This window comes from Streptomyces sp. NPDC040622, assembly GCF_055593965.1.
Window position 1 is genome coordinate 641416 of sequence record NZ_JBVIXD010000004.1, and the last position, 54699, is coordinate 696114.

Consider the following 54699-nt stretch of genomic DNA (forward strand, 5'->3'; position numbering starts at 1 on the left):
CGCGATCGGTGCGATCCGCGCTTACAGGAAGCACGCGAATGTCCTGAAACGACAGTCCCGCAGGGGAGGCAGGGCGCTGTTTTCCGCGTCCACACGAGCGGCAGAGCTTTTCCGAACGGAAGGACCGCCCCGTGCCCCACTCCGCATCGCGACGCCGCCTCCTGCCCCTCCTCGCCCTCGGCGCGACCGCCGTCCTGGCTCCGGGCCTCGTCGGCGCCACCAGCGCCTCGGCCCAGCCCCAGCCCCAGCCCCAGCCCCAGCGGCACAGCGCCGCGGCCGTCCCGGCCCGCTACACGCAGCAGACGCCGCACTGGAAGAGATGCGGCGCCGACACACCCGCCGCCTACCAGTGCGCCACGATCAAGGTGCCCCTCGACTACCGCGCCCCCGGCGCCACCTCCATCGACCTCGCGATATCCCGGATCAGGGCCGGCGACCCGGACCGGCGCCACGGCGTGCTGCTCTCCAACCCGGGCGGACCCGGTGGCCCCGGCCTCGACCTGCCGCTGCTGCTGTCCGAGACGATGCCCAAGTCCGTGACCGACCGGTACGACCTGATCGGGTTCGACCCCCGAGGCATCGGCGCGAGCACCCCCGTGAACTGCGGCCTCGCCGAGTCCGAGCAGCAATGGCCGCGCCCTTACCGGCCGTTCGACCAGAACGTCGCCTGGGCCAGGACGGTGGCGGACAAGTGCCGCGCGAAGGCGGGCGACGTCCTCGCGCACATCACGACCCCCAACACCGCCCGGGACATGGACGTCCTGCGGGCCGTCCTGGGCGAGCAGAGGATCTCCTACTTCGGCGTCTCGTACGGGACCGCGCTGGGCGCCTACTACACGCAGCTGTTCCCCGGGCGCGCCGACCGGTTCGTCCTGGACAGCGCCGTCGATCCGAAACGCATGTGGCGCGAGATGTTCCGGCTGTGGGCACCGGAGGTCGAGCCCGCGTTCGAGCGGTGGTCGCGGTGGACGGCGGGGCACGCCGGGGAGTTCGGGCTCGGCCGGACCCCGGCCGCGGTCCGGGCGACCTTCTGGGGCTTGGTGGAGCGGGCCGACCGCGACCCGATCGTCGTGGGCGACGACAAGCTCACCGGCACCGGCATCCGCGCCGTTCTGCGGCGCGAGTTCTTCACCGTACGCAGTGCCGCCGAGCTCGTCGCCCTGCTCAAGGACGCCGCCGCGGGCAAGCCGGTCCCCGAGTTCCCGACCCCGCCGGAGATCCCGGACAACAGCGTCTCCGCACTGTGGTCCGTCGTGTGCGGCGACGCACCGTCGCCGCGCGATCCGCGGACGTACCTGCGTGACTCGGTCCGCGACGCCGCCCGCTACCCGCTGTTCGGGGACTTCGCCTCCACCATCACGCCCTGCGCCTTCTGGGACCGGCCCCTGGAGCCGGTCACCGAGGTCGACAACCGGGCCGGCACCCTGATCCTGCAGAACGAGTGGGACTCGCAGACCCCGCTGACGGCCGCCCGGGGCATGCACCGCGCGCTCAAGGGCTCCCGGATGGTGACCGTCGACGAGGGCGAGGGGCACGGGGTGGCGTACGGCATGTCCGCGGGCCCGGCCAACCGGTGCGCGCAGGACACCGCCACGTCCTATCTGGTCACCGGCAGGCTGCCGGCCAAGGACGTGACGTGCCGGGCGACGCCGGGCGGCAGGCACGACGGGCAGGCGCGCCCGGTCTTCGGCTGAGGACACGGGACACGAGGCACGAGGCTCAAGGCCCGTCGGAGCCCGCACGTGGGGCGGGCGGACGGATCTACCGCACGCGGTCGACCCGTCGCTCGTCCCACACCGGCTCCGGCGTCTCGCGCACCCGGCCGTCGCTGCCGAAGACCAGATAGCGGTCGAAGGAGCGGGCGAACCAGCGGTCGTGGGTGACGGCGAGGACCGTGCCCTGGAAGGCCTCAAGACCTTCCTGCAGGGCCTCGGCGGACTCCAGGTCGAGGTTGTCGGTGGGCTCGTCGAGGAGCAGGGCCGTACAGCCCTCCAGTTCGAGCAGGAGAATCTGGAAGCGGGCCTGCTGGCCACCCGAGAGCCGCTCGAAGTTCTGTTCGGCCTGCTTGGTCAGCTCGTACCGCCGCAGCCGGGACATCGCGGCGCCCCGGTCCTGCGCGTGCTCGCGCCACAGGATGTCCAGGAGCGGGCGGCCCACCAGCTCGGGGTGCGAGTGGGTCTGCGCGAAGTGGCCGGGCACGACGCGCGCGCCCAGCTTCCAGGCGCCGGTGTGCGTGACGTCGTCGCCCGCGAGCAGGCGCAGGAAGTGCGACTTGCCCGAGCCGTTCGAGCCGAGGACCGCGACCCGCTCGCCGTAGAAGACCTCCAGGTCGAAGGGCTGCATCAGGCCGGTGAGCTCCAGGCCCGCGCAGGTCACCGCCCGCACGCCGGTGCGTCCGCCGTGCAGGCGCATGGTGATGTCCTGCTCGCGCGGCGGCTCGGGCGGCGGTCCGGCCTCCTCGAACTTGCGGAGCCTGGTCTGGGCCGCGTGGTAGCGCGAGGCCATCTCATGGCTGACGTCGGCGGCCTGGCGCAGGGTGCGCACCAGCTTCTTCAGCTGCTCGTGCTTCTCGTCCCAGCGGCGGCGCAGCTCCTCGAAGCGCGCGAAGCGCTCCTTGCGGGCCTCGTGGAACGTCTCGAAGCCGCCGCCGTGCACCCACGCGTCGGCGCCCTCGGGGCTCTGCTCGACGCTGACGATCTTCTCGGCGGCGCGGGCGAGCAGCTCCCGGTCGTGGGAGACGAACAGGACGGTCTTGCGGGTCTCCTTGAGCTGTCCCTCCAGCCAGCGCTTGCCCGGTACGTCGAGGTAGTTGTCCGGCTCGTCGAGGAGGAGCACCTCGTCGGTGCCGCGCAGCAGGGCCTCCAGGACGAGGCGCTTCTGCTCGCCGCCGGAGAGCGTGCGGACCTCGCGGAACTGCGCCTTGTCGTAGGGGACGCCGAGCGCGGCCATGGTGCAGATGTCCCAGAGCGTCTCGGCCTCGTACCCTTGGACCTCCGCCCAGTCGGAGAGCGCCTGGGCGTACGTCATCTGGGCGGCCTCGTCGTCGACCGTCATGATCGCGTGCTCGGCGGCGTCCACGGCCTTCGCGGCCTCGCGGATCCTCGGCTGCGCCACGGAGACGAGCAGGTCGCGCACGGTGCTCCCGTCGCGCACGGAGCCGACGAACTGGGGCATCACGCCGAGCCCGCCGCTGACGTTGACGCCGCCGCCGTGCGGCTGGAGCTCGCCCGAGATCAGGCGGAGCAAGGTGGTCTTGCCCGCGCCGTTCGCCCCGACGAGGGCGACGACGGCTCCCTCGCCGACGCGGAAGGAGACATCACCGAGCAGCGCCCGCCCGTCCGGCAAGTAGTACTCGAGGTGTGCGGCTTCCAGATGTCCCATGTGCGGGATTCTCCGTGGCCGGGGGGTGCCCGGGCAAACCGTTTGCGGGCCGGGGCGGCAGCGGCCCGGATCGGGGCGGCTCCCGCGGGCGGGAGCCTGAAGTGTGGCGCCCGGGGTACGCGGTGGCCATGTGCGCTGACTCACCTGACATGTCCGGCATCGACCTGTCCCGCCCCGCCACCGAACACCGGCCGTTCAAGGCCCGCCTCGTCTCGCTCGACAGCCGGCTCTTCGAAGCGGTCGCCGCGCGGCACTGGCCCGGCGCCGACCGGGTGCTGCCCCGGCTCAGCCGCAGTGCCAACCACGGTGTGCTGTGGTTCGCGACGGCCGCGGGGATCGCCGCGACGGGCACCCCGAGGGCCCGGCGGGCCGCCGTGCGCGGGGTGGCCTCGCTGGCCCTGGCCTCCGCGACCATCAACACCCTGGGCAAGCGCTCGGTGCGCCGCGCCCGGCCGCTCCTCGACACGGTGCCCCTGATCCGGCAGCTCAAGCGGCAGCCGATCACCACGTCCTTCCCCTCGGGCCACTCGGCGTCCGCCGCCGCCTTCGCCACGGGGGTGGCGCTGGAGTCGCGGGCGTGGGGCGCGGTCGTCGCGCCGCTGGCGGCCGCCGTCGCGGTGTCCCGCATCTACACGGGGGCGCACTTCCCGAGCGACGTCCTGGTGGGCGGGGCGCTGGGGGCGGGCGCCGCGTTCGCGGTACGCGGTCTGGTGCCGACGCGGGCGCAGCTGGCACCGCCGGGGCGGCCCCGGGTGACGGCTCCCGCGCTGCCGGGTGGCGCGGGTCTGGTCCTGGTGGCCAACGCGGGGGCGGGCACGTCGCAGCGCGTGAAGGCGCTGCACGACGCGCTGCCGGAGGCGGAGATCGTCGTGGCCGAGCCCGCGGACCTCGGCACCGCGCTGGCGAAGGCGGCGGGCCGCGCGCAGGTCCTCGGCGTGTGCGGCGGCGACGGCACCGTGAACGCCGCGGCCGCCGTCGCCCTCCACAACGACCTGCCGCTCGCGGTGCTGCCCGGCGGCACGCTGAACCACTTCGCGTACGACCTCGGGGTCGAGGACGCCCGCGATCTGTCCGGCGCGCTGGAGGCGGGGGACGCGGTCGCCGTCGACGTCGGCCGCTTCACCTCCGAGGACGGGTCCGGCGGGCGCGAGGAGGGCTACTTCCTCAACACGTTCAGCCTCGGCGTCTACCCCGAGCTGGTGCGGTTGCGCGAGCACTGGACGCACCGGATAGGCGGCAAGCCGGCCTCGGTGCTGGCCGCGTGGAAGGTGCTGCGCTCCGCGGAGCGGCCGATGACGGCCCGGTTCCGGGGCAGGGAGCGGGCGTTGTGGATGCTCTTCGCCGGCAACTGCACCTACCACCGCTCCGGTTTCACGCCGGGCCGCAGGCTCGACCTGGCGGACGGGCTGCTGGACGTGCGCGTCGTGCACGGCGGCCGCAGGCCCGGCGCCCGGCTGCTCGCCGCCGCGCTGACGGGCGCGGAGGTGCGTTCCCCCGCCCAGGCGGGCGTGCGGCTGCCCCGGCTGCGGGTGGACGGGCTCGAGAAGGGCACGGTCGTGGCGTACGACGGTGAAGTGACCCGGGTCCAGGGCTCGTTGACGATCGACAAGTTGCCCGAGGCGCTGACCGTCTACCGGCCGCTGCCGGCCGTCCGCTGACCACGTGGCCGACGCACGGCTGACCACATATTGATACGCAGGTCTCATTATTCGACATGGCGGCGTACCGTGCTCCCTACACGTGAACGAAGGGGAGCACCGCCATGCCGAAGGAGACCGCCGTCTACACACACGGGCACCACGAGTCCGTGCTGCGTTCCCACACCTGGCGCACCGCCGCCAACTCGGCCGCCTACCTGCTCGACTCACTGAAGCCGCACATGCGGGTCCTCGACATCGGCTGCGGCCCCGGCACCATCACCGCCGACCTGGCCGCGCTGGTGCCGGACGGCCGGGTCACGGGCGTGGACCGGGCCCCCGGCATCCTGGACAAGGCGCGCGCCACCGCCGCCGAACGCGGCCTGGACAACGTCGAGTTCGCCGTCGCGGACGTGCACGACCTCGACTTCCCCGACGACACGTTCTGTGTCGTCCACGCCCATCAGGTGCTGCAGCACGTGGGCGACCCGGTGCGGGCGCTGCGCGAGATGCGGCGGGTCTGCCGACCGGGCGGCATCGTCGCGGCCCGTGACGCCGACTACGCGGCGATGACCTGGTATCCGGGCTCGCCCGCCATGGACGACTGGCTCGACCTGTACCGGCGGGTGGCCCGCGCCAACGGCGGCGAGCCGGACGCCGGCCGCCGCCTGAAGGCCTGGGCCCGCGAGGCCGGCTTCACGGACATCACCGCGACCGCGGACACCTGGTGCTACAGCTCCGAGGAGGAGCGGGCCTGGTGGAGCGGGCTGTGGGCGGACCGCACAGTGGCCTCCGCGTACGCCGAGCGCGCGGTGTCGGGCGGCCACGCGGACACGGAACGGCTGCGCGCCGCTTCGGCGGCCTGGCGGGAATGGGGCGCCCAGGAGGACGGCTGGTTCGCCGTGCTGCACGGGGAAGTCCTCTGCCGGAAGTGACACGGACCGCCGCGGCCCCGGCTCCAGGTCCCGCGGGCAGTGGCGGGTTCAGTCCCTGGGGAGCAGGGGACCCAACGGCCCGAGGTCCAGGTTCAGGTCCTCGGGCCGCAGCCCGTAGCGGTTGCGGAGTTCGGCCATCCGGTCCTCCAGGAGCATCAGCGTGAGGCCGATCCGCTCCTCCTGGTCCTCGCTCAGCTCACCGGTGTCGAAGCGGCGCACCGCTTGGCGCTCCATCAGCTGACGCAGCAGCTCGACGACGGTCAGGACCAGTTTCACCAGGTCCCGCTCCACCGTGTCCGGGTCGAGGTCCATGCTTTTGCGGCGGTCTGACTCCATGGGTCACTCCAACTCCGGCCACGGTGAGGGCACTTGCTCGTTCACCGAGCTGATCAGGGCGTTCAGGTCGATGCGCACGAGATCGACGTCCGCGATCCGCAGCGTGATGTCGCCCGTGATGACGACCCCGCCCGCGAGGAGGCGGTCGAGGAGGTCCACCAGGGCGATTTCACGGCGCTCGACGACGGTCATGCGGAATCTTCCTTTTCGTCCTCGTCGCCGGTGAAGGAGTACGCCGCCCAGGGGCCCGTCAACTCCACGCGCAGACCGCCCGTCCCCTCCTGCTCGTCCTTCGTGCGGTCCACGAGTTCGACGAATTCCTCGGAACGCGCGCGGGACACCAGGTAGGCCGCGTTCAGAATGTTGCGGCCGGTTCCCTGGGACAGCGCGGAATTCTGCGGCGCGTGCAGCCGGGCACCGTCGGCACGCTCCGCGAGGCTCTCGTGCAGGCGCTGCGCGAATCCCTCGGCCAGCTGCCAGCGCTCGTCCCGGGCGGTGCGCTGACTGCGCCGGTTGCGCAGGTAGTCCCGTCCGGAGACGGGCTTGCTCGGCCGCGGCGCGGCGTCGGCCCCGGGCTCTGCGGACTCCTCGCTCTCCAGGTGGACCTTCACGCCCCACTCGACCCGCCCGTCGATCCTCTCCAGGACGCGGTGGAAGCGCTCCGCCCCCTCCTGGAGCATGGCGCGCACGCCGCTGTCGTCACGGAAGACGGTCGCGAGGCGCAGCGGAAGCGGGCAGGTGACGGTGGTGAGCGCGTCGATCACCCGCTGGTGCGCGCGGGCCGTGTCGGAGAGCCAGTCCAGGTCCTCCAGGTGCGCGCGGAGCGGCCCCTCCGCGAAGTCCCGCTCCGGCACCGGCCCGACCAGGGCCACCAGGCCCTCGTGGACGAGCTGGCGGGGCGGCTCGCCGCCGACCCCGGTGAGGTCGGCGGCGAGCGGCGCGGCCAGCGGTCGGCAGACCGCGTAGACGTACCGCAGGTCGTCGTGGCGCGGGCCGTCGCCGTCCGGTTCAGCGTTCATGGCGTTCACGGCCTCCACGGCTCTCCTTCTTCTTCTCGGCCGGCTCGGCCGATTCGGCCGGCGCCAGGGCCACCCGTTCCTCGAGCTCCGCCAGACGTTGCTTCAACTCGGCGTTCTCCCTGGCGAGTTCGCCGCTGCGCGCTCCCGTGGAGAGTGCCGGATCGCTCTCCCACCAGTCGATGCCCATCTCCTTGGCCTTGTCGACCGAGGCGACGATGAGACGGAGCTTGATGGTGAGCAGTTCGATGTCGAGCAGGTTGATCTTGATGTCGCCGGCAATGACGATGCCCTTGTCCAGGACACGTTCGAGGATGTCGGCGAGGTTGGCCCCGCCCCCACTGCCGCCGTAGGGGCTGGGCAGGCCACCGCTGGAGGAGGTCGTCATCGACGCCCTCGTCCGCCGCCGGCCGACTCGGCGTACTCACGCCGCTTCTCCTCGTCGGCGTCGGCCTCTTCCTCGGCCTCTTCGTCGTACTCGGCCTCGGGCTCGTCCTCGAATTCCTCCTCGGGCTCGTCCTCGTCCTCGTACTCCTCGACCGGCTCGTCCTCCCGGTCTTCCAACTCCTCGTCCTCCTCGTCGTACTCGGCCTCCGGCTCGTCCGCGGCTTCTTCCTCGTCGGCCTCGTCGGCCTCGGCCGCGGCGTCCTGGTCGGCGGTCTCCCGGCCGTCCTCGGAGTCCTGCTCGTCCTGGGCCTTCTGCTCCTCGGCCTCTTCCTCCTCGGCCACGGCGTCCTCGTGGCTGTGGACGACCTCGCCGTCGCGGATCTCACCGCGCCAGCCGTCGCTCGCCTCGCCGCGCATGGAGATGTGCCGGGCGAAGTTCTTGAGGTCGAGACGGGCCCTGCGGCCCTGGGCGCGCCAGATGTTGCCGGTCTTCTCGAAGAGCCCCTTCGGGTAGTACTCGATGACGAGCAGCACCCGGGTGAGGTTCTCGGCGAGCCGGTGGAAGGTGACGACGCCCTTGGTCGTGCCCTTGGCGCCCTCCGATGTCCAGGTGATCCGCTGGTCCGGCACCTGCTCGGTGGTGTGCGCCTTCCAACTGCGGCTCGACCAGAAGACCTTGAGCTGCCAGTCGGAGTCCGTGTCGTTGGCCACGGTGGCGCCCTTGACGCCCTTGGCGAAGGTGGAGAACTCCTGGTACTGGGTCCACTGGTCGTACGCGTCGCGCAGGGACACGCCCACGTCGATGGATTCCAGGATGACCGTGGGCTTCTGCCCGCCGCCGCCCTTCTTGCGCTTGCCGCCGAGGCTCTTGAAGGCGCCGGTGACCTTGTCCTTGAGGTGGCTGCCGCCGAGTTCGAGGGCACTGCGCACAGGTCCCTTGCCCTCGGCGACCTTCTTGCCCGCCGACAGGGCCAGCTTGCCGAAGCCGGGGCTCTTGCCGTCCGCGATGTCGTTCAGCTTGACGGTGGCGTCGCCGAGCCGGTGGCCGACGCCGACGAGCGCGCGCTCGACCTGGGCCATGAGGTAGGCCTGCGCCTCCTCCTTCAGGCGGTCGACCGCCGGGCCGCGTGCGATGTTGCTCAGGGGGGACTCAGCCACGGTCGTCGCCTCCCTTGGTCCTGCCACCCGTCCGGGCCGAGGAGGTGGTCCTCCTGGCGGTGCCGCGGGCCGCCGCGGTCGACTTCTTCTGGGCGGTCTTGCGGGCCGTGCTCTGTGCGGTCTTCTTGGCCGGAGCCTTCTTCGCGGCCGCCTTCGGGGCGGAGTCCGTGTCCGGCCTGGCGCCCGACTTCGGCCGCGCCCTCTTCGCCGGTGCCTTCTTGCGCGACTCGGACCGGTCGGACCGTGTGTCCTCGTCCCGGTCGTCCTCGGCGGCTACGTCGGTCTCTTCGGCATCGTCGTCATATCCGTCGTCGTCACGGTCGTCCTGCTTGACCGTGCCCTTGATGTCCTCGGGCACCACGCCGGATATCCGGTCCTGCACGCCGAGCGTGCGGTCGTGCAGGCGGTCGGCGAGACCTTCCAGCTGCCGGTTGAGGAGCGAGCCGGTGGCGGCCTTGCCCACGCCCCGCAGGTCCTGGCGCAGCTGGTCGCCGATCTCCTTGAACTGCGGGTTGTTCTCCAGCTGCTGGGTCACCATCGTGCCCAGCGCCTTGGGGCTCAGGTTGAGCCGCTTGCCGGCCACCATGCTGCCGACAGCGAACGCGAACTTCGCCTTCTTCGTACGGCCGAGGACGTATCCCGCGCCCACGGCGAGGCCTACTGCCAGTCGGTTCATTCTCAGAAGTCCTGTCCTGTGCTGTGCTGCAGTCGGTCGAGGAGCTGGTCCTCGCACCGCTCGAACTCGGCCTCGTCGATCTCTCCCGCCTCCAGGAGTTCCTCCAGGCGGGAGAGTTCACGACGGATCGCCGAGGGGTCGTAGTACTGCCGCTCCGCCTCGTCGACCACCTGCCTGAGCACCCAGAGGGAGCCACGGGCAGGGGCCAGGGGCAGCATGAGCAGTTCGCCTATCAGTCCCATGAGGTCACTCCGGTCACACCGGTCACTCCGCCGGTTCGGCGGGCCCCGGGTCGACGAAGCTGTACGGGGGCAGCGGACCGTGGACCCGCAGGTCCAGGTGCGGCTGGTTGGCCCGGAGTTCCTCGACAGCGGCGAGGAAGCCCTCCGAGGACTTGCGGTTCACCAGGAACGAGAGGTTCGCCAGCCAGCCGGTGCCCTCGGGGCCGTCGCCGACCGCCTCGGCGGCCGGTTCCAGGGCGCGTCGCACCTCGATGGCGTCGCTCGTCTCACGGGCCCGCACATGGGAGGAGACCATCTCGCCCAGCTGCAGCTTCTGTTCCTGGCTGCCGCCGCCCTCGCGCTGGCTGGCCTCGACCATGGCGCGCAGATCCGGGTTCTCGGCGAGGACCTGGTGCAGCACGGCCTCTTCGTGGTGGGAGGCCTTCACGTTGTACTCGGCCTTGCCCTCAAGGGTGCGCAGGCGCTCCTCGTAGTGGTCGGAACGCTCGCCGAGGACGGAGACGACCGTCTCGTCGTCCGGGGCGAGGCTGCCGAAGCGCATCGGGAGCACGGAGCCCGCGGCGCCCGCCTCCGAGAGCACGTTCTGGTGCGCGAGGAGGTCACGCCGCTTGGGCTTGAGGTCCTCGGGGGCGTCGCTCACGATGGCGGCGAGCACGCCGTTCTTCAGGACGCGCACGGGACAGGCAGGACGGCCGATGCCCTCCATGCCGTCCGGCAGCGCCGGGTGGGAGCTGCTCGCGATGCCGTAGACGTACGTGGTCATTCGCTCTCCTCCTTCCGGCGGGAGGCCGAGGACCGTCGGCGCGGACGTTCCTCCGACTGGCTCTGGCCTTCCTCACGGGACTGCTTGAAGGCGTCCGATATGGTCTCGGCCGCTCCGGAGAGCGCCCCCTTGGACTTGCCCTTGGCGCCGGACTCCGTGATCTCGCCGACGAGGCCGGGCAGGCCGGGGTCCTTCTTCTGCCCGGTTTCCAGGTCGAGGCGGTTGCACGCCTCGGCGAACCTCAGATAGGTGTCGACGCTCGCGACGACGACACGGACGTCGATCTTGAGGATCTCGATGCCGACGAGGGAAACGCGGATGAAGGCGTCGATGACGAGTCCTCGGTCGAGGATGAGTTCCACGACGTCGTACAGGCCACTGGTGCCACCTCCGCCGCCGGACTGTTGTGCCGGGACTACGGTCATACCGACTCTGCCTCCTAGATCTTGTCTGTTCTGCCGTTCCTTGCGGATCTCACGTGCCGCGCGGTTACGAGCGTCCGCGCTCGTAGCGGCGCACCCGCCGGTAGCCGGTGAGCTCGCCCTGCGGATCCAGCTGCACTTCGTAGCTGGCGAGGAGGCTCATGGTGTCGGGGACCCGGGCCAGTTCGAGGACCTCGATCTCCAACCTCCACCCGTCCTCGGTGCGCTCGAAGGACGACACCGACTCGGACGTCATGCCGGTCAGCTCGGCGAGCTGGTCGCGACCTTGGCGCAGGACCGCCATGGGGCCCGGCAGCGCGTCGTGGCCGCGGTCCGTACCGCTGCCCGAATCCTTGGTATTGGACGGCTTTTCAGCCGCTGTCTTGCTGCTTGTCGTCTTGCGTGGTGTATCGGCCATGTTCACCTCCCCCTCCGAGTTACCTGATGAGCCTTGGCCAAACGTGATCGCTGCGTAATCCGGCCACGGTCCCGCGGACCTCGGCCACGCGGCGCGCACAGCTTGTGCCGGGCCTGGCCGAGCGCCGTCCCTTCGGCGCTCTCCGCCGGGTCCGTCGCGGGTCCATCGAGTGACCCGAGTACCCCGGGCCCGCCTCGCCAGTCACCGCGAGTTCCTCGGGAACGGTGGTGTTCACCCTGGTCGGGAGGGTGGCTGGCACCACCCGGAAGTGGGGGGACGGCGGGCGTGTCCGAGGGCGCGCGGGCCGCGAGGATCGCAGGTACCGACCGGACGTGCCGCTTCTCACGCTTCCGCCGGACGTCTCCTCGTTTCCCGCTCCCGCTCCCGTGAGGCCCGCCATGACGCACAGCCCCGACGCGACCCACCGCCCCGATCCGACGCGGGCCCCCGGCCCGTCCCGCGTCCCGCGCCCCCGGCCCCGCTCGCCCGAGCCGCGGGGCCTGGCCCGCATGCTCCCCGGGACCGAAGAGCCACCGGCGCCCGCCGTCGTGGCGGCGTCCTTCGCGCTCTGGCTCGTCGCCGTCGCGGCGGGCGTCTTCGAGACGGTGCTCGGCGTCCTGCGGGAGACCGCCGACGGCAGCCCCGACTGGTTCGCCGGCGGGGCGCCGCTGCGCATGGCGGTGTTCTCGGCCGCCGTCCTGGTCGCGGTGCGGATGCGGCGCGGCGCCCGCTGGGCCCGGCAGGTGCTGGCCGCCGGGCTCGGGGCGCTCGCCGCGCTGTCCTTGTCGGCCGGGCCCGCCCGCCCGCCGGTCGACGGGCGGGCGCTCGCCGACGCCGTACGGGAGGCGGGGGTGCTCGACGTCCTGTTCGGCGGCAGCCACGTGCTGCACCTGGTCGCCCTGTGCGCGGCGACGGTGCTGATGTTCCGGCCCGCGGCGAACGCCTGGTTCAGGGCGGCGCCCCACCGCTGACCGTGCTCGACCGGCCGCGCTCAGCTGACCACGCCCTCCTCGACCAGGAGCCGGGCCGCGGCCGCGATCGACCCCGCGTCGATGCCCGCCGCGCGCAGCTGCTCGTCGGGCGACGCCGAACCCGGCATCGTCCGCACGGCGAGCCGTGCGAGGCGCGGCACCGGCCTGCCGTCGGTGAACGCGTCGAGGACCGCGTCGCCGAGACCGCCCTGCTCGCGGTGGTCCTCCACGGTGAGCAGGCAGCCGGTCTGCTCGGCCGCCTCGCGCAGGGTGCGGCGGTCGACGGGCTTGACGGAGTACAGGTCGATGACGCGCACCGGGATGCCCTGTCCGTCGAGCGTCTCCGCGGCGGCCAGCGCCTCGTGGAGGGTCACGCCCGCGGCCACCACGGTCAGGCGGTCCTCGTCGCTGGAGCGCAGCACCTTGGAGCCGCCGACGGGGAACTCCTCGCCGGGGCCGTAGATGACGGGCGCGTCGCCGCGCGAGGTACGCAGGTAGCGGACCCCGTCGAGCCCCGCCATCTGCGCGACGAGCTGCCCCGTCTGGTGGGCGTCGCACGGGTAGAGGACCGTGGAGCCGTGCACCGCGCGAAAGAGCGCGAGGTCCTCGAGGCCCATCTGCGACGGGCCGTCCTGGCCGATCGCGACGCCCGCGTGCGAGCCGACGAGGTTGATGCCGGCGCCGCTGATGGCCGCCATCCGCACGAAGTCGTGGGCGCGGGTGAGGAACGCCGCGAACGTCGACGCGTACGGCACCCAGCCGCGGGCCGCGAGGCCCACGGCGGCCGCGACGAGTTCCTGCTCGGCGATGTAGCACTCGAAGTACCGGTCGGGGTGCTCCTTGGCGAAGTACTCCGCCCGTGTCGAGTCGCCGACCTCGCCGTCCAGGGCGACCACGTCGCCGCGGGCGGTGCCGAGCGCGGTCAGCGCCCGGCCGAACGCGTCGCGGGTGGCGACGGATTCACCCGGTTCGTAGCGGGGCAGTTCGAGGTGGCCGCTGCGTACCGCGTGCAGCGCTCGGGCCGCGGCCGGCTTGCGCACCTCTACGTGGACATCGCTCACCCCGCCGAGTTCCGCGACGGCCGCCTCGGCATCCGGCAGCGGCTTGCCGTGCAGGCCCTCGCGGTTCTCCGCGGAGGCGACGCCCTTGCCCTTGACGGTGCGGGCGAGGACCACGGTGGGCTTTCCGACGGTGGACGCGGCCTCGTCGAAGGCGCGGTCGACCGCGTCGATGTCGTGCCCGTCGACCTCGACGACATGCCAGCCGAACGCCCTGAACCGGTCGGCGTAGGCGTTCAGCTGCCACTCGTGGCGGGTCGGGCCGCGCTGGCCGAGGCGGTTGACGTCGATGATCGCGGTGAGGTTGCCGAGGTTCTCGTACCCGGCGTGCTCGGCGGCCTCCCAGACCGAGCCCTCGGCGAGTTCGCTGTCGCCGCACAGTACCCAGACGCGGTAGGGGATCCGGTCGAGGCGCTTGCCGGACAGGGCCATGCCGACGCCGACGGGCAGCCCCTGGCCGAGCGACCCGGTGGCGACCTCGACCCAGGGCAGGGCGCGCGGCGTGGGGTGTCCCTGGAGGCGGCTGCCCTGCTCGCGGAAAGTGAGCAGTTCCTCGTCGGTGAGGACCCCACACGCCTTGTACGCGGCGTAGAGCAGCGGCGACGCGTGGCCCTTGGAGAGGATGAACCGGTCGTTGCCGGGGTGGTCGGGCCGGTCGAAGTCGTAGTGGAAGTGACGGCCGATGAGCACCGCCATCAGGTCGGCGGCGGACATCGACGAGGTGGGGTGCCCGGAGCCCGCGGCGTCCGCGGCCCGGACGGAGTCGACGCGCAGCTGCCGTGCGAGGTTCTCCAGCTGTTCTTCACTGTCGGTCATGGGAGTCCTCCTTGGACTGCGAGTGCCGCTCGGGCTGTGGACCGTGCGGGTGCTTGCCGGTGGGGCGGTCCTCCCCCGGTGGCTCGTCGGGCCGCCGGATCCGAGCCGCCTGCTGCCGTGCGGTGTCCAGCGGCCGTACGCCGGCGCGCCGGGCCGGCGTACGCGTTTCGACGGGCTCCCCGTCGTCCAGAAGCACCCCCTGCGAGGTGGCCTCCTCGGGCGGTGTCGAGGAGCGGCCGGCGGGGCCGCCGGTCCTGTCGCAGCGGCTGCCCCCGCACCGGCGCGCCGGTGAAGAGCCTCCCGTACGCGGCGGTGCGACGCCGGTGCGGCCGACGCCGACGATGCGGGGTGGGCTCACGGGGCGCCTCCTGCGGGGTCGGCTCCGGCGGTCGGGAACCCCCGCGTGCCCCTGCCCGGCGGACACCAAACTCTCCTCCGCAGGCCCGACGGGCTCCCCGTGACCGCACCCGCGCCGGGGCCGCGAACGCCGTTTGCCGCCGCGCCCCGGGGTTACCCGCAGCCGTGTCCGTCACGCTCCCGCTCCGCCGCTCCGGAGGTGCGCGCCCATGCCCGAGTACGGATACTTCCTGGCCACCGAGGAGTTCGGCCCCGCCGAACTCGTCGAACAGGCCCGCATGGCCGAACAGGCCGGGTTCCAGGCGCTGTGGATCTCCGACCGCTACCACCCGTGGAACGCGGCGCAGGGGCAGAGCCCGTTCGTCTGGCCGGTGCTCGGCGCACTGACGGAGGCGGTGTCGCTGCCCCTGCAGACGGCGGTGACCTGCCCGACCGTACGGATGCACCCGGCGGTCGTGGCACAGGCCGCGGCGACGAGCGCGGTGATGTCGGGCGGCCGCTTCCGGCTCGGCGTCGGCACCGGCGAGGCGCTCAACGAACACATCCTGGGCGGCGCGTGGCCGCCGGTGCACACCCGCCTGGAGATGCTGGAGGAGGCGGTCCAGATCATGCGGAACCTCTTCACCGGCGAGGAGGTCAGCCACCGGGGCACGCACTACACCGTCGAGAAGGCCCGCCTGTACACGGTGCCGGACGAGCCCGTGCCCATCGACGTCTCCGGCTTCGGCCCCAAGGCGACGGCGCTCGCGGCCCGCATCGGCGACGGCTTCGTGACGATGCGGCCCGACGAGACGCTGGTCTCCCACTACCGCAAGGGCGGTGGGGGCGGAAAGCCGGTCAGCGGCGGGCTCAAGGTCAGCTACGGCCCCGACCGCGAGGCCGCGGCACGCCTGGCCCGCGAGGTGTGGGGCAATCAGCTGCTGCCCGGCGAGATGGGGCAGATCCTGCCGACCCCGCGCCACTTCGAGCAGCTCGACCCGCTGGTCACCGACGCGATGGCCGGCTCGTCCTTCACCTGCGGCGACGACGTCGACGAGCACGTCGCGGGGCTCACGGCGTTCGCCGATGCCGGGTTCGACCGGGTGTACGTGAGCCAGATCGGCCCGGACCAGCGCGGCTTCTTCGACTTCTACCGCACGAAGGTGCTCCCGCAGGTGCAGGACGCCCCGCCGGCCCTGCCGCAGGGCCCCGGCTGACGACTCGGGACGCGCGGCACCCTGTCCCCCGCGCTTCCCGGACCCGCCACCGCACTCCCCTGCCCACCTCCGCGCTCGCCGACCGAGGACCGATCCGATGAAGCACGAAGTCCCCATCGAACGACCCGCCGTCTCCGCGTACACGGTGCCCGCCGACGGACCGGAGGCCGACGGCACCTTCGCCTGGGACTCCACGGCACTCGTCGTCGTCGAGGTCACGGCGGGCGACGCGACGGGGACGGGCTGGACCTACGCCCCCGCCTCCGTGGCCGCCCTGGTCAAGGAGCAGCTCACCCCCGCGGTCGTGGGGCTCGACGCCCTCGACATCCCCGCCGCGCACGACGCGATGACGAAGGCGGTCCGCAACACCGGCCGCCCGGGGGCCGCCTCGTGCGCGATCTCGGCGGTCGACATCGCGCTGTGGGACCTGAAGGCGCGCCTCCTCGAACTCCCGCTGGTCCGTCTGCTCGGGGCGGCCCGCGACGAGGTCCCCGTCTACGGGAGCGGCGGCTTCACGACGTACCACGACACCCACCTGGCGGCGCAGCTGAACGGCTGGGTGCACGGGCAGGGCATCCCGCGCGTGAAGATCAAGGTCGGGGAGGCCTGGGGACGGGCGGCCGCCCGTGACGTGTCCCGGGTCCGCACCGCGCGCGACGTCATAGGCCCGCAGGCCGAGCTGTACGTCGACGCCAACGGCGGCTACACGCGCAAACAGGCGGTCCGGGTGGGCCGGGTGCTCGCCGAGCACGGCGTGGGCTGGTTCCAGGAGCCGGTGTCCTCGGACGACCTGCGGGGGCTCGCGCTGGTCAGGGACGCGCTGGTGTGCGACGTGACGGCCGGCGCGTACGGCTACGACCTGCCGTACTTCGCCCGCATGATCCCTTCCGTGGACTGCCTCCAGCTCGACGCGACGCGCTGCGGCGGCCTGACGGAGTGGCTGCGCGCTGCGGCGCTCGCGCAGGCACACGGCCTGGAGGTCTCGGCGCACTGCGCGCCGCACGCGCATGCCGCGGCCGCCGCGTGCGTGCCGAACCTGCGGCACATCGAGTGGTTCCACGACCATGTGCGGATCGAGTCGATGTTCTTCGACGGGGCGCTCGACCCGACGGGGGGCACGGTCCGCCCGGACGGCGGCATCGGCCACGGGCTGCTGATGCGCACGGACGAGGTGGCGGAGTTCCGGGTCGCGTGATCGGCGCTCGCGTGAATCGCGGTCGCGCCGGGGCGGGACGTCCTGCCAGGCTCGGCCCATGGAGCGTGCACAGCGGGGCGCGGAAGCGCTGCTCATCGGCGGCCGGTCGGGCGCCGGCAAGTCGTCGGTGGGACGGGAGGTGGCGGCCCTGCTGCGGGCCGCGGACGTCGGACACGCCTTGGTGGAGGGCGACCTCCTGGACGCGGTGCACCCGACACCGCCGGGCGACCCGGACCGCTCGGGCATCACGGAGCGCAATCTCGCGGCGATCTGGGCCAACTACCGTGACCTGGGCTGCCGTCGGCTCGTCTACGTGAACACCGCGAGCGTCCTCGCCGGTGAGGAACAGCTGTTCACGAAGGCGCTGGACGGGCCGCGTCTCGTCCGGGTCCTGCTGACCGCGACGGACGCCACGGTCGAGGAGCGCCTCTCGGCCCGCGAACGGGGTTCGGAGCTCGCACCGCAGCTGCGGCGCAGCCGGTTCATGGCGCGGCACCTGGCCGAGCACGCGGCGCCCGACGCCCACCGCGTCGCGACGGACGGCCGCTCGCTGACGGACATCGCGGCCGAGGTCGTGGCGCTCACGGGGTGGCGGTGACCGGGCGGCCGGGACGGGACGGCGGTGCCGTCCCGCCGGGGCGCGGGCGCCGGTCACCGCGCCGGGAGCCGGTCACCGCTCCGGGCGGGGCGGCGCGTCCGGGCCGGGCGTGCCGGGGACACCGGCGCGGCCCGCCGAAGGGGCCGAAGGGGCCGGCGAGGCCGGTGCGGTGGGCGGCATCGGCGGGGGCGCGGGCGCGTCGATCCCGCCCGGGGGTACGACGGGGGCGGTGAGCCCGCTGCCACCGGGTTCCGGCAGCGCCCGGGCTCCGGGCCGCCCGGTGTCCCGGCCGGGCCGCTGCCGTGCCGCGTTGCGCAGCAGGACCGCCGCCGCGCCGAGCACGGCGGCCATGATCAGGGCGGCCGCCCAGTCGGGCAGGCCGATGTCGATGACCAGGCCGAGGGCCAGGGCCACCGCGGCACCGGCGTAGAGGGCGGCGGTGCCGGACGCGGCGTACAGCGTGGCCGCGCGCCGCTGCTTCTTGGTCTGCTCGCGCAGCTCTTCGCGCAGTTCGGCGCGGATCGTCCGGACCAGTTCGTCGGTCAGGCCTTTGTCGAGGCCGGTCAGGGGTGTGTCGGGGCCAGTCATGGCGCCCGGGTACCCGGGCGGCCCGACCCGTAACGCGCACGCCCCGGACACCGGGTCCGCCCCCGCAGCCACACGTGACACAGGACACACCATGTCGGGATTGTCTGCTGGGTAGGCGGCGCATGATCGCCCGGATTCGCACCCGGGAAGCACCACGGAACCACGGAGGTATCCATGTCCTCGAAGCGACGCCGCAAGAAGAAGGCCCGCCGCAAGAACGGCGCGAACCACGGCAGCCGTCCCCAGTCCTGACGGCGGGCGCGACGAACCGGAGGGCGGCACCGCACTGTGCCGCCCTCCGGCGCGTCTGCGTACGGATACGCATAGGGGGGCGGGGAGTTGACCGGGAGCCGGTGGGGGGATCTTCTCGGGGGAGGCGGTGGCGGCCGGGCTGGCAATCATGAAATCGTTGCGGAGCCGGTGACCGGTTCGAAGAGGTGAGGGCGTTCCATCCATGGAGATCCTGGGAACCACACTGCGGATCTGCGTCGAGGACCTGGAGTCCTCCGTCGCGTTCTACGAACGGCTCGCGGGCGGCACCGCCATGCGCTTCGAGCGCGGCGGCGTATCCGTCGCGGCCGTCGGCTGCTTCCTCCTGATGAGCGGCCCGGAGAAGGAGCTCGAAGTGCTCCGCAAGGTCGCCGCCACCATCGCGGTCGAGGACGTCGACGAGGCCTACATGGTCCTGAACGCCTCCGGCGCGCGGGTCGTCGCGGGCCCGGTCCCCACCCCCGCGGGCCGCAACCTCATCGCCATGCACCCGGACGGCTCCGTCTTCGAGTACGCGGACCGCCGCGTCGTCGGGAGCTGACCCGTATCCTCCACGGCGGGGCAGGCGTCCCCCCGGGCCGCGGGCCCAGGCCGAACGGAGGACGGTGCACGTGGCGGGCAGCACGACGGATGACGCGGCGAGCGGTACGGCGGGCGGCGCCGAGCGGACGTCACTGAGTGCCCGGGCCCGCGAGGCCGTCCGCCAGCGCATCGTCGACCGCCGTTACGCCCTCGGCGCCCGCCTGGTGGAACGCGAGGTCGCCGAGGAGCTGCGGATGTCCCGCGTCCCCGTGCGCGAGGCCCTGCGCTCCCTGGTCGCCGAGGGCATGCTGGAGCTCCTGCCGCACAGCGGTGTGCGGGTGCGCCGCCTGGAACGTACCGACGTGCGGCACCTGTACGAGGTGTGGGAGCCCCTCGCCGTCCAGGCGTCCCGGCTCGCGGCCCGCCGGGTGGCGAGCCGCGCGCCCGAGGAGCCGCCGGGCCTCTCCGCGCTCCGGGCCACCCTCGGCCACGCGGAGCGGGCCTCGGACGCGGACGACGGCGCGCGCGAGGTCGCCGCGCACACCGCGTTCCACGAGGGCATCGTCGCGCTCTCCGGCAACCCGCTGCTCGCCCGCACCATGGAGCAGTTGAGCTGGCAGCTCCAGCTCCTGTTCGGCATGCGCGCCGAGCCGGACCACATGCGGGCCCAGCACCGGCTCATCTACCGGCACATCGCGGCGGGCGACGAGGACACGGCGGCGGCGAGCACGCTGCTGCACGTGCGGGACAGCCAGACGGTGGCGCTGAAGTCGCTCTTCGAGGCGGACGAACCGGCCTGAGTCCGGCCGGGTGGGCTTGGCCGGTCCCGGCTGACCCCGGCTGGCCCCGGTTCCGGAAATCCCGGCTCTGTATACCAAGCACATTCGCCACCCCGACGTTTCCGGTAATTGCCGCGCAATCACCCGCACCGCCCTTGCCGCCCCTTGCGGAGAACGGCGTTTGGTATACAAACTGGCGGACGCACCCCCTCCGCTCTCTCCCATCGCTCTGCCCCCTCCCCCCGCCACCCCGGAGTCGCCCCTATGTGCGTCGAGAACACCCCTCCCCCGTCCTCCCGGCTCACCCGGCGCGGCATCCTCGCCGGTGCCGCGGCGCTGGCGGGCACGACGGCGGCGCTCTCCGCCGCCCCGGTCCCGGCCGCGGCGGCGGGCGCACGACGGACGGACACCCGCGGCCCGGGGGCGAACGGTGGCGGCGACCTGGTCATCGAGGGCGGCACCCTGCTCGACCCCGCGACCGGCGAGGTCACCGAGGACGCCGTGGTCGTCATCGCCGACGGGGTCGTGCACGCGTCGGGCAGCCGCGAGGGCACCCGGGTGCCGGAGGGCGCCGAGGTGCTCCAGGCGCACGGGCGCTGGATCCTGCCCGGGCTCGTCGAGGCGCACATCCACCTCAACACCGCGGCCGAGGCGCGCGACGCGGTGCACGCGGGCGCGACCTCGGCCCGCAGCGGCTCGACCAACTTCTACCAGGACATCGCCGTGAGGGAGTTGGCCCGTCAGGCGCCGCACCTGGCGCCCCGGCTGCGCGCCGCGGGCATCTTCGTCACGCCCGACCTGGGCGACACCGTGCTCGCCGACCCCGACCTGACGCCGCTCGCCCGGCTCCGCGACGGCGTGCGCTCCCCCGAGGCGCTGCGCCGGGTCGTCGAGGTCAACCTCGCGCGGGGCGCCGACGTCATCAAGACCCGCGTCAACGAACGCGCCGGGCTCCCCGAGCAGGACCCGCTGGCCCAGGTGTACGACCGCGCGCAGTTGTCCGCCGTCGTCGCGGCCGCCCGGCGCGGCGGCAAGGGCGTGCTGTGCCACAGCTACAGCGAGAAGGGCTGCCACGACGCGGTGACGGCGGGCGTGCGCTCGCTGGAGCACGGCGTGTACGTCGGGGAGAGGACGCTGCGCGAGATGCGGCGCAGGGGCACGTACTTCACGCCGACCCTCTCCGCCATCGCCGGGCTCGTCGAATCCTCCGACCCGGTCCTCGCCGAGCGCGGCCGCACCTACCTGCCGGTGCTGAAGCGCGCGGTGCTCGCCGCCCACGAGCTGGGCGTCCCGCTGGCCGCGGGCACGGACTCCTCCGGCGGCGAGGTGACGCCCATCGGGCGCGAGGTGGAGCTGATGCGCGCAGCGGGGCTGCCCGCCCTCGACGCCATCCGCACGGCCACCACGGGCGCGGCGCGTCTGCTGGGGCTCGCGGGCCAAGTGGGTCGTCTGGTCCGCGGGTTCGCCGGTGACGCGATCCTCCTCGACGGCGACCCGCTCTCCGACATGAGCGTCCTCAAGAAGCCGGTGCGCGTGGTGCGTTCGGGCTTCGCGCTCTGAACATCCCCGCCCGGTAAACCCGTTCGGACCTGCCCGCCCTGCCCGACCTGCCCGACCCGAAGGAGTCCTCATGACACCCCTGTCCCGCCGCGGCATGCTCGCCGGCGCCGCCGCCCTGGCCGGCACCGGAGCCGCCGTATCGTCGTCCGGTACCGCCTCCGCCTCCGCCTCCGCCTCGGCCTCTGCCTCTGCCTCTGCCTCTGCCGACGACCGCCACCACGCCAAGGCCGTGGTCTTCCGCGACGTGCGCCCGCTGGGCGCGAAGAAGGCCGTGGACCTCACCGTGGTCGACGGGCGGATATCGGACCGGCCCGCGCCCCAGGGCGCCAAGGTCGTCGAGGGCGGCGGCCGGATCGCGCTGCCGTCGCTCGTGGACGCGCACATCCACCCGGACAAGACGACGTGGGGCAGCTCCTGGGTGACGCGGAAGCCGGCGAGCGGCATCGCCGACTACGCGGCCCAGGACGTGGAGCTGTTCAAGAGCCAGCCCCGCCCGGTCGGCGAGCGCGCGTACGGCCTGATGGCGCACGCCGTGACGCGCGGCACCCGTGCCATGCGGGCCCACGCGGACGTGGCACCGGCCTTCGACCTGGCGGGCCTGGAGGGCGTCGCCCACGCACGGGACCGGCTGCGGGGCGCGCTCGACGTGCAGATCGTGGCGTTCCCGCAGCACGGTGTGGTCCGCGCGCCCGGCACGAAGGAGCTCCTGGAGGAGGCCGCCCGCTCCGGGCTCGCCGACTTCATCGGCGGCATCGACCCGATCAGCTTCGACCACGCGATGGACGAGCAGCTCGACCTGGTCTTCGGCCTGGCGGACCGGCACGGGGTGGGCGTGGACATCCACCTGCACGACCGGGACGAGAAGGGCACGAAGGTGCTGCGGGCCATCATCGAACGCACCCGGGCGCTCTCCCTGCGGGGCAAGGTCACGGTCAGCCACGTCTTCTGCCTGCCGAACCTGTCCGACGGCGAGCTGGGCCGGATGGCGGCCGACCTGGGCGAGCTCGACATCTCCCTGACGACGGTCGCGCCGAACGAGTCGCTGGTGCTGCCCGTCGCGAAGCTGAACGAGCACGGGGTGCGGGTCGGGCTCGGCTCGGACGGCGTGCGCGACGCGTGGAGCCCGTTCGGCAACGCGGACATGCTCCACCGCACGCACATCCTCGGCTGGGTGACCGACGTCCGCCTCGACGAGGAGCTGACGGACTGCTACCGGGTGGGCGCCCACGGTGGCGCCGACGTCATGGGCCTGCGCCACGCGGACTTCAGCCCGGGCGCCCCGGCCGACTTCCTCCTCATGCGCGGTGAGGGCATCCCCCAGGCGATCGTGGACATGCCCCAGCGGGACCTGGTGGTGCACGGCGGCCGCGTGGTCGCCCGCGACGGCGAACTGGTGTGAGCCAAGGGGGGTGCGGCCCGGTGACGGCCGCACCCCTCACGCCGGTGCTCCGCCTCAGTCCTGCACGGGACGCATCCGGAAGTCGTACGCCGCCGGTATCCCCTCACCCGTCGCCGCCGCCCACAGCTCACCCAGCGTCTCCGCGCCCTCGCGCAGGTCGGCCACCTCGAAGCCGGACTCGAAGACCGCGCGCACGGCTGCCATGTCGCCCTCCGCGTAGAGGAGTTGGGCCTCCAGGAGGCGGAAGCGGCCCTCGCCGCGGGTGGCTGCGTGGAGGCGGGTCCAGACCGCGCGGGCCTCTTCCGCACGGTCCGCGGCGAGCAGCGCGGTGATCGCCTCACGGCCGAGCGCGGCCGTGACGCCCGTCCAGATCGCCCCGTCGTCGCGCCGCTCCTGGCACAGGTCGTCGAAGGCTTCCGCGTACCGGTCCGCGGCCCGCCCGGTGTTGCCCTCCGCGTGGTCGGAGACGGCGAGGCAGCGCAGCAACGGCCAGCGCGAGGGGGCGAGTTCCAGGCCGCGCTCCCAGCTGCGGACGGCCTGCGCCCGGTCGCCCGCGTGCCACTGCGCGATGCCCAGGTGGTACTCGGCGATCGGCCGTGCGGGCGCCGTCTCCAGCATGTCCCGCCAGTGCGGCGCGACCAGCGTCGGCCCGGGCGGCACGACCTTGCGCGGCTCGGGCACGGCGCCCGACCGCAGCAGCTCCAGCCACGGTTCCTGTTCGGGGCCGAGCGTCGACTCGGCGAAGGGCGTGCCGGGCAGCTTGTACCCGGCGCGCACGACTTCCAGGGCTCCCCAGCCGGAGCCGGTGGCGAGCACCTCGCCGGGTTCGTCGTCGGCGCGGGTCAGCCAGGACGCGTACGCCGTGTCGACCGCGTCCCTCGGCAGCGCGTCCGTGAGCCGGGCCGCCACCTCCTCCCGGGCGCCCGCCCAGTCGCCGTGCACCCGCTCCGCGTTCGCGGACAGCGGCCCGTACGACTCCAGCCAGCTGAACTCGCTCTCGGCGTCCAGGCGTACGTGCTCCAGCTGGGTGCGCGCGAGACCCGACTGGATCTCGGCGTAGCCGCCGGTGCCCGGTTCGGTGAGCCAGTCCTGCCAGCGGCGCCCGCCGGTGCCGGTGCCCCAGAGGAAGAGCTTGCGGCCGCGCGGCAGGTCCGTGGAGGTCTGGACGAGCCCGTGCCCGGCGTCGTCGAGCGCGGCGATCCACCGCCGTTCGCCGTCCGGCACGTCGTAGAAGTAGTCGGCGGGGTACTCGCTGCGCCGCGGATAGGTCCGGTCGGTGCCCTCGAACTCCGGTACCGGGACCTTCCGCAGCGCGCCCGTGTACGCGAAGTGCCAGGCCTCGTCGGCCGGTGCGAGCACCCTGCGTTCGTCGGGCACGGCGATGTTCGACCACCAGTAGACGGGCGCGGGCTTCTCGTGCGGGTTGCGGACGCGGACGCCGACGTGCAGGAAGTCGGAGTCCTCCGGCAGCCACAGGTCCACCTGGAAGGGCAGGTCGCGCAGCCGTTCCCACTCCCACAGGCGCAGCATCTCGCCGCCGTCGGGTGCCCGGACGCGGGCCGCGTGCACGGGGGCGCAGGACAGGGTGGTGTGGCCGGTGGCCCCGATGTTCCACTCGATGCCGCCGGAGAACCAGGCGCCGTTGAGCGCGAAGGCGGCGGGCTGCAGCACCGGGTTGCGGTAGAGCAGTTCGCGTCCGGTGGGCTTGTGCACGAGGGAGTGCACGCGGCCGCCGTACCCGGGCAGGACGGTGGCGCGAAGCCGGTCGTTCTCGACGACGATCACGTCGAGCCGCGTCTTCGCGCGCTCGCGGCCGTACGCGTCCCGCACCCGGGTGGGCAGCGGTGAACCGAGCGGCGCGTACCCGAGCTGCCGCGCCATGTCGCGCGGCAGCCCTTCCTTGGCCCGCTCGTCGAGGGTGTGCACGTCCCGCAGCGCCAGCAGCGGCGGGAGCGGGTTCTCGGGTCCGGGGTCGGCGGCGGGCAGGGTCAGTACATCGCGTCGCACGGTGGTCTTCACGATCACCATGGAACACGCTCGGCGGGACGCCGACCAGAGGCCTCCCAGGTCAGAATTGTGCAAAGGCCGACCGGAGTCGCGTGGCGAGGGGGCCGCGGTCGCACGGCCCGAGTGGGCTCAGCTCCCCACGAGTGCCTCCACGATCACGTCGGCGAACACGTCGCCCGCCTTCCCGTCCGGGTCGAGGTCGGGGTCGTAGATGGTGACGTTGAGGCCGACGCAGCGCTGCGAGCGCACGAAAGGCCGTAGCAGTTCCAGGAGTTCGTCGGGGAGCAGCCCGTCGGGGTCGGGGCTGTCGACGGCGGGCATCACCGACGGGTCCAGGACGTCCGCGTCCAGGTGCACCCAGAAGCCGTCGAGCTCGGGGACCTCCAGGGTCTGGGCGACGGCGCGGCCGATGTTCTCGGGGCCCCACTTCCTGAGCTCGCCGACCGTCGCGTTGGCGATCTTCAGGGCGGTGAACTCCGCCCGGTCCTCGTCGCCGTCCCGCATCCCGAAGAGGCAGACGTCCTCGTCGCGCACGTAGGGCCGCAGCCCCTCGATGTCGGTGAGGTCGTCCTGTCCGCGGCCGGTGGCGAGGGCGAGCTCCTCGCCGCCCGCGGCGCCGACGCGGTCGGAGTTGCCGGGGTGGCGGAAGTCCGCCGAACCGTCCACGGACGCGATGCCGTACCGGCCGACGCGGCGCAGGGCGAGCGCGGCGCCCAGCTGGATGGAGCAGTCCCCGCCGAGCACGACGACGAAGTCCTCGGCGCGCACGTGCTGTTCGATGCGGTCGGCGAGCTTGCGGGTGTACGCGGCGATGGCGGCCGCGTTGAAGACGCCGTCGCCCTCCTGCCAGTCCCCGCGGTCGTAGCGCGGCGGGACGACGACGCCGCCTTCGAGAGCGCCGAGCCGACGCAGGATGCCTCGCTCCCTGAGGGCGCCGGCCAGCTTGTAGCAGCCGGGCACGGTGCCGGGGGCGGGCGGGCGCAGGCCCAGGTTCGAGGGAGCGTCGACGACCACGATATTCCGCATGCCGCCCATCCTGGGTGACGTACGCCGACCCTTTCAACACTCTCGGTGAAGTCGGGCACACGAGCGGGACGAGGCATGGTTGCGTGGCACATCTACCAGGGGTTCAGGCCGCTTCGGCGGCCGGTTCCCGGCCCCTGTCGGCGGTGATCGCCCAGCGTTCGTGATCGCGCCAGGCCCCGTCGATGAAGAGGAAGTCCGGCGAGAATCCCTCAAGGCGGAATCCGGCGCGGCGGACCAGGCCGATCGAGGGGGCGTTGGCCGGCTGGATGTTGGCCTCCAGGCGGTGCAGGCCGAGTTCCCCGAAGGCGTGGTCCAGGACGAGTCCGAGCGCCTCGCCCATCAGGCCGCGCCCGGCCGCGTGCGCGAAGGCGCCGTAGCCGAGGGCGCCGCAGCGGAACGCGCCGTGGACGATGTTGTTGATGTTGATGAACCCGGCGACGGCACCGTTGTCCCGCTCGTACACCAGGAAGCCGGCCCTGGCCGGGTCGTCGATGAGCACGCGCGCGTACGCGAGATAGGCGTCGTCCGTGCGGGGCGGGAAGAGCCAGGGGCTGTGCAGTTCCCGGCTCTCCCGCGCGCGTGCGGTGAATTCGGCGCTGTCCGCGAGGGTCAGCGGGCGTATGCCCGCGCGAGGGGCGGGCGGGGCGGCGTGATCGGACATCCGTCCACGCTATCCGCAGGCCCGGGGCGCGACGTCCCGGGGCGCGGCATCCCGGATCACCGCGCCGCGGGCGCGCGGGGCGGGACCGCGGGGCACCGCTCCTCCTTCTTGACCACGCCGATGGTGAGGGGGCCGCCGTTGAGCTGCTGTCCCGCGGCGGGCGACTGGGTGCACACCTTCCAGTTGAAGGGCCACAGCACGTGCCTGCCCGGGCCGCCGCCGATGTCCCTGACGTCGACCCGGGTGTGGGCGTCGACGGTGTTGAAGACGTGGATGAGGCCCTTGCCCCGCCAGTCGGGCAGGGGCGGCCCTGCCGCGGTGGCCGCGGTGACCGCCATCAGAGTGGCCGCGGCGGCGCCGCCCACGACCACCCCCGCCCGTGCCAGGCGCACCCTCGCCCGCGTCGTCGTACGCTCCCTCACTTGCGCCTCCGCATGAAGTAGGCCCCGCACAGGGCACCGATCACTCCTGTGCCGAGGAGAGCCATCCACAGCGGGACGGTCACTTCGGGGATCAGGAGGCGGATCTTGGTGCTGCGGGTGTTCTCGAAGATGAACACGAGGGTGAGGACGACGACAGCGGCGACGACCACCCTGCCGGGTGTCATCAGCCCGCCGCCCGAGGCGCCGCTCTGGGAGCCGCCCGTGGAGGTCTTGGGGCTCATGCTGTGGACCCTTCCGTCAGAGGTACGCCGGCCTCCCCCGCTCCCCAGCATGGGCAGCCGGGGGGCGGAGCGCGCGCGGTGGGGGTGCCTCCGGGGCGTGACGGTGGGCCGTACGGGTGACGTCAGGGGCGGACGACCGGCAGGGAGAGGACGCCGGTGTCCTCGGGGGTGCTGGTCACGGTCACGGGCTTCACGCCCTTGTTGCCGCCGTAGGCCCCGTCGCTCGCGGCCACCACGAACTGCAGCCGGTGGCCCTTCTCGTAGCGGTGCACGATGCCGGGCAGGGAGAGCGTGAACGGCTTCGTGACGTCCGGCACCCGCACCGGCGAGACGAGGCGGTGCACGAGGGTCTTCTTGCCGTCGGGCGCGACGTCGTACAGCTTGGCGAAGAGGACGAGCTTGTCGGCCGCGTCACCGGAGTGCTGCACGCGTTCGGTCCTCGGCGAGATGACCTTCAGGGTCGCCTTGGGGGCGCCGACGACGTCCACCGCGTCGGCGAAGGGCTCGGTCGTCCAGTCGAGGTAGGTGCCCTTGGTGTCGTGCGGCGCCGGGTCGGGCAGGCCGATCAGGCCGGCGAGCGAGGACTCCGAGTGGCTCGTGGGGATGAGCCAGTTGCGGTACTCGCGGCTGCCGCGTGCCACCTTCTCGCGGTTGTCGACGAGCTTGCCGTCGCCGGAGAGGTACAGCCTGCGGTCGGCCTCGGGGACGTCGGCGGCGGTGGCGTAGGTGCTGTTCGGGTCGCCGATCCAGTCGCGGTAGTAGGCGAAGGCGGGGCCGGTGTCGGCGCCCTTGTTCTGCCGCAGGTAGCGGTCGAACCAGGACAGGACGCGCTTGCCGACGTAGGACGTCTCCAGGTTGCCCGCCTCCAGGTTGAGTTCGCCGCTCGCGGGGTCGTTCATGCCGCCGCTGTGCCCCCAGGACTGCCAGATCATCTTGGCCGTGGTGCCCTGGGCCTTGAGCATCTTGTACGTCGCCTCGGCCTCGTTGAGGTTGAACAGGGTGTCGGCCTGCCCCTGGACCAGGAGCGTCGGCGCCTTCACCTTGCTCAGGTAGGAGACCGGGGACACGCCGCGGGCGAACTTCTGGAGGGCCTCGGTCTTGTCCGCCGGGTAGCGGCCCGCGTTGAGGGTGCGGATCGTGTCGCAGGCCCGGGTGACGAAGTGCAGGCAGCCCAGCGAGTTGATGCGGGAGGGGTCGAGGTTCGGGACGAGCAGCGGCTGGCCCTCGCCGATGAGGTAGAAGCCGTTCATCCACTGCCACTTGGCGGCGCCCGGAACGCTGCGGTCGGCGGCGTTGTTGGGGTCGAGGGAGTACGCGAGGTCGTTCCAGGTGATCATCGGGACCAGGGCGTCCACGCGGTGGTCCACGGCGGCCGTCGCCAGCTGGATCGCCCCGCCGTAGGAGCCGCCGATCATGCCGACGCGCGGGTCGCCCTCGGCGTCGGCGGTGACGTAGTCGGCCTTGGTGCCGTCGTCGGCGGCGCGCTTGCCGCCGAGGAAGTCGATGAGCCCGGCGGTCGCCCTGCCGTCGATCTCGGGGTCGTCGAGGGAGATCAGGCAGCCGGACTTGCCGAAGCCGAGGCCGGAGTAGACGAGCGAGACGTAGCCGCGCCCGGCGAAGGCCTTGCCGACCGCGGCGGTCCCGCCGTCGGACTTGCTGCCGCCGAAACCGTTGGTCGAGAGCACGGCGGGCGCGGGGTGCGCGGCATCCACGCCCGCGGGCCGGTACAGGTCGGCGTCGACCGCGCAGCTCCTGCCACCCGCCTCGACGGTGAACTTCAGGGCGGTGACGGTGTACTGGCCCGCGGCGCCCGCCGGGGCGGGGGCGGTCAGCGCGAGCGGGGCGGCGAGCGCCGCCGCGGTGGCGAGGGTCAGGGCACGGCGACGGGACAAGGGGGACCTCCACGCTGAGGACTGCCGACGACGGTGTCGACTACCGACCGGTAAGTAACCGGCCGAGGTCATGTTGTGACACGTGTCATACGGAGGTCAACGCCCGTGACGGCGGTTTCTGTCCGGAGATTCCGTGAAGGGTGCGCGCGGGATGCCGGGCGCGGGCCCTAGACCAGCGCCGGCTCGTCCAGCGTCAACGTCCCCGCGTCCGCGTCCAGTTCGCCCGCCACGCCGAACGGCAGCGTCAGCGCCCCTTCGCAGTGGCCGAACCCGAACTCCCCGGAAACCGGGACACCGAGCCCGCCGAGCCGGTCCGCGAAGAGCGTCCGCAGTTCGTCGCGGGTGCCGCACTCCTCCCACGAGCCGAGCGCGACCCCCGCCACACCGTCCAGCCAGCCGGAGCGCAGGAGTTGGGTGAGGATCCGGTCCAGGCGGTACGCCTCCTCGCCGATGTCCTCGATGAACAGGAGGCCGCCCCGAGCGGAGGCCCGCGCGCCCGGCGTACCGAGCTCGGCGGCGAGCAGCGACACGCAGCCGCCGAGCGTGACGCCCCGGGCCCTGCCGCCGACCAGTGCCGACGCGTGCGGGGACGCGGCCCGCACCACCCGGGTGTCCTCGGGCGCGAAGAGCGTCGCGCGCAGGTGCTCCTGCGCCCGCGCGTTCTTGAGGAAGCCGGTCACGGCCGTCATCGGCCCGTGCAGCGTGGCGATGCCGAGGCGCGCGGCGAAGGCCTCGTGCAGCGTGGTGACGTCGCTGTAGCCGAGGAACACCTTGGGCCCCGCGGCCCGGGTGGCGGCCCGCAGCGCGGCCCAGTCGACGAGGTCCACCATGCGCTGCGCGCCGTACCCGCCCCTGGCGCAGAGGACGGCGGCCACGGACGGGTCGCACCACGCGCGTTCCAGATCGCGGGCGCGGTCGGCGTCCGACCCCGCCAGGTACGCCAACTCCGGGTGCCGGTCGCGCACATGGGGCATGACCACGGGGTCCAGGTCCCAGCCGCGCAGGATGTCGAGGCCCGCTTCGAGGCCGTCGTCGGGGACGGGACCACTCGGCGCGACGACGGCCACCCGCGCGCCGGGCGTGAGGCGCGCGGGCCGTACGAGGGGTCTCACTTGGCGAGCTCCAGGGTGGGCACGGGCCCGGCGAGCTCGATCCTGAACACCTGTGCGTACAGGGAGAGTTCCGCCTCCATGGCACGGACCATGGTGTCGGCGCGGCGGAATCCGTGTCCCTCGCCGTCGAAGGCGATGTAGGCGTGCGGGATGCCGCGCCCCTCCATGCTGGCGAGGAACCGCTCGGACTGGGCGGGCGGGCACACCACGTCGTCCAGCCCCTGGAGCAGCAGGAACGGCGCGGTGATCTGCTCGGCGTGCCGCACGGGCGAGCGCTCCGCGTACCGTCCGGGCACCTCGTCGAGCCGGCCCACGAGCGACTCAAGGTACCGGGATTCGAGGTCGTGGGTCTCCCCCGACGCGAACGCGGTGAGATCGAGCACGGGATAGATGATCGTCCCGCAGGCGTAGACGTCCGTGCTGGTCAGCGACACGGCCGTGGTCCAGCCGCCCGCGCTGCCACCGCGAATGGCGAGCCGGGCACGGTCGGCGGTGCCCTCGTCGGCCAGCGCGTGGGCGACGGCGGCGCAGTCCTCGACGTCACCGATGCCCCACTGCTCGCGCAGCCGGTTGCGGTAGGCGCGGCCGTACCCCGTGGAGCCGCCGTAGTTGACCTCGGCGACACCGATGCCGCGTGAGGTGAAGTAGGCGATGCCCAGGTCCAGGACGAGCGGCGAGCGTCCGGTGGGCCCGCCGTGCGCCCACACCACGTAGGGCGGCAGCTCGTCGTCGGGGGCGATGTGGCCGGGGTGGTGCGGCGGGTAGATGTGCGCGTGGATCTCGCGCCCCGCCGGTCCGTAGAAGGTGCGGATCTGCGGTTCGGGGTAGTACGCGGGGTCCACCGGGTCGTCGTGGGCGGCGCCGACCACCCGGGCCCTGCCGGTACAGGTGTCCAGCTCCACGACCTCGCACGCGCTGCGCGGGCTCGCGGCGACGCCGACCACCCGCGAGCCGTGCGCGGCGACGGTGGCGGACCACTCCGTCCAGGGTCCCGCCGCGTCGACGATCTCGCCCGTCTCGGGGTCGAGTATGCCGAGCGCGGTGGCGCCCTTGCCGTGCACGACGGCGACGAGACCGCTGTCCAGCGGCACGAACCAGTTGAGGCCGATCTGCCAGAGGGGTCCTGCGAACTCCTCCTGGCGCGGACAGAGCGGCCGCACGCCGGAGGCGTCGTCGGGGTCCGCCCGGTACAGGTTCCACCAGCCGCTGCGGTCGCTCGAGAACAGCAGCCGTCCGTCGCGGGCCCATTCGACCTGCACGATCGACTCCTCGGGGCCGCCCGCGAAGGTCCGCGCCGCACCGAAGGCGGCGTCCTCGCCCACCTCGGCGAGCATCAGCTCGGTGCCGTCCCACGGCATGCGGGGGTGGTCCCAGGCGATCCAGGCGGCGCGGGTGCCGTCGGGCGACAGGCGCGGCCCGGTGACGAACCGGTGCCTGCCGTCGGACAGTTCGCGCACGGCACCGCGGTCGTCGGCCGCCGAGCCGTCCAACGGCACCGCTGCGATGACGCGGCGCACGTCGGTGGGCGCGTCACCGGTGAACTCCTCGAGGACGCACCAGACTTCACCCCGCTCCGGGTGGAGCACCGGGTCGGCCCAGCGCAGCCCGCCGCCCACGTCCGAGACCGGGGTCAGGGGTCGCGGCGCGGCGTCGGGGGCGTCGGGCTCGTAGGCGTACAGGCGCTGGTCGGCGAAGTTGGCGAAGACCACGAGGGGCCCGTCGGGGCGCTCGGTCCCGGCCCACGGGTGGCCGCCGTACTCCACGACACGGCTGCGCACGTTCCACGGCGCGGGCAGCACCGTGCGCTCCTCGCCGTCGGGCAGGCGGCGCACCAGTGCGCGCCTGCCCCCCTCGGTGGGCCGTGGCTCGGTCCACCAGGTCTCGGCTCCGACGAAGCCCACCTGTCCCGGCGAACCGTCGTGGGTGGCGGCGAGTTGCGCGTCGATCGGCGACGGCCATGATCCGTACGCCCTGGTCTGCATCATGTCCTTCTCTTCCCCCATTTTCGCTAGGCCGTACGCAGAAAGCGGTCGAGGACCCGCACGCCGAAGTGCAGGGCGTCGACCGGGACGCATTCGTCGACTCCGTGGAAGAGCGCCTGATAGTCGAAGCCCTCCGGTGTCCTCAGCGGCGAGAAGCCGTAGCCGGTGATGCCGAGCCGCGAGAACTGCTTGGCGTCCGTGCCGCCCGACATGCAGTACGGCACGACATGGCCCTCCGGCGCGAACTCCTCGACGGCCGCCCGCATGCGCGCGTACGTCGGCGAGTCGACCGGCGCCTGCAGCGCCACCTCGCGGTGGTGGAACTCCCAGTCGACGTCAGGGCCCGTGAGCCGGTCAAGCGTACGGCGGAACTCTTCCTCGCCCCCGGGCAGATAGCGCCCGTCGACGTAGGCAACCGCCTCGCCCGGAATCACGTTCACCTTGTAACCCGACTGCAGCATCGTCGGGTTGGCGCTGTTGCGGACCGTCGGCGCGACGAGGTCGGCGGTCGGGCCGAGCTTCTCCAGCAGGGCGTCCACGTCGAAGCCGGCCGCCTCGGGGTCGGTCTCCAGGCCGTAGAGCGTGGCCAGTTCGACGAGCGAGGCGCGCACGGTCGGGGTGAGCCTGACCGGCCAGCGGTGCTCGCCGATCCGGGCGATGGCGCCCGCGAGACGGCTCACCGCGTTCGCCGGGTTGACCTTCGAGCCGTGGCCCGCCTTGCCGCGCGCGGTGAGCTTGAGCCAGCCCGTGCCGCGCTCCCCCGCCGCGATCGGGTAGATCTGGTTGCCCCGACCGTCGTGGAAGGTGAAGGCGCCCGACTCGCTGATGCCTTCCGTGCAGCCCTCGAAGAGCGGGGCGTGCCGGTCGGCGAGGAATCCGGAGCCGTCGGCGGCGCTGGCCTCCTCGTCGGCGGTGAAGGCGATCACGAGGTCCCTGCGCGGGCGCACCCCGGCCCGGGCCCACTGCCGGACGACCGACAGGATCATCGCGTCCATGTTCTTCATGTCGATCGCGCCGCGGCCCCACACGACGCCGTCGCGGATCTCCCCGGAGAACGGGTCGACGCTCCAGTCGGCGGCCTCGGCGGGCACGACGTCCAGGTGGCCGTGGACCAGCAGCGCGTCCGCGGAGGGGTCGGTGCCCTGGATGCGGGCGACGACGTTGGTGCGGCCCGGGGTGCGCTCCAGGAGCGTCGGCTCCAGGCCCGCGTCGGCGAGCCGCTCGGCGGCGTACTCGGCGGCGGGCCGCTCGCGGCAGTCGCCGCCGCCCCGGTTGGTGGTGTCGATGCGGATGAGCTCGGAGGTGAACGTCACGACCTCGTCGAGCGCACGCGCGTCGACCTCGTAACCGTCACCCCGGCCCTGTTCGTGCACGTGTTCCTGGTCAGCCATATTGTTCCTCCACGGCGGCAGAGGCGATCGTCGTAACCGCCTTGAAGGTACGGATCCCCTCGTACATCGTCTCGCTGTCGTAGGCGACCTTCCGCTCCCCCGTACGGCGCACACCGGGTACGACGGTCGAGGCCATCGACAGGTGCTCGGCGTCGAACTCGACCTCCACGGTGAACGGACCGCCCGCCACCGGCGTGTGGCGCACGGCGAGCGCGGCGGCCTCCTTGGCCGCGGCCCGGATGTCGGCGGCGGTGCGCGCCGGGGTGCGGCAGACCGCCGCGTACCGCGAGACGTGGTCCTTGACGGCGACCTTCAGGGCGCCCGGCGCGTAGCCGAGGGCGTCCTCGCAGGCGAGGTCGTCGCCGGTGACGAGCACCACGGGGACGCCGTACTCGGCGACGACGTGCGAGTTCAGCAGCCCTTCGCTGGCCCGTTCGCCGTTCACCCAGACGCCGGTGATCTGGTTGGCGAGGTAGGTGTGCGCGAGGACGCCCTCCATGCCGGCGCCCGCGTGGTAGCCGATGAACGCGATGCCGTCCACGTCGCCGTGCTGCACCCCCTCCACCATGGAGAGCGACTTGTGCCGTCCGGTGAGCATCTCGGCCCGCTCGTCCAGGTCCTCCAGGAGCAGATTGCGCATGGTCCAGTGTGCTTCGTTGATGAGCACCTCGTCGGCGCCTCCGTCGAAGAACCCGAGCACGGCGGCGTTCACGTCCGAGGTGAACATCGACCGGCACCGCTCCCACTGCGCGGTCCCCGGCAGCACGTCGGCAGGCCAGGTCACTCCGGTGGCGCCCTCCATGTCGGCGCTGATGAGGATCTTCATGAATCACCGTCCCCTCACAGGTCGGAGGCTGGTCGAGCATCCAATGACAGCAGACTCCGGACATCGTTCAGCAGTGACCGGGTGGGCGCTGCCAAGGATCTTCACGCTACGCATCCCGGAAGCCCAGGCCAAGATCTCACGCCCGTGAACGGGCCGCGGTCAGGTAACGCTCAACTTCCGCTCGGCCCGGCTGCCCTGGTCCTCGCTGGTCACGGCGACGGTTCCCGCGCCCTCGTCGCCGTCCCACCACTCGGCGAACGCGTCGCCCAGCGCGTCGAGGTTCCGCCGCGTCCCGTGGCCCTCGTCCGTGCGGTAGTCGGTCGTGACGGTGACGGCTCCGGGGCCCTTCGCCCCGTAGCCGATGCCGAGCGCGGTGACGTGCCCAGCGAGGCGTTTGGCCGCCGGGGAGTTCCCGGCCGCCCAGGAGCGGAACCGCGCCAGGAGGTTCGACGGCTCGTCGCCCTCGTACAGCGTGGTCTCCTTCGCCGTCTTGCCGCCCTGCCCGAGGAAGCGCGCGCTGCCGGCCGCCGGGTCCCCGTCCCACCACCGCGTGAACGCCTTCGCGAGCGGTCCGACTCGGTCCTCGGCGGCGCCCCAGGGGCCGTAGTCGGTGAGGACCTCGACGACCCCTTCGCGGTCGCCGGACCGGTAGTCGAGGCGGACGGTGCGCGCATGGCCGGCCAGGGCGTCGTCGTCCTTCGTGTCGTTCGTCCGCAGCCAGGTGCGGAACCCGCGCAGCAGATTGGGGTCGTCCTTGTGCGCCGTCCCGTTCCCCTTGCGGACACCGTCGGCCGGGGACGACGACGCCGACGGCGCGGGCGCGGATCCGTCGCCGCCACCCCCGGAACACCCCGCTGTCAGGAGCAGCGCCCCCGCCGCCAGCGCCCCCGCATACGTCCCGGTTCGCGCGGATCGCCGCGTTTTCCCCACTGCGTTCTCCGATCAACCATCAGGCGCTGTACGCCACTTACGAGGCAATTGGTCGTGTATGCCCCAATCGACACATCGTTCGATGTGTGCGTAACGTACCTTCTCGATTGATCTGTACCAATCGGACCCCGTTACACCCGGGGTCCGTTTTTTGTGGGGGAACACACCTGTGAGAATGAAACGCGGCCTGCCCGCGATGGCCGCCGCTGCCGCGCTCCTGACCGGCGCGGGACCGGCCTGGTCCGCCACGGAGCCGACACACACCGCCGCGTCCGCACCAGCACCGACGGCGTCCTCGACGGCGTCCTCGTCGGCCACCGAGTCGGCGGACCCGGACACGTCGGCCTCCCCGGCCCCGTCGAAACCGGCCACGAAGCCGCCGACGCGGACGCCGGCCCAGTCACCCGACGCGTCGCCGTCCCGGGCCCCTGACCAGGAACCCGGCCAGAACCTGGCCCGCGAACTGGAGAAGTTCTGGACGCCGGAGCGGATGGCCGAGGCCAGGCCGGTCGAGGAGCAGCGGGTCCGTGAGGCCGCGGCGGCCGAGGACGCCGAGAAGGACTCCCGGACAGACCGGGGGAGCTCTCAGGGCGACGGGGAGGAGGCGCCGCGCGAGGGCATGCTGCGCTCGCCCTCGCACACCTTCAAGGGCATCAAGGAGGTCGGCACCTTCTACTGGGCGCAGAAGGCGGGCAACGACTACCCGGACCGCTACGACTACCGCTTCTGCGGCGGCACCGTCGTCCCGTCCCCGGGCAAGAACCTGATCGCGTCGGCGGCGCACTGCTTCGACAGCAACGACCAGAAGTCGAACCTGGTCTTCGTGCCGCAGCACAGCGCGAAGAACCCGATGCCGCACGGCATGTACCCCATCAAGAAGGGCCACATCTTCAAGGACCCCGGCTACACCGGGTCCAAGAAGAGCGAGGAGGACTACACCGACGTCGACGTCGCGTTCCTCGCCACCGAGCCGCGCGGCGACGGCAAGGACGTCGAGAGTGTCGTCGGCGCCGTCCCGATGGGCTTCAACACCGGCTTCAGCCACACCGCGCACGCCATCGGCTACCCGTACCTGTACGGGGGCGGCAACTACAAGCCGAAGCAGGACCCGCTCAGCTGCACCACGCCGACGCGGAAGTACACCTCCGGCAACGCCAAGGACAAGGACGGCCGGCTCTGGCGCGGCGGCACCTTCACCGAGATCAACTGCGACGGCTACGTCGGCGGCACCTCGGGCGGCCCCTTCATCACCGCGGGCGGCGAGTCGCCCAAGCTGATCGGCGTCACCGGCGGCTGGCTGACCGGCGGCCACAGCGCCAACACCTCGTACTCCTCGTACTTCGACGACGACGTCAAGCGGATCTACGACGCCGCGAAGGCGGGCAGGCAGCCGGCGAGCATCAGCCCGCCGCCGATGGCCGACCCCGTCCTGCCCGGCGCGGCCACGTGGAAGCACGCCACGTCCATAGCCAACGGCTACTTCGCCCTCGACGGCCCGGTCCCCGACGACCGGATGGACATGTTCGTGACGTGGTCCGACGGCGAGCTGAGCATCTACCGCGGCGCGAGCAAGGCCAAGAACCACTTCGACAAGGAATTCAGGGTCCAGGGGCCGAACGCCCTGTGGCGCGACCACGCCAAGCAGGTGGTCGCGGGCGACTTCACCGGTGACAACGGCTCGGACCTCGTCGTGCGCTGGTCCGACGGCGAGGTCACGCTCTACCCTTCGGTCGACGAGAAGGGCTTCCACGGCGAGCACCAGCTGGTCGCGCCGAACAGCACCTGGAAGCACGCCGAGGCGATGACCGCGGGCCGCTTCGGCGGCAACAACTGGCAGGACGACCTCGTCGTGCGCTGGTCGGACGGCGAGGTGACGCTGTACCAGAACACCGGCGACAACAAGCGGCTCGGCAAGGAGATCAAGGTCGTCACGCCGGGCAGCGCGGAAGCAGGCACCTGGAAGCACGCCACCCAGATCACCGCGGGGGACTACGCGGGCGACGACACCTGGGACCTGATCGTGCGCTGGTCCGACGGCGAGCTGACCCAGTACCAGGACTTCACCGGCACCGGCTCCTCCTGGGGCGAGCACAAGTGGCAGGCCCCGAACGACCTGTGGAAGCACGCCCTGGTCGTCAGCGGCGGCGACTTCACCGACAACCCCTGGGCCGACGACACCATCGTGCGCTGGTCCGACGGTGAACTGACCCTCTACGCCGACGGCAACGCCTCCGGCATCGGCGCGGAGAACCAGTTGGTGGCGCCCGCTTGACCGTGGGCCGCCGCCCCTCGTTCGAGGCGGCACGAGGGGCGGCGGCAACCTCGGTGTGCCTCCGCCCCTCTTCCTCGTCGGACGACCGGACGGACGGAGTGACCCCACCATGCGCCACGTGTACGCGGAAGGCAGCGGCCTGTTCCCGCGTCGCCCCGCCCTGTTCCGACGCCGCCCCGCCCTGTTCGCGTCCGCCGCCGCGCTCTGCCTCGCCCTGTCGGCGTGCGACACACGTCCCCCGGGCGACGGGGACGGCCCCGACGCCGTACGGGAGCCCCGCCACCGCCTCCTCGAACAGTTCCGCTCCTGGGCCCGCGACACCGACGAGTCCCGCACCGCACGCCACGCCCAGGCCCTGTCCACCGTCGAACTCACGGAGGCGGACGGCGACGACGCGTACGACTACGACGTCGAGGTGAAGACCGACCTCTCCGCGCGGTCGAGCGGCACCGCCAAGGACCTCACCGGCCTCTTCCGCACCTGGTGGGACGGCGACGACGGCGACGGCTCCGCACGTGACCTCGTCCTGCTCGACGCGGGCGGGAACCGCCTCGCCCACCGCCGCCTGTGACCCACCGCCCGGCCCACCCCGTCAGGAGCCCGCCATCCCTCCCCGCCACCGCAGCCCGGCGCTCCTGCTCGCCCTGCTCCTCACCGCGACGGCCGCCTGCACGTCCGCCGCGCCGGACCCCGCATCCGGCTCCCCCGGCGCGACCGGCGTCGACGACCACCTCTTCCCGACGCTCGGCAACGGCGGCTTCGACGTCGCCCACTACGCCCTGACCCTCGACTACACACCGGACGGCAACCACCTGACGGGCACCGCGGTGATCACCGCGCGGGCGAGCAAGGACCTGTCCCGCTTCAGCCTGGACCTCGCGGGCCTGCGCGTGCGCCACGCCGACGTCGACGGCTCCGCGGCCCGCGTGGCCAGGAAGAAGCACAAGCTGACGCTGACGCCCGGGCGGCCCATCGGCAAGGGCGAGACCTTCAGGACCACCGTCCGGTACGGCGGGACGCCCCGGATGCTCACGGCGGCCGACGGCGGCGAGGAGGGCTGGATCGAGACGGACGACGGCGTGGCCGCGCTCGGCGAGCCCACCGGCTCCATGACCTGGTTCCCCGGCAACCACCATCCCCGCGACAAGGCGACGTACGACATCGACGTCACCGTGCCGTCCGAGTACACGGCGGTCAGCAACGGAACGCTGCGCGAGACGCGGCGGCACGGCAAGCGCACCACGTTCCGCTGGCGCAACGCCGAGCCCATGCCGAGCCATGCCGCGACCGTCGTCACCGGCGTCTTCGACGTCTCCACCAGCACGACGGACGACGGCCTGCCCCTGTACACGGCCGTCGACCCCGACGAGGCGGACGGGCCCGTCGACGTCGCCGATCTGGTGCCCGAGGTCCTCGACTGGGCCGGTGACCGCTTCGGCCCCTACCCCTTCTCCTCGGCCGGCGCCGTCGTCGACCACCTCCCCGACCTCGGCTATGCCCTGGAGACGCAGACCAGGCCGTACTTCCAGGAGGCACCGGACGAGCGTCTGGTCGTCCACGAGCTGGCCCACCAGTGGTTCGGCAACTCCGTCACGCCCCGCGCCTGGCAGGACATGTGGCTGAACGAGGGCTTCGCCACGTACGCCGAGTGGCTGTGGGACGAGGAGCACGGACACCGCACCGCCCAGCAGACCTTCGACTCGTTCTACGACGGCACGCACCCCGAGAGCGACGGCATCTGGGACTTCCCCGTCGCCGACCCCCCGACCGCCACCCGGGTCTCCGACTCGCCGGTGTACGGCAGGGGCGCCATGACGCTGCACAAGCTGCGCGAGGCCGTGGGCGACCGCACGTTCTTCGCCGTGCTGCGCACCTGGACGCGCGAGCACCGGCACGGGAACGCCGACACCGAGGAGTTCATCGCACTGTGCGAGAAGAAGTCGGGGCAGGACCTCTCGGATCTCTTCGAGACCTGGCTGTTCTCGTCCGAGAAGCCCGAGGCCGACTGATCAGGTCGTCGCGGGCGCGCCCCGGCGCGTCGGCGTTCAGCGCCAGACGGACGGGCGGATCACCACCGCCCGGGCGCTGATGCTTCCGCCGTGGCGGAACGTCAGGACGAACGGGACCCGGTCGCCCAGGCGCAGCGGCGCGCGCGTGCGCACCATGACGTCCAGGCCGTGCGGCGACATGGTGAGGCCCTCGCCCGCGGGGACGGCGGCGGAGCCGACCATGCGCATGGCGGCGGCCCCGCGGCCCGTGGCCGTGTACCGGCTGAGCATCACGTCGTCGAGGGCCGGGGACGTCACCTTCGTCAACCGGTCACCGGAACCTCCCGAGTTGGTGACGCGGAAGAACGCGGCGGTCTCCCGGGTGTCGCCGTACGGCAGGTAGACGGTCCCGGTCGCGACCGCGACCCGGGGCGGGCTGCCCGCGGCGCCGGACGCCGTCCAGGTGGTCAGCGCGCCCAGCGCTACGGCGCAGGCCGCCACGGGGGCGAGCGCGGCGTCGAAGGCGTCCCGGAGGCGGCGGCGGGACGGCCGCCAGGGGTGCGCCTCGCCCGCCTCGTGCGTGTCACTCGTCTCGCCGGTCATCGGGTACCGCCCTTCGTGCCGCGCCGAGTCGCCTGTCCTGCACCGCGTCCTGTTCCGTGCCCCGCCCCGCTCGCCGACGGGCCGCGCGCCGGCCGCCAGGTGCGCAGCCGCAGGCTGTTGCCGACGACCAGCAGCGAGCTCGCCGACATCGCCGCGGCGGCGAGCATGGGGTTCAGCAGGCCCACCGCGGCGAGCGGTACCGTGACGGCGTTGTAGCCGAAGGCCCAGACGAGGTTGACGCGGATGGTGGCCAGGGTGCGCCGGGCGAGGCGGACCGCGTCCGCGACGGCCTCGATGTCGCCGCGCACGAGCGTCACGTCGGCGGCGCCGATGGCGACGTCGGTGCCGCCGCCCATGGCGATGCCGAGGTCGGCGCCGGCCAGCGCCGCCGCGTCGTTCACGCCGTCGCCGATGACCGCGACCCGGCGGCCCCGCGCCTTCGCCTCCCGTACGAGAGCGGCCTTGTCCTCGGGCGTGCAGCGGGCGTGGACCTCGTCGATGCCGAGGTTCGCGGCGACCGCGCGGGCCGTGGCCGCACGGTCGCCGGTGGCCAGGACCGGGCGTACGCCCAGGCGCCGCAGCCGGTCCACGGCGCGGTAGCTCCCCGGCCGCACCAGGTCGCCGACCGCGACGAGCGCCTCGGGCACGCCGTCCACCACGACCAGGACGGGCGTGTGCGCGGCCTCCTCGGCCGACGCCAGCGCGCGGGCCAGCGGTCCGGTCAACTCCTCTCCCGGCTCCCGGACTTCGACGAGGTGCCCCTCGACCTCGCCCCGGACCCCCTGCCCGGCGACGGCACGGAACTCCAGGACGTCCGGCAGCCGCCCCCCGGACGGTGACTTCTTCGCGTACGAGGAGACCGCCCGGCCCAGCGGGTGTTCCGAGCCCTGCTCGACGGCTCCGGCGAGCCGCAGTGCCGCCTCCCTGCCGATGCCGTCGGGCGCGGCCGTGACGTCGGTGACGCTCATGTGCCCCGAGGTGAGCGTCCCGGTCTTGTCCAGGACGACGGTGTCGATGTGCCGCAAGGCTTCGAAGGCCCGTGGTCCGCGCACCAGGACGCCGAGTTGGGCACCTCGTCCGGTGGCGGCCAGCAGGGCCGTGGGGGTGGCGAGACCGAGGGCGCACGGGCAGGCGACGACCAGGACGGCGACACAGGCGGTGACGGCCGCCTGCGGCTCGGCGCCGGCGCCGAGCCAGAAGCCGAGGACCGTGACGGCGAGCGAGAGCACCACCGGAACGAACACGCCCGCCACCGTGTCGGCGAGCCGCTGCGCCCGCGCCTTGCCGGCCTGAGCTTCCGTCACCAGGTGGGTGATGCGCGCCAGTTGGGTGTCGGCGCCGACCGCCGTGGCACGGACGAGGAGGAGTCCGCCCGCGTTGACGGCGCCGCCCGCCACCCGGGAGCCCGGCCCGACCTCGACGGGCTCGCTCTCCCCGGTGACCAGCGAAAGGTCCACGGCGGAGCTGCCCTCGACGACGGCACCGTCGGTGGCCACCCGCTCGCCGGGCCGCACCACGAAGACCTGCCCGACCCTCAACCGGACGAGGGGAACGCGGCGTTCGGCGCCGTCCTCGCGCACGGCGACGTCCTTGACCGTGAGCCCGGCGAGGGAGCGCAGCGCCGCCCCGGTGCCGCGCCGGGCCCGCGCCTCCAGGAACCTGCCGGTGAGGACGAACAGCGGTACGCCGACGGCCGCTTCCAGGTAGACGTGCGCGGCGCCGTCGCCCGCGGCGGGCAGCAGGCTGAACGGCATCGTCATGCCGGGGACGCCCGCGCCGCCGAGGAAGAGCGCGTACGCCGACCAGCCGAAGGAGGCGGCGACCCCCAGGGAGACCAGCGTGTCCATGGTCGCCGTCGCGTGCCGAAGGCCGCGCAGCGCGCGCACGTGGAACGGCCACGCGCTCCAGGCGGCGACCGGCGCGGTGAGCGCGAAGCACAGCCACTGCCAGTTGCGGAACTGCAGGGCGGGCACCATCGACAGGACGAGGACGGGCACCGCGAGCAGCGCGGTGACGAGCAACTGCCGGCGCTGCAGGTGCTCCTGATCGGCAGCCGGACCCGACTCGGCCGCTGCGTCGGGGTGTTCGTCCGGCGGCGACTCGGGTGGCGCGGGCAGCTCCGCCGTGTATCCGGCCCGCTCGACGGAGGCGATGAGCTCTTCCCGCGTGACGTGCGGCGGGTGGCTGACCCTGGCCAGGCCGGTGGCGAGGTTGACCGTCGCGCTGACGCCGTCCAGCCTGCCGAGCCGCTTCTCGACGCGGTTCACGCAGGCCGCGCAGGTCATGCCGCCCACGGCCAGGTCGGTGACGACCGCGGCGTCGGCCGCCCCCGTGCCCATCAGTGACCTCCGCCGTGCATGCCGCCCATGCCGCCGCCGCTGCCGCCGTCGCCGCCGGAACCGGGGCCGGTCCCCGGGCTCGTCCCGGAGTCGTGCATGCCGGGTGCGACCGGCCCCGCGGCCCGGCCGACGGCGTACGAGACGGCGAAGAGCAGCGCCAGCAGCACCAGGAAGCCGCAGAGTGCGGGCGGCGGCACGTATCTCCGCCGGGGGTCCTCAGCCATCACCGTTCCGCTCCCGGATCGCGCGAAGACACGGTCCGTCCGGCCCGCGCCGCTCCAGGAGTCGGATCCCGGGGGCTCCGAGTTCCCGCGTGGCCAGATCCTTGCGGGTTATGTCCATCTGGCCACTCGATGGTCACAGGGCGGGCGGCGCACGATCGGGGCATGAAGATTCTCTGGGTCTACGCACATCCCGAGCGCCGCTCGCTGGCCGGTTCCCTGATGGACGAGGGGCTGCGCACGCTGGAGTCGCTCGGGCACGAGCACCGCACATCGGATCTGTACGGCATGGGCTTCAAGGCCGTGGTGGACGCCGACGACTTCGGGGCTGCCACGTCAAAGGAGCGGCTTTTCGTGGGCGCCGAGCAGGAACGGGCGTACACGGAACGGACGTTGAGTGCGGACATCCGCCGCGAGCAGGAGAAGATCGCCTGGGCGGACGCGCTCGTCTTCCACTTCCCGCTCTGGTGGTTCGGGCCGCCCGCGATCCTCAAGGGCTGGTTCGACCGCGTCCTGGTCCAGGGCTTCGGCTTCGGCGTCAAGGGGCCCGACGGGCGGACCCTGCGGTACGGGGACGGCGGTCTCGCCGGGAAGCGCGCGCTGATCGTCACGTCGGTCGGCGCCCGCGAGTCCGGCTTCGGCCCGCGCGGGATCCACGGCCACCTGGAGGAGGTCCTGTTCCCGCTGCTGCACGGCACGTTCTGGTACACCGGCATGTCCGCGCTCCCGCCGTTCGCGGTCTACGGCGCGGACCGGCTCACGGACGCCGGCTACGCGGCGGACGCGGCCGCGCTCAGGGAGCGCCTGGGCACCTTGGAGACGGCGACGCCCCTGCGTTTCCACCACGAGAGCGGCCCCGCGTACGACGAGGACCTGGTGCTGCGCCCCGACGTGGCCCCCGGCAGGGCCGGCCTCGGCGTCCATCGCGCGGCGTGAACGGGGACTCCGGCCTCGCCGGGGTCAAAGGGGCGGTCGGCACGGTGGGCGGCGGCGCGTACGCCGACCGGCCGGCACGTCACCGCGCGTCCGTCGCCCCCATCGCGGGTGACATCGAACTCCCCCCGCCGCACGCCGTGTTGCCGAAGCTCAGCGTGCGGTAGACCGACACCCCACCCGTCGGCACCCCGCCCGCCGTCCCGCCGGCGTGCGCGCTGTCCGCCGGATCCCGCGCCACGAGCTCCGCACAGGCCTGCGCCGCCGCGGTGACACGCCGCGTGTACGCGGGGTCGGTGGCGTCGAGCAGCACCCCCAGCGTCGTACCGCTGTGGCCGACGGCGACACCGAGGCCGCCGACCTCGCGGCAGATGTCCCGCATGGGGTCCAACGACCGCTTGTGCCGCAGGGACTGATTCATGCGGGCGCTGCGCGTGGCGACCCTGCCGACCTCCGCGAGATCCCCGCCGCGCACGGCGTCGGTGAGCCTGCCGAGCAGGTCGGCGTAGGTGCGCCGGTCGTCCCTCGTGAACGGTTTGGGGATGCGGTTGAAGTCCACCGTGTCCACCGAACCGCCCTCGTCGATGCCGACCACCCCAAGGGCGGGCAGCGAGCCGAGGACCGAGCGGAGCCGGACGCTGCGGTGGTGGAAGGCGACGATGGCGGGGTAGAGCACGCCGTCGGTGGGCTCGATGCGGGCCAGCAGCCGTTCGATCCTGGCGGGCGGCATGGGGACGTCGAGGGCGCGGCCGACCGCCCGCGCGGTGGCGACGAGGTCGGCGGAGGAGCTGGCCAGGCCCTTGCCCTCGGGGATCACGCTGCTCACGGTGAGGACACCGCCGCGCGGCGCACCCGACCGCCCGGGCGCCACGTCCACGATCATGCGGGCGAGTTGGAGCGCCTTGGTCTTGCCCGGCGGCCACACTTCGAGCTCCCCCGAGCCGGAGCCCGGCCGGAAGGTAGCCATCGTCCAGCGCGCGACGGGCAGCGTCACGAGGAAGTCCCCGTCCCGTTCCGGCAACGCGCCCTGGAGCAGCTCGCCGAACGTGCCGAAGGCGGTGCCCACCCCCACCTTCCACGGCGGGGCCGGTCGCGGCGGGCGAGACCGGGTCCCGGCCTCCTGGATCAGCTTCACACGGCTCCTTTCGACGTCGCGGCGCGCACAGCGCGGCGCCCCGCGTGCACCAGTGTGCCGAGCCTAACCGCTCTTGACAATCATTTTCATCTAGTGTGATGCTCTCGGCGTCCCCGGAGGCCGTCCGCACTCCCCCGGCGCCTTCCCTGCCCGCACCGCCCCACGGGGGATCACCGTCATGCACGCACACATCGCCGAGGCGGTGAAGAAACCGGATCTCATAGCGCTCGAGCCGGATCTCGCCTGCCTCCGGTTCGAGACCATGAAGATCTACTCGGCCCTCGGGGCCGTCCGGCACCTGCTCGCTGCCGGCGCCGTCCGACCCGGCGACACCCTCATCGACAGCTCCAGCGGCATCTACGCGCAGGCCCTGGCCCTCGCCTGCCACCGCTACGGGATGAAGTGCCACATCGTGGGCTCCACCACCGTGGACCGCTCGACCCGGGTGCAGCTGGAGATACTCGGCGCCACCCTTGAGCAGGTCGAACCGTCCCGGAACCTGCGGCTGGACCAGGAGTTGAGGGTGCGGCGGATCGCGGAGATCCTGGCCGCCCACCCCTCGTACCACTGGATGCGCCAGTACCACGACGACATCCACTACTACGGCTACCGCGACGTGGCCGACGAGATCGACGCGGACCTGCCCGCAGGGCCGCTCGCGCTGGTCGGCGGCGTGGGCTCGGGCGCATCCACCGGGGCTCTCGCCACCTGTCTGCGCGAGGCGGGCCGGGACGTGTCGCTCGTGGGCGTGCAGCCCTTCGGCAGCGTCACCTTCGGCTCCGAGCACGTCGCCGATCCGGACATGATCATCGCCGGGATCGGCAGCGCCATCGAGTTCGCGAACGTCCGGCACGAGCTGTACGACCGCGTGCACTGGGTGAACTTCGACAGCGCCGTGTCCGGAGCGGTCTCCCTGCTGCGCACCAGCGGCATCTTCGCCGGACTCTCGGCGGGCGCCGCCTATCTGAGCGCGCGGTGGGAGCGGATGCGCAACGACGGCCGTACGTACGTCTTCATCGCGGCCGACACCGGACACCGCTACGTCGAGAGCGCCTACGCACGGCACGAACAGGCGCCGGACGCCGACACGTTGAAGCCGCACGAGATCACCTCGCTCGACGCGCTCAAGCACCCCTGGTCGACGGCCGCCTGGCCGCCCGCCGCGCCCTGAACCGCCGCCCGACCCGCCGCCTGAACCGCCCGGCGCCCCCAGCAACCCGGCAGCCGGACAACCCCAGCACCCCCAGCAACCCCCAGAGAGAATCCCCATGCCGCACCCCACGCCCCACACCGTCGCGGAGCTCACCGACGCCGTCCTCGCGGGCGCGCACGGCCCCGACCCGGCCGAACTCACCGTCACCAGCGCGTTCTGGCTCTACCACACCACCCGGCTCGCCGGCGGCGACGTCACGTACCACAACCACTACCTGCTGCTCCGCGTCGGCGACTCCTTCGGCGCCTGCTCCTTCGAGGCGGGTGAACTCGCCCCCGGCTTCTGCGAGAACGCCTCCGGGCACTCCCTGGACAAGCTCCTGCGCGACGAGTCCGCGCCCGTGCGCACCGCCGCGCTCGACGCCTACCTCGCACGGGTGCGCCCGCACCGCACCGCCGACGACGCCGAGCGCGTCCTGCTGCCGGCCGGCACGCCCGAGGTGCGCGCCGAGGCCCGCGACGCCGCGATAGCCGGGCTGCTCGACATCGAGCCGGGCGCGCGCGTCGCCCTGATCGGTGTGGTCAACCCCCTGGTCGCCGCGATCAAGGACCGGGGCGGCGTCTGCCTGCCCTGCGACCTGAACCTGCGCGCGACCGCGTGGGGCGACCCCGTCTGCGACGACATGACCGAGGTGCTCGCCGGCGCCGACGCGGTGGTCGCCACCGGCATGACGCTCAGCAACGGCACCTTCGACCTGATTCTTCGTCACTGTGTGGAGCACGACGTGCCGTTGGTCGTGTACGCCCAGAGCGGCAGCGCCGTCGCCCGCGCCTTCCTCGGCGCGGGGGTCACCGCACTGAACGCGGAGCCGTTCACGTTCTCCCAGTTCAGCGCCGACGCCACGCCCATGTACCGCTACCGGTCCTCCCTCGCGGACGGAGCGGCCGCGTGAGCATCGACGCCACCGAGAACCCCAAAGACACCGTGAACTCCCCTGACACCGTGAACGACGACGTGCCGGGCGATCTGCGGATGGCCCGGGCGCTCTGGCCCGTGCTGCTCGCCTCCGCGGTGGGCCTGCTCCCGTTCACCGTCTTCAGCACCTATCTCGTACCGATCGCCGGCGAAGCCGGCAGCGGGGTCGCCGCGATGGGCGGCCTGCGCGGGCTCGGCGGCCTCGCAGCCCTCCTGGTCGGCACCGCGCTGGCCCCGCTCATCGACCGCGTCCCCAAGGAGTGGGCGGCCGCGGGGGCACTGGTCGCGCTCGGTGCGTCGGCCGCGCTCGGCGCCGCCGGGGACTTCGCCCTGCTCGCCGTGTTCTGCCTGCTGATCGGCGCGAGCACCGCGGTGCTGAACCCCGCGCTGACCGCCGCGGCCGCCGACCGCTTCGGCACCGGCAGGGCGGCCGGGCGCGCGGCGACGCTGGTGACCGCCACCCAGTCCATGACCGCCATGCTCGCGGCGCCCGTCATCGCGCTGCCCGCGCTCTTCTGGGGCTGGCAGGGCGACCTGCTCGGCGTGACCGTGGTGGCGCTGCTGCTCGCGGCGGTCTTCGTGGCCCGGCACGCGAAGCGGCGCACCACCGACGACCCGCACACCACCGACACCGCCGCCGAGGCGGAAGCACCCGGGAGCGGGCCGCGGCTCGGCTACCTCGCCTCCTTCAGGGCGCTGGGCGCGGTGCCCGGTGTGGTGCCGCTGCTGGTGATCGCGCTGCTGCGCACCGCCGTCTTCATGGGGTACCTGTCCTACCTCGCGGCCTTCTACGAGGAGCGGTTCGACCTCGACGCGGGGCTCTTCGCGTTCGTGTGGACGCTCAGCGGCGCGTCGTTCTTCGTCAGCAATCTGCTCACGGGGCGGATCACCAACGCGGCCCGTCCGCGCATCGGTACGGAGCGGATGCTCGCCGTCGGGCTCGTCGCCGCCCTCGTCTGCGTCGTCGGCTTCTACTTCACGCACTGGCTGCCGCTCGCCCTCGCGCTCACCGCGCTGCACGCGGCGAGCCACGCGGTCGTCGCCGCCTGCGTGGTCAGCCTGCTCGTGCGGCGCTGCGGTACGACGCTGCGCGGCTCGGCGCTGAGCATCAACGCGGCCGGCATGAGTCTCGGCGTGTTCGTCGGCGCGGCCCTCGGCGGCGCGGGCCTCGGCCTGGCCGGCTACTCCGGCGTCGCGGCCGTCTTCGGCGCCCTGGTGGTCGCCGCGCTCGGCGCGGCCGTACCGGTGCGGCGCGCGGGGCGGGCGGACGACGCAGACCGGACGGAGGCGGGTACCGCGTGAACGCCCTCGCCGGGGCCCCGCCGGACGGCGCCCCGAGGACCCGGGCCGCCGTGCGGGACCGGCTCGCCTCCCCCAAGGCGTTGGCGCTGACGTGCGTCGCGCTCTTCCTGCTCCTCCTCGCCTCGGCCGTCTGGGCGATCGGTCTCGGCGCCACCGTCGTGACACCCGCCGAGACAGCCCGGCACCTGTGGGCGGCGCTCACCGGCGGCCGCGTCGCCGCCGACGAGGCCACCACGTACCAGATCATCTGGCAGATCCGGACGCCGCGCGTGCTGCTCGCCGCGCTGGTGGGCGCCGGTCTGAGCGCGGTCGGCGTGGCCGTCCAGGCGATGGTGCGCAACGCGCTCGCCGACCCGTTCGTCCTCGGCGTCTCCTCGGGGGCGTCGGTGGGTGCCGTCGGGGTGACGGTGACCGGCGGGCTGGCCGCCCTCGGTGTCTACGCCGTGTCGGCGGGCGCGTTCGCCGGGGCGCTCGTCGCGTCCTTCCTCGTGTACGCCGCCTCCAGCGACCGGGGCGCGCTCTCGCCGCTGCGGCTCGTCCTGACGGGGGTGGCCATGTCGCTCGGCTTCCAGGCCGTGATGAGCGTGATCATCTACTTCGCGCCGGACAGCGAGGCGACCTCGATGGTCCTGTACTGGACCATGGGCGGCTTCGGCGCGGCCAGTTGGGGCGCACTGCCCGTCGTCTCGGCGGCGGTCCTGCTCGGCCTCGTGGTCCTGTACCGGCACTCCAGGGCGCTGGACGTCCTGGCGCTCGGCGACGAGGCCGCCGCGAGCCTGGGCGTCTGCCCGGACCGGCACCGCAGGAACCTGCTCGTGGTCCTCTCCCTGGTCACCGGCGTGATGGTCGCGGTCAGCGGGGCCATCAGTTTCGTGGGGCTCGTCATGCCGCACCTGGTGCGGATGGTCGTCGGCGCCACGCACGCCCGGGTGCTCGCCGTCGCCCCGCTGGTCGGCGCGGTGTTCATGGTGTGGGTCGATCTGCTGTCCCGGACGGTGGTCGCGCCGCGCGAACTGCCGCTGGGCGTCATCACCGCCCTGGTCGGCGTGCCGGTGTTCATCGCGCTGATGCGCCGCAAGGGCCATGTGTTCGGGGGGCGTTGAGATGGAGCTGCGAATCGAAGGGCTCGGTGTCGTCACCGACGGCAGGAGCCTGGTGCGTGACCTCTCCCTCGACGTGGGCGACGGTCAGGTCGTCGGCCTGGTCGGCCCGAACGGCAGCGGGAAGTCGACCGCGCTGCGCTGCGTGTACCGCGCGCTGCGCCCGACGACGGGCACCGTCCGCGTCGGCGGGGACGACATCGCCGATCTCACCATGCGCCGCGGCGCCCAGCTCGTCGCCGCCATGGCGCAGGACGGCACCGTCGAGCTGGACTTCACGGTCGAGGAGGTCGTCGCGCTCGGACGGGTCCCCCACCAGCGCGGCAACCAGGCCCTGACCGGGCGCGAACGGGAGCTGTGCGCACGGGCGATGGAGCGGCTCGACATCCGCCACCTGGCCCGGCGCAGCGCCCTGACCCTGTCCGGCGGCGAGCGTCAGCGCGTGCTGCTGGCCCGCGCCCTCGTCCAGGAGCCGAAGGTCCTGGTCCTCGACGAGCCGACCAACCACCTCGACGTACGTCATCAGACAGCGGTCCTCTCGTACCTGCGCGGCGCCGGGCTCACCGTCCTCGTCGTCCTGCACGACCTCAATCTCGCCGCGGCCGCGTGCGACCGGATCGGGGTGCTGTCCGAGGGCCGGCTCGTTGCCTCCGGGACGCCCGCGGACGTCCTCACCGAGGAGCTGGTGGCCGACGTGTTCGGGGTGAAGGCCAGCGTCGTCACGCACCCGCTGACGGGCGATCCGCAACTGCTCTACGCGCTCCGCCCCTGACCCGCCATCTGATCCAGACCTTCGCGAAAGGCACCGCCTCCCCATGTCCCCCAAAACTCCTGTGCGCCGACTGCACCGCACCCGATCCGTCGCGGCCGGTTCCGCGCTCGCGCTGACGCTGCTCGCCGGCTGCGGCGCCGAGGTCGACTCGACCGGTGATGCCGGGGCGGCAGGGAGGACCGTCGTCGAACGCTGCGGCGAGCCCGTCTCCTACCAGGTGCCCCGACGGGCGGTCGCCTACGAGGGAGGCAGCGCCGACAAGCTGTTCAGCCTCGGCCTGACCGAACACGTCCACGGTTACGTGATGCCGCCCGCCAATCCGCCCGTGCGCGAGTCCCCCTGGGCGTCGGAGTACGCCAAGGTGAAGATGCTCGGCGACGACCTGCTCAACAAGGAGCTGGTCGTCGAGGCGAAGTCCGACCTCGTCGTCGCGGGCTGGAACTCCGGCTTCAGCGACCAGCGCGGGATCACCCCGAAGATCCTCGACAAGCTCGGCATCCAGAGTTTCCTGCACACGGAGAGCTGCTTCAACTACCCCGGCTCTCCGCAGAAGATGACCCCGTTCAAGGCCCTCTACAGCGACCTTGAACGGCTCGGGAAGATCTTCCGGGTCGAGAAGAGGGCCGACCGGGTCGTCGGTGATCTGAAGAGGCGGGTCGCGGCCGTGGAGGAGAAGGCGCCCAGGAACGGCGAGCGGGTGCCGGTCTTCCTCTACGACTCCGGCACCGACCAGCCCTTCACGGCAGGCAGCCAGGTGCCGCCCGACGACATCATCAAGAGCGCGGGGGGCCGGAACATCTTCGACGGACTCGACGCGCGCTGGACCCAGGTCACCTGGGAAGCGGTGACGAAGGCCCAGCCGGAGGTCGTCATCATCCTCGACTACGGCGACCAGCCCGCGAAGAAGAAGATCGAGTTCCTGAAGAAGTCCCCGCACACGAGGGAGCTGCCCGCCGTCAAGAAGAACCACTTCTTCGTCCTCGACTACAACGAGGGCATCAGCGGGCCGCGCAACATCGACGGCCTGGAGAAGTTCGGGACCTACCTCAGGGAGCTCAGCCGCTGAAGGCGACACCCGGCAGACCGCGGCCCGCGCCGGGCACGACCAGCACCGAACCCGCGAGGGGATGCGGGCGGTCAAGGCCGGTGCGAGCCGTGGTGATGTACAGGTCGCGCAGGTCGGGTCCGCCGAAGACGCAGGCCGTGGGCCGGCGCACCGGCAGCTCCAGGGTCCGCTCCAGCCGCCCGTCGGGGGTGTAGCGGCGGATCGCGGCGCCGTCCCAGAGGGCCACCCACACGCAGCCCTCGGCGTCGACGGTGAGTCCGTCGGGGAAGCCCGCCCCCTTCTCGATCTGCGCGAACGGCCTTCGTTTCGGCATGCGTTGGCCTTCGTGGCCGAGTACGTCGATACGTCGTGTGGGGCTGTCGGCGTAGTACACGAGCCGCCCGTCGGGGCTCCAGCCGGTGCCGTTGCTCACGGACACGTCGCCGAGCAGTTCGGTGACGGTGCCGTCGGGGCCGACCCGGCTGAGACTGCCGCCGCCGGGCGCCTCGTCGTAGCGCATGGTGCCCGCCCAGAGCGATCCGTCGGGGGCGACGGCCGCGTCGTTGCCCCGGCGGCCCGGCACGGGGTCGCGCACGAGCCAGGTGAAGGGCGCGCCACCGGGCCCGTACAGGCCGATGCCGTCACGGAGGTTGACCACCAGGCCGCCGGCCGCACGCGGTTTGGCGGCGCCGACGTGCTGCTCGGTGGCCATGACGGTGCGGCGGCCGTCGCCGGGGGCGTACGTGTGGATCCGGGAGCCGAGGATGTCGACCCAGATGAGGCGACCGGTGGCCGCGTCCCAGGTGGGGCCTTCGCCGAGTGCGGCCTCGGCCCGTACCGCCACCTCGTACGCCCGGCTCGTGGCGTACGCCCGGCTCATCGCGTGCCCCGGTGGCCGAGGCGGACCGACAGGTCGACGGCGCCCTTGGCGGCGAGCTCGGCCAGTTCGTCCTCGCGGGCCTGACTCCAGCGGATCATCGGCACCGAGATGGAGAGCGCGGCGACGACCCGTCCCGCACTGTCCCGCACCGGCGCCGCCACACAGCTCACGTCGGGGTTGGACTCCTGGTGCTCGACCGCGACACCCCGTTCCCTGATCCCGGCGAGGGCGGCGAGGAGCGCGTCGGGGTCGGTGATGCTCGCGGGCGTCATCGCAGTGAACTCCCGCCCCTCGATGCGGGATGCGAGCTCGGCCTGGGGCAGCGAGGCGAGCAGCATCTTGCCGACCGAGGTGCAGTGCGCGGGCAGGCGGCGGCCGGCGGCGGAGACCATGCGCACGGCGTGCGTGGAGTCGACCTTGGCGATGTAGATGACGTCGGTGCCCTCCAGGACGGCGACGTGGACGGTCTCGTCGCAGGTCTCCGCGACCTCGCGGGCCACCTGCTGCCCCTCCGCCGCGAGGTCGAGCTGCTCGGCGTACCGGCTGCCGAGCTGGTAGGTGCGCACGCCCAGGCGGTAGCGGCCCGGCTGGTCGGGGAGTTGGACGAGGTAGGACCGGGCGGCCAGGGTGGTGAGCAGTTCGTGCACGGTGGTGCGCGGCAGTTGGAGTCTGCGGGTGACCTCGGGTGCGGAGAGCGTCCCGTCGCCCTCCAGGAACAGTTCGAGTATGTCCAGCGACCTGGTCACCGCGGGCACCAGTCGTCCCATGAGTTCGGCCTCTCGCCCTGCGCGTCCGAAACTTCGGTCGCTGATCGATATGACGAACACAGCCTAGGCACGGCGCAGTTCGCGACGCAATGGCCGTCCGGCGCCCGCCCAAGACCGTTCCGCACGACCCATTGACACCTTCGGGGCGCCGTGAATAACGTCACGCCCACATTTCGAACGTGTGACGAAATATCGAACAAGTCAAGGGACAACTGCCTTGCGCATTACGGGAATCAGCACGCATGTGGTCGGCACGCCCTGGCGTAATCTCACCTATGTCCAGGTCCATACCGACGAGGGCCTGACCGGCGTCGGCGAGACCCGCATGCTGGGCCGCACCGACGCGCTCATCGGCTACCTCCGCGAGGCGGCGGCGAACCACATCGAGGGATCGGACCCGTTCGCCGTCGAGGATCTGGTGCGCCGGATGAAGTACGGCGACTACGGCCGGGCCGGTGAGATCGTGATGTCGGGCATCGCCGTCATCGAGATGGCCTGCTGGGACATCAAGGGAAAGGCGCTCGGCGTCCCCGTCTGGCAGCTCCTCGGCGGGAAGGTCACCGACCGCGTCAAGGCGTACGCGAACGGCTGGTACACCACGGAGCGCACCCCTCAGGCGTACCACAAGGCCGCCCGAGCGGTCATGGAGCGCGGCTACCGCGCGCTGAAGATCGACCCGTTCGGGACGGGACACCACGAACTCGACCACGAACAGAGCCTGTACGCCGTGTCGTTGATCGAGGCCGTGCGGGACGCGATCGGGCCGGACGCCGAGCTGATGCTGGAGATGCACGGCCGGTTCTCGCCCGCCACCGCGGTCCGGCTCGCCCGCGATCTCGCTCCGTTCCGGCCCGCGTGGCTGGAGGAGCCGGTACCGCCGGAGAACCTCAAGGCCCTGGAGAAGGTCGCGGCCAAGGTGGACATGCCGGTGGCGACCGGTGAGCGCATCCACGACCGGATCGAGTTCCGCGAGCTGTTCGAGAGCCAGGCGGCCGACATCCTGCAGCCCGACGTCGGCCACATCGGCGGCATCTGGGAGACCCGCAAGCTCGCGGCGACCGCCGAGACGCACTACCTGCTGATCGCGCCGCACAACGTCGGCGGATCCGTGCTGACCGCCGCCTCCCTCCACGTCGGCTTCAGCACACCGAACTTCAAGATCCTTGAGCACTTCAACGACTTCGCGGACGCCGGCATCAAGAAGGTCGTCAAGGGCGCGCCGCAGGTCGACCCGGAGACGGGCTGCTTCGAGCTGTCGCACGCGCCGGGCCTCGGCGTCGAGCTCGACACGGACGCGGCCGCCGAGTTCCCCCAGCAGCAGGCCCGGTTCGACCTGTGGGCCGAGGGCTGGGAGAAGCGGTCGCCCGGCGGGTCCGGCGCATGACGTCGCGCGCGATCGTGATCGACCGCCCCGGCAGGCACCGCCTCGTCACCGTGGCACACCCCGGCCCGCGCCCGGGTGAGGTGCTCGTGCGGGTCGCCGCGGCCGGGATCTGCATGAGCGACCGCGAGGTGTACGACGGACGCCGTGACGCCGCCTACGTCCGCTACCCGGTGACTCCGGGCCACGAGTGGTCCGGCACCGTGGTGGCCGTCGGCGACGGCGTGGACCCCGCACTCGTGGGGCGCAAGACCGTCGCCGAGGGGTTCAGGGCGTGCGGTGTCTGCGAGCGCTGCCGGTGCGGCGAGACGAGCCTGTGCACCGGTGGCTACGCGGAGACCGGGTTCACCGAGCCGGGCGGATTCGCCGACCATCTGACCGTGCCCGCACGGCTGTTGCACCCGCTGCACGACACGGCGGACCTGCGGGCCGCGGCGCTGCTCGAACCGGCCGCCGTGATCGCGGCGGCCGTGCGGAGCGGCGGGCCGCGGCCGGGAGAGCGCGTCGCGGTGGTCGGCGCGGGCACCCTCGGGCTGCTCGCGGTGCAGCTGCTCGCCGCGTCGCACCCCGCCGAGCTGACCGTCGTCGACCCCCGCACGCCGCGCGGGGAACAGGCACGGCGGTGCGGGGCGACCCACGCCCTGTCCCCCGCCGAGGCGGAG

At 72.9% G+C, this 54699-nt stretch carries 55 protein-coding genes (1 of these 55 only partly in view); 24 read left to right on the top strand and 31 right to left on the bottom strand.

Annotated elements, in window-relative coordinates; genetic code table 11:
* Positions 1 to 131: 131 nt before the first annotated feature.
* Positions 132 to 1694: an alpha/beta hydrolase gene (locus ACZ592_RS14510; RefSeq protein ID WP_471581852.1), complete on the top strand. Its 1563-nt coding sequence runs from the start codon at positions 132 to 134 to the stop codon at positions 1692 to 1694.
* Between the two features lie 67 nt (positions 1695 to 1761).
* Here the strand turns inward: ACZ592_RS14510 and ACZ592_RS14515 are convergent, their stop codons facing one another.
* Positions 1762 to 3381 carry an ABC-F family ATP-binding cassette domain-containing protein gene (locus ACZ592_RS14515; protein ID WP_471581853.1) on the bottom strand — a complete coding sequence of 540 codons (1620 nt, stop codon included), beginning with the start codon at positions 3379 to 3381 and terminating at the stop codon, positions 1762 to 1764.
* Positions 3382 to 3530: 149 nt separating this feature from the next.
* On the opposite strand from ACZ592_RS14515, the gene ACZ592_RS14520 reads away from it, so the two are divergent.
* Together ACZ592_RS14520 and ACZ592_RS14525 are read left to right on the top strand one after the other, a co-directional pair.
* Entirely contained in the window at positions 3531 to 5039 is a 1509-nt protein-coding gene (locus ACZ592_RS14520; RefSeq protein WP_471581854.1) for a phosphatase PAP2 family protein, read from the top strand.
* A gap of 104 nt (positions 5040 to 5143) precedes the next feature.
* On the top strand, positions 5144 to 5953 hold the full coding sequence (locus ACZ592_RS14525; RefSeq protein WP_471581855.1) for a methyltransferase domain-containing protein: 810 nt from the start codon (positions 5144 to 5146) through the stop codon (positions 5951 to 5953).
* Positions 5954 to 6001: 48 nt separating this feature from the next.
* Here ACZ592_RS14525 and ACZ592_RS14530 read toward each other — a convergent pair whose 3' ends face one another.
* The 10 genes from ACZ592_RS14530 to ACZ592_RS14575 form a co-directional block, all read right to left on the bottom strand.
* Entirely contained in the window at positions 6002 to 6289 is a 288-nt protein-coding gene (locus tag ACZ592_RS14530) for a gas vesicle protein K (protein WP_471581856.1), read from the bottom strand.
* A gap of 3 nt (positions 6290 to 6292) precedes the next feature.
* On the bottom strand, positions 6293 to 6481 hold the full coding sequence (locus ACZ592_RS14535) for a gas vesicle protein (protein ID WP_219688115.1): 189 nt from the start codon (positions 6479 to 6481) through the stop codon (positions 6293 to 6295).
* The gene (locus tag ACZ592_RS14540) at positions 6478 to 7308 is read right to left on the bottom strand and encodes a GvpL/GvpF family gas vesicle protein (RefSeq protein ID WP_471581857.1); all 831 of its coding nucleotides are present in this window, start codon (positions 7306 to 7308) and stop codon (positions 6478 to 6480) included. Before ACZ592_RS14540 ends, ACZ592_RS14535 begins: the two co-directional genes overlap by 4 nt.
* Positions 7298 to 7693 carry a gas vesicle protein gene (locus tag ACZ592_RS14545; protein WP_471581858.1) on the bottom strand — a complete coding sequence of 132 codons (396 nt, stop codon included), beginning with the start codon at positions 7691 to 7693 and terminating at the stop codon, positions 7298 to 7300. Before ACZ592_RS14545 ends, ACZ592_RS14540 begins: the two co-directional genes overlap by 11 nt.
* Positions 7690 to 8850: an SRPBCC family protein gene (locus ACZ592_RS14550; RefSeq protein ID WP_471581859.1), complete on the bottom strand. Its 1161-nt coding sequence runs from the start codon at positions 8848 to 8850 to the stop codon at positions 7690 to 7692. The genes ACZ592_RS14545 and ACZ592_RS14550 overlap by 4 nt, the downstream gene beginning before the upstream one ends.
* The gene (locus ACZ592_RS14555) at positions 8843 to 9526 is read right to left on the bottom strand and encodes a DNA primase (protein ID WP_471581860.1); all 684 of its coding nucleotides are present in this window, start codon (positions 9524 to 9526) and stop codon (positions 8843 to 8845) included. The genes ACZ592_RS14550 and ACZ592_RS14555 overlap by 8 nt, the downstream gene beginning before the upstream one ends.
* Before the next feature lie 2 nt (positions 9527 to 9528).
* Positions 9529 to 9768 carry a gas vesicle protein GvpG gene (locus tag ACZ592_RS14560; RefSeq protein ID WP_471581861.1) on the bottom strand — a complete coding sequence of 80 codons (240 nt, stop codon included), beginning with the start codon at positions 9766 to 9768 and terminating at the stop codon, positions 9529 to 9531.
* A gap of 22 nt (positions 9769 to 9790) precedes the next feature.
* Entirely contained in the window at positions 9791 to 10531 is a 741-nt protein-coding gene (locus tag ACZ592_RS14565; protein WP_471581862.1) for a GvpL/GvpF family gas vesicle protein, read from the bottom strand.
* Positions 10528 to 10956: a gas vesicle structural protein GvpA gene (locus ACZ592_RS14570; RefSeq protein WP_471581863.1), complete on the bottom strand. Its 429-nt coding sequence runs from the start codon at positions 10954 to 10956 to the stop codon at positions 10528 to 10530. The genes ACZ592_RS14565 and ACZ592_RS14570 overlap by 4 nt, the downstream gene beginning before the upstream one ends.
* A gap of 64 nt (positions 10957 to 11020) precedes the next feature.
* Positions 11021 to 11371, bottom strand: coding sequence for a gas vesicle protein GvpO (locus ACZ592_RS14575; RefSeq protein ID WP_471581864.1), 351 nt, complete (start codon positions 11369 to 11371; stop codon positions 11021 to 11023).
* Positions 11372 to 11769: 398 nt separating this feature from the next.
* On the opposite strand from ACZ592_RS14575, the gene ACZ592_RS14580 reads away from it, so the two are divergent.
* Positions 11770 to 12342 (top strand): hypothetical protein, encoded by a 573-nt coding sequence (locus ACZ592_RS14580; protein WP_471581865.1) that lies wholly within the window; start codon positions 11770 to 11772, stop codon positions 12340 to 12342.
* Positions 12343 to 12362: 20 nt separating this feature from the next.
* Here the strand turns inward: ACZ592_RS14580 and ACZ592_RS14585 are convergent, their stop codons facing one another.
* Together ACZ592_RS14585 and ACZ592_RS14590 are read right to left on the bottom strand one after the other, a co-directional pair.
* On the bottom strand, positions 12363 to 14216 hold the full coding sequence (locus ACZ592_RS14585) for a transketolase (RefSeq protein ID WP_471581866.1): 1854 nt from the start codon (positions 14214 to 14216) through the stop codon (positions 12363 to 12365).
* A complete protein-coding gene (locus ACZ592_RS14590; RefSeq protein ID WP_471581867.1) occupies positions 14203 to 14574 on the bottom strand; it encodes a hypothetical protein in 372 nt (123 codons plus the stop codon). Before ACZ592_RS14590 ends, ACZ592_RS14585 begins: the two co-directional genes overlap by 14 nt.
* 208 nt (positions 14575 to 14782) lie before the next feature.
* On the opposite strand from ACZ592_RS14590, the gene ACZ592_RS14595 reads away from it, so the two are divergent.
* The 3 genes from ACZ592_RS14595 to ACZ592_RS14605 all read left to right on the top strand — a co-directional run bounded on the left by ACZ592_RS14595 (position 14783) and on the right by ACZ592_RS14605 (position 17562).
* Positions 14783 to 15769, top strand: a complete 987-nt coding sequence (locus ACZ592_RS14595) for a TIGR03557 family F420-dependent LLM class oxidoreductase (RefSeq protein WP_471581868.1) — start codon at positions 14783 to 14785, stop codon at positions 15767 to 15769.
* Between the two features lie 97 nt (positions 15770 to 15866).
* Positions 15867 to 16964, top strand: coding sequence for an enolase C-terminal domain-like protein (locus tag ACZ592_RS14600; RefSeq protein ID WP_471581869.1), 1098 nt, complete (start codon positions 15867 to 15869; stop codon positions 16962 to 16964).
* A 58-nt stretch (positions 16965 to 17022) separates the two neighbouring features.
* Complete coding sequence (locus ACZ592_RS14605) at positions 17023 to 17562, top strand: nucleoside/nucleotide kinase family protein (protein ID WP_471581870.1); 540 nt, start codon at positions 17023 to 17025, stop codon at positions 17560 to 17562.
* Positions 17563 to 17634: 72 nt separating this feature from the next.
* Here ACZ592_RS14605 and ACZ592_RS14610 read toward each other — a convergent pair whose 3' ends face one another.
* Entirely contained in the window at positions 17635 to 18150 is a 516-nt protein-coding gene (locus tag ACZ592_RS14610; protein WP_471581871.1) for a phage holin family protein, read from the bottom strand.
* 174 nt (positions 18151 to 18324) lie between these two features.
* Between ACZ592_RS14610 and ACZ592_RS14615 the strand changes: the two genes are divergently transcribed.
* The 5 genes from ACZ592_RS14615 (at position 18325) to ACZ592_RS14635 (ending at position 22680) form a co-directional block, all read left to right on the top strand.
* A complete protein-coding gene (locus tag ACZ592_RS14615) occupies positions 18325 to 18402 on the top strand; it encodes a 50S ribosomal protein bL37 (protein WP_370443954.1) in 78 nt (25 codons plus the stop codon).
* 202 nt (positions 18403 to 18604) lie between these two features.
* Positions 18605 to 18961 carry a VOC family protein gene (locus ACZ592_RS14620; RefSeq protein ID WP_471581872.1) on the top strand — a complete coding sequence of 119 codons (357 nt, stop codon included), beginning with the start codon at positions 18605 to 18607 and terminating at the stop codon, positions 18959 to 18961.
* Between the two features lie 70 nt (positions 18962 to 19031).
* A complete protein-coding gene (locus tag ACZ592_RS14625; RefSeq protein WP_471581873.1) occupies positions 19032 to 19742 on the top strand; it encodes a GntR family transcriptional regulator in 711 nt (236 codons plus the stop codon).
* Positions 19743 to 19985: 243 nt separating this feature from the next.
* Positions 19986 to 21281, top strand: coding sequence for an amidohydrolase family protein (locus ACZ592_RS14630; RefSeq protein ID WP_471581874.1), 1296 nt, complete (start codon positions 19986 to 19988; stop codon positions 21279 to 21281).
* A gap of 70 nt (positions 21282 to 21351) precedes the next feature.
* Complete coding sequence (locus ACZ592_RS14635) at positions 21352 to 22680, top strand: amidohydrolase (protein WP_471581875.1); 1329 nt, start codon at positions 21352 to 21354, stop codon at positions 22678 to 22680.
* A gap of 54 nt (positions 22681 to 22734) precedes the next feature.
* Here the strand turns inward: ACZ592_RS14635 and ACZ592_RS14640 are convergent, their stop codons facing one another.
* From ACZ592_RS14640 to ACZ592_RS14690, 11 genes are all read right to left on the bottom strand, one after another.
* Complete coding sequence (locus tag ACZ592_RS14640) at positions 22735 to 24708, bottom strand: DUF5107 domain-containing protein (RefSeq protein WP_471581876.1); 1974 nt, start codon at positions 24706 to 24708, stop codon at positions 22735 to 22737.
* 108 nt (positions 24709 to 24816) lie between these two features.
* Positions 24817 to 25713: an arginase family protein gene (locus ACZ592_RS14645; RefSeq protein ID WP_471581877.1), complete on the bottom strand. Its 897-nt coding sequence runs from the start codon at positions 25711 to 25713 to the stop codon at positions 24817 to 24819.
* A 103-nt stretch (positions 25714 to 25816) separates the two neighbouring features.
* On the bottom strand, positions 25817 to 26374 hold the full coding sequence (locus tag ACZ592_RS14650; protein WP_471581878.1) for a GNAT family N-acetyltransferase: 558 nt from the start codon (positions 26372 to 26374) through the stop codon (positions 25817 to 25819).
* Between the two features lie 56 nt (positions 26375 to 26430).
* The gene (locus tag ACZ592_RS14655; RefSeq protein ID WP_471581879.1) at positions 26431 to 26796 is read right to left on the bottom strand and encodes a hypothetical protein; all 366 of its coding nucleotides are present in this window, start codon (positions 26794 to 26796) and stop codon (positions 26431 to 26433) included.
* The gene (locus ACZ592_RS14660; RefSeq protein ID WP_471581880.1) at positions 26793 to 27038 is read right to left on the bottom strand and encodes a LapA family protein; all 246 of its coding nucleotides are present in this window, start codon (positions 27036 to 27038) and stop codon (positions 26793 to 26795) included. The genes ACZ592_RS14655 and ACZ592_RS14660 overlap by 4 nt, the downstream gene beginning before the upstream one ends.
* Before the next feature lie 122 nt (positions 27039 to 27160).
* Complete coding sequence (locus ACZ592_RS14665) at positions 27161 to 28930, bottom strand: CocE/NonD family hydrolase (RefSeq protein ID WP_471581881.1); 1770 nt, start codon at positions 28928 to 28930, stop codon at positions 27161 to 27163.
* A gap of 167 nt (positions 28931 to 29097) precedes the next feature.
* Positions 29098 to 30042 (bottom strand): S66 peptidase family protein, encoded by a 945-nt coding sequence (locus ACZ592_RS14670; RefSeq protein WP_471581882.1) that lies wholly within the window; start codon positions 30040 to 30042, stop codon positions 29098 to 29100.
* Positions 30039 to 32024: a prolyl oligopeptidase family serine peptidase gene (locus ACZ592_RS14675; protein ID WP_471581938.1), complete on the bottom strand. Its 1986-nt coding sequence runs from the start codon at positions 32022 to 32024 to the stop codon at positions 30039 to 30041. Before ACZ592_RS14675 ends, ACZ592_RS14670 begins: the two co-directional genes overlap by 4 nt.
* A 26-nt stretch (positions 32025 to 32050) precedes the next feature.
* Complete coding sequence (locus tag ACZ592_RS14680) at positions 32051 to 33415, bottom strand: M20/M25/M40 family metallo-hydrolase (protein ID WP_471581883.1); 1365 nt, start codon at positions 33413 to 33415, stop codon at positions 32051 to 32053.
* Positions 33408 to 34241 (bottom strand): M55 family metallopeptidase, encoded by an 834-nt coding sequence (locus ACZ592_RS14685; RefSeq protein ID WP_471581884.1) that lies wholly within the window; start codon positions 34239 to 34241, stop codon positions 33408 to 33410. Before ACZ592_RS14685 ends, ACZ592_RS14680 begins: the two co-directional genes overlap by 8 nt.
* Before the next feature lie 159 nt (positions 34242 to 34400).
* Complete coding sequence (locus ACZ592_RS14690) at positions 34401 to 35171, bottom strand: hypothetical protein (RefSeq protein WP_471581885.1); 771 nt, start codon at positions 35169 to 35171, stop codon at positions 34401 to 34403.
* A gap of 175 nt (positions 35172 to 35346) precedes the next feature.
* On the opposite strand from ACZ592_RS14690, the gene ACZ592_RS14695 reads away from it, so the two are divergent.
* From ACZ592_RS14695 to ACZ592_RS14705, 3 genes are all read left to right on the top strand, one after another.
* On the top strand, positions 35347 to 37443 hold the full coding sequence (locus ACZ592_RS14695) for a trypsin-like serine peptidase (RefSeq protein WP_471581886.1): 2097 nt from the start codon (positions 35347 to 35349) through the stop codon (positions 37441 to 37443).
* 109 nt (positions 37444 to 37552) lie between these two features.
* Positions 37553 to 38014 (top strand): hypothetical protein, encoded by a 462-nt coding sequence (locus ACZ592_RS14700; RefSeq protein WP_471581887.1) that lies wholly within the window; start codon positions 37553 to 37555, stop codon positions 38012 to 38014.
* A 34-nt stretch (positions 38015 to 38048) separates the two neighbouring features.
* Positions 38049 to 39452 carry a M1 family metallopeptidase gene (locus ACZ592_RS14705; protein WP_471581939.1) on the top strand — a complete coding sequence of 468 codons (1404 nt, stop codon included), beginning with the start codon at positions 38049 to 38051 and terminating at the stop codon, positions 39450 to 39452.
* A 36-nt stretch (positions 39453 to 39488) separates the two neighbouring features.
* Here ACZ592_RS14705 and ACZ592_RS14710 read toward each other — a convergent pair whose 3' ends face one another.
* The 3 genes from ACZ592_RS14710 to ACZ592_RS14720 are packed head-to-tail and all read right to left on the bottom strand — an operon-like array spanning position 39489 to position 42597.
* The gene (locus tag ACZ592_RS14710; protein ID WP_471581888.1) at positions 39489 to 40034 is read right to left on the bottom strand and encodes a copper chaperone PCu(A)C; all 546 of its coding nucleotides are present in this window, start codon (positions 40032 to 40034) and stop codon (positions 39489 to 39491) included.
* Positions 40031 to 42373 carry a heavy metal translocating P-type ATPase gene (locus tag ACZ592_RS14715; RefSeq protein ID WP_471581889.1) on the bottom strand — a complete coding sequence of 781 codons (2343 nt, stop codon included), beginning with the start codon at positions 42371 to 42373 and terminating at the stop codon, positions 40031 to 40033. Before ACZ592_RS14715 ends, ACZ592_RS14710 begins: the two co-directional genes overlap by 4 nt.
* The gene (locus tag ACZ592_RS14720) at positions 42373 to 42597 is read right to left on the bottom strand and encodes a hypothetical protein (RefSeq protein WP_471581890.1); all 225 of its coding nucleotides are present in this window, start codon (positions 42595 to 42597) and stop codon (positions 42373 to 42375) included. Before ACZ592_RS14720 ends, ACZ592_RS14715 begins: the two co-directional genes overlap by 1 nt.
* A 162-nt stretch (positions 42598 to 42759) precedes the next feature.
* Here ACZ592_RS14720 and ACZ592_RS14725 point away from each other — a divergent pair, with 162 nt between their 5' ends.
* Positions 42760 to 43530 carry an NAD(P)H-dependent oxidoreductase gene (locus ACZ592_RS14725; RefSeq protein WP_471581891.1) on the top strand — a complete coding sequence of 257 codons (771 nt, stop codon included), beginning with the start codon at positions 42760 to 42762 and terminating at the stop codon, positions 43528 to 43530.
* Between the two features lie 79 nt (positions 43531 to 43609).
* Here the strand turns inward: ACZ592_RS14725 and ACZ592_RS14730 are convergent, their stop codons facing one another.
* Positions 43610 to 44653: a GHMP family kinase ATP-binding protein gene (locus tag ACZ592_RS14730; RefSeq protein ID WP_471581940.1), complete on the bottom strand. Its 1044-nt coding sequence runs from the start codon at positions 44651 to 44653 to the stop codon at positions 43610 to 43612.
* 187 nt (positions 44654 to 44840) lie between these two features.
* Between ACZ592_RS14730 and ACZ592_RS14735 the strand changes: the two genes are divergently transcribed.
* The 6 genes from ACZ592_RS14735 (at position 44841) to ACZ592_RS14760 (ending at position 51030) form a co-directional block, all read left to right on the top strand.
* Positions 44841 to 45833 carry a pyridoxal-phosphate dependent enzyme gene (locus tag ACZ592_RS14735; protein WP_471581892.1) on the top strand — a complete coding sequence of 331 codons (993 nt, stop codon included), beginning with the start codon at positions 44841 to 44843 and terminating at the stop codon, positions 45831 to 45833.
* Positions 45834 to 45930: 97 nt separating this feature from the next.
* On the top strand, positions 45931 to 46767 hold the full coding sequence (locus tag ACZ592_RS14740) for a Rossmann-like domain-containing protein (RefSeq protein WP_471581893.1): 837 nt from the start codon (positions 45931 to 45933) through the stop codon (positions 46765 to 46767).
* Between the two features lie 80 nt (positions 46768 to 46847).
* Entirely contained in the window at positions 46848 to 48092 is a 1245-nt protein-coding gene (locus ACZ592_RS14745; protein WP_471581941.1) for an MFS transporter, read from the top strand.
* 50 nt (positions 48093 to 48142) lie between these two features.
* The gene (locus ACZ592_RS14750) at positions 48143 to 49195 is read left to right on the top strand and encodes a FecCD family ABC transporter permease (protein WP_471581942.1); all 1053 of its coding nucleotides are present in this window, start codon (positions 48143 to 48145) and stop codon (positions 49193 to 49195) included.
* A gap of 1 nt (position 49196) precedes the next feature.
* Positions 49197 to 49964 carry an ABC transporter ATP-binding protein gene (locus tag ACZ592_RS14755; protein ID WP_471581894.1) on the top strand — a complete coding sequence of 256 codons (768 nt, stop codon included), beginning with the start codon at positions 49197 to 49199 and terminating at the stop codon, positions 49962 to 49964.
* A gap of 43 nt (positions 49965 to 50007) precedes the next feature.
* Positions 50008 to 51030: an ABC transporter substrate-binding protein gene (locus tag ACZ592_RS14760; RefSeq protein ID WP_471581895.1), complete on the top strand. Its 1023-nt coding sequence runs from the start codon at positions 50008 to 50010 to the stop codon at positions 51028 to 51030.
* Here ACZ592_RS14760 and ACZ592_RS14765 read toward each other — a convergent pair.
* On the bottom strand, positions 51020 to 51889 hold the full coding sequence (locus ACZ592_RS14765) for an SMP-30/gluconolactonase/LRE family protein (protein WP_471581896.1): 870 nt from the start codon (positions 51887 to 51889) through the stop codon (positions 51020 to 51022). The genes ACZ592_RS14760 and ACZ592_RS14765 overlap by 11 nt on opposite strands.
* Positions 51886 to 52656, bottom strand: coding sequence for an IclR family transcriptional regulator (locus ACZ592_RS14770; protein ID WP_471581897.1), 771 nt, complete (start codon positions 52654 to 52656; stop codon positions 51886 to 51888). The genes ACZ592_RS14765 and ACZ592_RS14770 overlap by 4 nt, the downstream gene beginning before the upstream one ends.
* Positions 52657 to 52873: 217 nt before the next feature.
* Between ACZ592_RS14770 and ACZ592_RS14775 the strand changes: the two genes are divergently transcribed.
* Complete coding sequence (locus ACZ592_RS14775) at positions 52874 to 54040, top strand: mandelate racemase/muconate lactonizing enzyme family protein (RefSeq protein ID WP_471581898.1); 1167 nt, start codon at positions 52874 to 52876, stop codon at positions 54038 to 54040.
* Positions 54037 to 54699, top strand: the 5' portion of a protein-coding gene (locus ACZ592_RS14780) for a zinc-dependent alcohol dehydrogenase (RefSeq protein WP_471581899.1). Its footprint extends 351 nt past the window's final position; only the first 663 of its 1014 coding nucleotides appear in the window; it begins with the start codon at positions 54037 to 54039; the stop codon falls past the right edge of the window. The genes ACZ592_RS14775 and ACZ592_RS14780 overlap by 4 nt, the downstream gene beginning before the upstream one ends.

Bases quoted from the DNA above. Each gene is read 5' to 3' on its own strand.
- ACZ592_RS14515 (WP_471581853.1), bottom strand. From the start codon at position 3,381: ATGGGACATCTGGAAGCCGCACACCTCGAGTACTACTTGCCGGACGGG.
- ACZ592_RS14520 (WP_471581854.1), top strand. From the start codon at position 3,531: ATGTCCGGCATCGACCTGTCCCGCCCCGCCACCGAACACCGGCCGTTC.
- ACZ592_RS14525 (WP_471581855.1), top strand. From the start codon at position 5,144: ATGCCGAAGGAGACCGCCGTCTACACACACGGGCACCACGAGTCCGTG.
- ACZ592_RS14530 (WP_471581856.1), bottom strand. From the start codon at position 6,289: ATGGAGTCAGACCGCCGCAAAAGCATGGACCTCGACCCGGACACGGTG.
- ACZ592_RS14535 (WP_219688115.1), bottom strand. From the start codon at position 6,481: ATGACCGTCGTCGAGCGCCGTGAAATCGCCCTGGTGGACCTCCTCGAC.
- ACZ592_RS14540 (WP_471581857.1), bottom strand. From the start codon at position 7,308: ATGAACGCTGAACCGGACGGCGACGGCCCGCGCCACGACGACCTGCGG.
- ACZ592_RS14545 (WP_471581858.1), bottom strand. From the start codon at position 7,693: ATGACGACCTCCTCCAGCGGTGGCCTGCCCAGCCCCTACGGCGGCAGT.
- ACZ592_RS14555 (WP_471581860.1), bottom strand. From the start codon at position 9,526: ATGAACCGACTGGCAGTAGGCCTCGCCGTGGGCGCGGGATACGTCCTC.
- ACZ592_RS14560 (WP_471581861.1), bottom strand. From the start codon at position 9,768: ATGGGACTGATAGGCGAACTGCTCATGCTGCCCCTGGCCCCTGCCCGT.
- ACZ592_RS14565 (WP_471581862.1), bottom strand. From the start codon at position 10,531: ATGACCACGTACGTCTACGGCATCGCGAGCAGCTCCCACCCGGCGCTG.
- ACZ592_RS14570 (WP_471581863.1), bottom strand. From the start codon at position 10,956: ATGACCGTAGTCCCGGCACAACAGTCCGGCGGCGGAGGTGGCACCAGT.
- ACZ592_RS14575 (WP_471581864.1), bottom strand. From the start codon at position 11,371: ATGGCCGATACACCACGCAAGACGACAAGCAGCAAGACAGCGGCTGAA.
- ACZ592_RS14580 (WP_471581865.1), top strand. From the start codon at position 11,770: ATGACGCACAGCCCCGACGCGACCCACCGCCCCGATCCGACGCGGGCC.
- ACZ592_RS14585 (WP_471581866.1), bottom strand. From the start codon at position 14,216: ATGACCGACAGTGAAGAACAGCTGGAGAACCTCGCACGGCAGCTGCGC.
- ACZ592_RS14595 (WP_471581868.1), top strand. From the start codon at position 14,783: ATGCCCGAGTACGGATACTTCCTGGCCACCGAGGAGTTCGGCCCCGCC.
- ACZ592_RS14600 (WP_471581869.1), top strand. From the start codon at position 15,867: ATGAAGCACGAAGTCCCCATCGAACGACCCGCCGTCTCCGCGTACACG.
- ACZ592_RS14605 (WP_471581870.1), top strand. From the start codon at position 17,023: ATGGAGCGTGCACAGCGGGGCGCGGAAGCGCTGCTCATCGGCGGCCGG.
- ACZ592_RS14610 (WP_471581871.1), bottom strand. From the start codon at position 18,150: ATGACTGGCCCCGACACACCCCTGACCGGCCTCGACAAAGGCCTGACC.
- ACZ592_RS14615 (WP_370443954.1), top strand. From the start codon at position 18,325: ATGTCCTCGAAGCGACGCCGCAAGAAGAAGGCCCGCCGCAAGAACGGC.
- ACZ592_RS14620 (WP_471581872.1), top strand. From the start codon at position 18,605: ATGGAGATCCTGGGAACCACACTGCGGATCTGCGTCGAGGACCTGGAG.
- ACZ592_RS14630 (WP_471581874.1), top strand. From the start codon at position 19,986: ATGTGCGTCGAGAACACCCCTCCCCCGTCCTCCCGGCTCACCCGGCGC.
- ACZ592_RS14635 (WP_471581875.1), top strand. From the start codon at position 21,352: ATGACACCCCTGTCCCGCCGCGGCATGCTCGCCGGCGCCGCCGCCCTG.
- ACZ592_RS14640 (WP_471581876.1), bottom strand. From the start codon at position 24,708: ATGGTGATCGTGAAGACCACCGTGCGACGCGATGTACTGACCCTGCCC.
- ACZ592_RS14645 (WP_471581877.1), bottom strand. From the start codon at position 25,713: ATGCGGAATATCGTGGTCGTCGACGCTCCCTCGAACCTGGGCCTGCGC.
- ACZ592_RS14650 (WP_471581878.1), bottom strand. From the start codon at position 26,374: ATGTCCGATCACGCCGCCCCGCCCGCCCCTCGCGCGGGCATACGCCCG.
- ACZ592_RS14660 (WP_471581880.1), bottom strand. From the start codon at position 27,038: ATGAGCCCCAAGACCTCCACGGGCGGCTCCCAGAGCGGCGCCTCGGGC.
- ACZ592_RS14675 (WP_471581938.1), bottom strand. From the start codon at position 32,024: ATGCAGACCAGGGCGTACGGATCATGGCCGTCGCCGATCGACGCGCAA.
- ACZ592_RS14680 (WP_471581883.1), bottom strand. From the start codon at position 33,415: ATGGCTGACCAGGAACACGTGCACGAACAGGGCCGGGGTGACGGTTAC.
- ACZ592_RS14685 (WP_471581884.1), bottom strand. From the start codon at position 34,241: ATGAAGATCCTCATCAGCGCCGACATGGAGGGCGCCACCGGAGTGACC.
- ACZ592_RS14695 (WP_471581886.1), top strand. From the start codon at position 35,347: ATGAAACGCGGCCTGCCCGCGATGGCCGCCGCTGCCGCGCTCCTGACC.
- ACZ592_RS14700 (WP_471581887.1), top strand. From the start codon at position 37,553: ATGCGCCACGTGTACGCGGAAGGCAGCGGCCTGTTCCCGCGTCGCCCC.
- ACZ592_RS14710 (WP_471581888.1), bottom strand. From the start codon at position 40,034: ATGACCGGCGAGACGAGTGACACGCACGAGGCGGGCGAGGCGCACCCC.
- ACZ592_RS14715 (WP_471581889.1), bottom strand. From the start codon at position 42,373: ATGGGCACGGGGGCGGCCGACGCCGCGGTCGTCACCGACCTGGCCGTG.
- ACZ592_RS14720 (WP_471581890.1), bottom strand. From the start codon at position 42,597: ATGGCTGAGGACCCCCGGCGGAGATACGTGCCGCCGCCCGCACTCTGC.
- ACZ592_RS14725 (WP_471581891.1), top strand. From the start codon at position 42,760: ATGAAGATTCTCTGGGTCTACGCACATCCCGAGCGCCGCTCGCTGGCC.
- ACZ592_RS14735 (WP_471581892.1), top strand. From the start codon at position 44,841: ATGCACGCACACATCGCCGAGGCGGTGAAGAAACCGGATCTCATAGCG.
- ACZ592_RS14740 (WP_471581893.1), top strand. From the start codon at position 45,931: ATGCCGCACCCCACGCCCCACACCGTCGCGGAGCTCACCGACGCCGTC.
- ACZ592_RS14745 (WP_471581941.1), top strand. From the start codon at position 46,848: ATGGCCCGGGCGCTCTGGCCCGTGCTGCTCGCCTCCGCGGTGGGCCTG.
- ACZ592_RS14755 (WP_471581894.1), top strand. From the start codon at position 49,197: ATGGAGCTGCGAATCGAAGGGCTCGGTGTCGTCACCGACGGCAGGAGC.
- ACZ592_RS14760 (WP_471581895.1), top strand. From the start codon at position 50,008: ATGTCCCCCAAAACTCCTGTGCGCCGACTGCACCGCACCCGATCCGTC.
- ACZ592_RS14765 (WP_471581896.1), bottom strand. From the start codon at position 51,889: ATGAGCCGGGCGTACGCCACGAGCCGGGCGTACGAGGTGGCGGTACGG.
- ACZ592_RS14770 (WP_471581897.1), bottom strand. From the start codon at position 52,656: ATGGGACGACTGGTGCCCGCGGTGACCAGGTCGCTGGACATACTCGAA.